We start from the raw sequence: 48,060 nt of genomic DNA, 5'->3' as shown, positions 1-48,060 counted from the left end.
TATTGGTTTTGTCATCCTGAACAAAGTGAAGGATCTGGTTTTAGAAAGTACAGATTCTTCGTTGCACTCAGAATGACAACGTTCGAGGAGCGAAGGCGACTCAATGACAAGATGAATAACACTTTGATAGTGCAATCTTACTTTTGGGACCTGGTTATCTTTCATTATCTAAATGCACCACGGGTAAAAATATTTTTTTTCCGATTTTTGCATTATTTTGATTTACAATACATTAAAACATTTGCATTAACACATTGTATCATTTTGTGTCGGCACTTTGTTGCGATTTGACACAAAAAATCCATTTTTAGTGTCTAACTTTGCACCTGCAAAAGCACAGCTATGCAATATACCTCCCGATATCTCATATTCCGAACAATATATATCACATAAAATAAATAATTCTAAATAATCGAAATGAAAAAAGCATTACTCTTATTCGTGCTGTGCCTGTTGGCATATACGGCACAGGCGGCAGGTTCAATTACCTTTACATGGAAAGCAAATGCAAGCTCCTCAAAATTATTGACTCTAGTAGCAACAAAAGGGACAAACAATATAACCATAGATTGGGGGGATGGAAAATCAGACAGATATAGTACGGCGACTTATGATAACTATACTATAAAAACCGGGCATGCTTATAGTTTATTTCCTAAAAATTACACTGTAATCATAACTGTTAGCAATGGTACAGACCTTACAATGTTCGATTGCTCCGATAATTCACTTACCGCGTTGGATGTCAGTAAAAATACGGCATTAAAATATTTGTATTGCTATAACAATCAACTCACCGCGTTGGATGTCAGCAAAAATACGGCATTAAAATCTTTGTATTGCTATAACAATCAACTCACCGCGTTGGATGTCAGCAAAAATACGGCGTTAATCGATTTGCGTTGCTATAATAATCAACTCTCGGTGTTGGATGTCAGTAAAAACACGGCATTAATAGAGTTGTATTGCTACAATAATTCTCTAAGCTCCTTGGATGTCAGCAAAAATACGGCATTAAAAACTTTGGATTGCTCCGAAAATCAACTCTCGGTGTTGGATGTCAGCAAAAACACGGCATTAATCTATTTGTATTGCCCCAATAATCAACTCTCGGTGTTGGATGTCAGCAAAAATACGGCATTAAAAACTTTGGATTGCTCCGAAAATCAACTCTCGGTGTTGGATGTCAGCAAAAACACGGCATTAATCTATTTGTATTGCCCCAATAATCAACTCTCGGTGTTGGATGTCAGCAAAAATACGGCATTAAAAACTTTGGATTGCTCCGAAAATCAACTCTCGGTGTTGGATGTCAGCAAAAACACGGCATTAATCTATTTGTATTGCCCCAATAATCAACTCTCGGTGTTGGATGTCAGCAACTGCACGAAATTAACCGAGTTGTCTTGCAACAATAATCAACTCTCGGTGTTGGATGTCAGCAAAAATACGGCGTTAGGATATTTGAGTTGCAACAATAATCAACTCTCGGTGTTGGATGTCAGCAAAAGTACGGCATTAACAACTTTGCTTTGCATCAGTAATTCACTTACCGTGTTGGATGTCAGCAACTGCACGAAATTAACAACTTTGGATTGCTACAATAATCAACTCTCGGTGTTGGATGTCAGCAAATGCACGAAATTAACCGAGTTGTCTTGCAACAATAATCAACTCTCGGTGTTGGATGTCAGCAAAAATACGGCGTTAGGATATTTGAGTTGCAACAATAATCAACTCTCGGTGTTGGATGTCAGCAAAAGTACGGCATTAACAACTTTGCTTTGCATCAGTAATTCACTTACCGTGTTGGATGTCAGCAACTGCACGAAATTAACAACTTTGGATTGCTACAATAATCAACTCTCGGTGTTGGATGTCAGCAAATGCACGAAATTAACCGAGTTGTCTTGCAACAATAATCAACTCTCGGTGTTGGATGTCAGCAAAAATACGGCATTAAAATCTTTGTATTGCTATGGTAATCAACTATCCCTTCAACAACTATATGCCATTAAAAACAACGGGGCATCCTACAAAAATTTAACCCTATCTTACCAAAGACCATGTGAAATTAAATATACAAGACAGGGCATTCCACTCACTTGCGACGGAACCATCAGTGACATCACGGTTGAAGGAGGTGCTGTGGCGGGAACCGACTACACCTATACCAACGGCACGCTCACTTTTCTGAAAACAGGGACGTTTAGTGTAAAAATGACTAACAGCAAAGTGACAGCCTCAAATGGACTTGTAATAATAGTAACCGCCACTTACACAGTGACCCCTTGGGATATCGTTTTCACCTGGGGGCCTATTGCCAACAATAAAACACGGCAACTCCGCATACGCGCCACCGCCGGCACCGACAATATATTTGTAGATTGGGGCAACGGCACCAATACCACTCACGACGGTCAGGGCGGCAGCAATCTGGATATACCCATCCCCGACAACTACAAAGATGGCACCTATACCGTGCAGATAAGACGTGCCGACAAGAACCACGTAATATCCTACCTTGCGGTAAATGCTTCGGGTGTTACTGAGCTTGATGTTACCCGCGCACCCGACCTCACAAGGCTCTATTGCAACACCAACAAGCTTCAAGCACTCGATTTGAGCAACAACAAGAAGATAGACTATTTTGAGTGTGACAACAATCAACTGTCATTAGTCCAGCTATACGACATAATCACCAACGGCTCACCTTATGCCAACTCGTGTGTTATTTCGCCGCAAACCCTGCCCGAGGTAAGCCTCCTCACCGGTGAAGAGGCAAGCATACCCGCCATAAACGGTACGCCGTGCGAGATGGACGACTCATACTTTCATGGTGGCAGTGGTTCGGGTTCGGGTTTGCCTTACACAAAATATACCGATGGTAAAATCTCTTTCAGCAGAGTAGGTGGTTATACCGTTGTTATGACCAATACCCAAGTGAAGGGTAGCGATGGCAATCCGGCACGGGTAGGCTTTGTGTACTCAATAGCCGGTGCTCCCTGCCGCATCACCGCCACGCCCAACAATACAGCCTATGGCTCGGTAACAGGCGCTGACACCTACGCAAAAGAAACCAGAGTTACCCTTACCGCCACACCCAAAGCAGGCTACCAGTTTGTAAACTGGACAGAAGATGGTGTGCAAGTCTCCAGCAAAGCCACATACATCTTTGATGTTTATAAAGACCGCACACTTGTCGCCAACTTTGAACCATCAGCCACTGTGTCGATAGACAATGCCACAGCAGACGGCATACAGGTCTATCCCAATCCGGTAGTTGATGTGTTGCACGTCAAAGCTGCGGATGTTCAGCGAGTTGAAGTCTTCAACATGCAGGGCATGCAGGTAATCTCACAATCGGGCAACGTTCAGCGTGTGGATATGAGTGGCTTGACACCAAACAGTTATGTAGTCATTGTTCGCACATCGGGCAAATCGTATCGGACAATAGTGGTGAAAAAATAAACAAACAAACTTTACAAAACTATTCAGCGAAACGGGTATCCCACATCACAGGGATATCCGTTTTTTTGTGAGGAAATGTCTCAAAGTGTCTTACTATTGGTGTCGTATCAACCTAAGCATAAAGATGTAAATTATCTAATTTTAGCACTGTATATTTGATAAATATTAAATTACCCGTGGTGCATTTAGAAAATGAAAACTAACTGTCTAACAAATAGCTTCTTCCCTTTTTGTCATCCTGAGTGCAACGAAGGATCTAAGACGAGAATATCGAGATTCTTCACTTTGTTCAGAATGACAAATTTGCTAAAGTGTTTGTTATAAGAAGTTTAATGTTAAATCCTTAAATGCACCACGAATTAAATTGTTAATTTTAAGGAATTTATCTATGAAAAAAGACTTGCATCAACTAGCCTTAATAATTGCTTTTATTATTGGAGGAATTTTTAATTTATCTGCTCAAATACCGGATAGCACAAGTCCCGATGCTTTGAAACTACCCAATGCGTATATCGTTAATCCGGGTAGTGATATCAGCATCCCCGTCGTAAAAGCCTACGCAATATGGACACAAATAGAAAGCCTGGTTAATACAAACCCTGATTTGTCAGGCGGCATTACGGCAGAATTACTCTGGCAAGACAATCAGTCGCTAATTTCCTCAGTATCATTACAAGGAAACGGGAAAACCGCAAACATCAAGATTACGACGAACAACAATAAGGGTAACGCCGTAATCGGAGTGAAAATTGGAGGGATAATAAGATACAGTTGGCATATATGGGTAACCGACTATGACCCCGAAAGCCAAAATATCAAATATATTGCCGATGGCGAAGAACTGTTTTTTATGTCTATGAACCTGGGAGCAACAACCGGTTCGTACGAAACTGCAGACTCTTTCGGATTGCTATATCAGTTTGGGCGAAAAGACCCGTTTCCCGGAGCGGGGTCGATACTCGAAAACAACTACAATGATATAGGACGCACAATATACGACATCGACAACAATGTATTGAGTCAAGGTATAAAGTATGAAAATGTGGTCGAAACCAACAATTTAGCCAATGCTATCCTGAATCCTCTAAACTATTATTCAGGGAATGACATGAACGGCAAAGACTGGTATAGTTCCAATCCTCTTCACAACGACACCTTATGGTGCGGAACAGCAGGAGAAAAGGGTATATTTGACCCCTCGCCCGAAGGATGGCGCATACCTCCTGCTCACAAAATGTATCCCAATCTATTAAACGAAGCGGAGCAGAATATGTCAGGCTATCCGAAGAGTGGCAGCAGGGATTTTTCGAACGGATTGTTTTTTATGACGGGCGACTATGGAATGTATTGGTCGTCAACAGCAAACAGTTCTTTAGCATATTACATGTTTCTTTCCGACCTCTTGGTGCAGACTAAGAGTTCACATTATCGTTCAAATGGATACTCTGTTCGCTGTATAAAAGACCTGAACTACGGAACGGGCATTGGAAATGAAGAGCTTAGTAAGCACCGAATAAATGTATTCTCCGATAAAAATACTATAATGGCAAATGCTATTGATGAGTCTTGCTATGGATGCCTTGCATCGGTCTACAACACACAAGGAAACCTTGTTGCAAAAACCAAAATAATTGGTTCTCATACTATTCTGGCAAGTAATCTGACCACAGGACTTTATATTGTGGAGATAGCAGGAAGCAATAAATGTACAACCAAACTACTTGTAAAATAAGAAAATACGATATAACATGAAGAAGCTATTATCACTAATCTGTATCGCTGCATTTATATTGGAGCTCCCATTATTGGCACAGAACAACTTAAGCAATAATTTGATCTTACATTACGAGTTTAATGACCCGATAGGAAGCACAAAAGTAACCGACTCGTCGCCTATGGCTAATCATGGGGCAATAAAAGGATCGGGTGCTGTGATTTCGAAGGGAGAATTGAGGCTTCCCGGAGGTAATGCAGGCTCAAGTGCAGGCTATATACAATTACCGACCGGTATGTTCGACGATCAGAATACACTCACCATTTCGGTCTGGTTGAAAAACGAAACGGGATGGGGCAATTATGCTGCCATGTTTTTCGGAACAGCCGAAAGCCAACCTCTCCAATATTGGTTACTAAACCCTGCAAATCCGGACGGACGCTTAAAGTCGGTTATAACAAATGACAAACTAGAAAAACCATGGACCAGTGAGTACGGATTTTCTCCGTCCACGGCTTCACAAGGGATGAATGGTGTAATAACCAGTAGCGAATGGGCACTATATACAACTATTATTCAGCCGAATGCTATCATCGCTTATTACAACGGAACCAAGATAGGAGAAGTTGCTGTCAGTCGCACTGTCAGCGATTTTGGGAGCAACTTAGTTGCTTATATCGGACGTTCGTCGTACAACGATAAGTTTTATAAAGGAGCAGTCAAGCGAGTTAAAGTATTCAATACCGCCCTAACCGACTTTGACATAAAAAACGAATACTATTCAGGGCAGGGCAACGAAGCACTCCTGAAAGCTCTGGAAGAGGATAAAAATGCACTTACCCTCCCTGCCAAAACGGATATGATAAACGATCTGGTGTTACCTGCTATGGGCAGTAATGGAAGCCATATAAAATGGGCATCATCAGATATTGCTTTCATCGACGAGGACGGACAGGTCATACGTGACAAAAAGCTCGATCGTGGAGTTGTGATGACCGTAACTCTTACATTGGCCGAAAAATCTGTGAGCAAATCGTTTTTGGTCAACGTTTTAGCCGATACGCCCGAAAGGCAGTTGGAATATATAACCAATCAATTTGATCTTGGAATATCCTATGTAACGGAAAATATCGTTCTACCTTCTGCAACAGGTGAAGATTATACTATATCGTGGGTTAGCAACAATAATTCTTTACTTGACAATAACGGAAACGTTAACCGTCCGGCTGTAGGTAAAGGGAACCAGCAAGTTACTCTGACTGCTACAATATCGAAAGGAGGACTATCTTCAAGTAAAGACTTTGTGGTAACTGTAGCCGAGGCCAGTTATGGATACTTAATGAGCTATATAATGTCGGGAGGAACCGAACGGACAAACAGTTTCTTCATTGCCAACAGCCTGGATGGTTCGGCTTATACATCGCTTAATAATAGTAAAGCTATTGTGTACCCTCTGGTTGGTACAAAGAAACTTCGTCAGCCTTGGTTGTTCAGAAAGCCTGACGGCTCTTTTGGCTTGATAGCAACAGATAACAACAGTAATGGAGTTATTATATACCATTCACCCGACTTGATCGACTATGTAGATGAAACATATCTGGCGCTAAATAATGAAAAGATAAATATCATGACTTTCATGTGCGATTACGACAATGCGAAGCGTGCTTACTCTATCAGGTGGCAGGGCAGAAATGGAAAATACTATGAAACAACGACTAAGGATTTCAAAACGATAGAATCAACCGTCGAAATTGCGGCATTCTCCCGTCCGGCTACTTCAGGTAAATATCCAAGCAAGGCAATTGACCGTAGCGTGATTGCTCTTACTAAAGATGAATATGAAAGAGTTGTAAGAAAATATGGAAAAATTACCAATACAGGAATCACAAGCATAAATCCTATTACCATTAAAAACGGAGGTCAACTTAATTTGCCTGACAGGGTTACAGCAGAATACAACGATGGATCTACTAAACAATTGGGAGTTGAATGGAGCGAAGAAGACATAAACAATGTCGACTTAGGTTCTCCCGGCGAATATACCATAAACGGAATAGTTCAGCAACCCGATTATGCTAACCCATTAATCCGCCAACGTGCCGATCCGTGGATTACAAAAGGGGATGATGGTTACTATTACTTTACGGCATCGTATCCAATGGTTGGATCGGGCGATCCGGAAGGTTATGACCGTGTCATATTAAGACGTGCAACAAGCATTGAAGGTTTAGCAACAGCCGAAGAAATAACCATCTGGGATGAAAAGAATTGTCCTTCATGCTTCCGTTACGTATGGGCGCCGGAAATTCATCAGATCGACGGAACTTGGTTTGTTTTCTTCACAACATCTCTAAATAATGCTGCTTTTAACATTCGTCCGCGTGTTATAACTTGCAGTTTAGGAGAAAAAGACCCGTCCAATCCTGCTTGTTGGGAAACTGTCGGACATCTGATGGAACCATCGAATGATGATAAAACTTCATTTAGAGACTTTTCGTTGGATATGACATATTTCGAGAACAAAGGAACTCATTATGTAATTTGGGCACAGAAATTAGGCAACTCCAGTTTAGCAATAGCATCGGTAGATGGAACTCAACCTTGGAAAGCAACAAGTGCCTACACGCTCTTAACTTCGCCCGAATATGCATGGGAATGGGAAGGTCCTTGGGTAAACGAAGGAGCGGCTGTTATAAAGCATAACGGAAAGATATACGTGGCTTTTTCGGCTTCCGCTGTCAATCATACATATTGTGTTGGCTTGATGTATGCTGACGAAGATTCAGATTTATTGGATATAAGGTCGTGGACTAAAGTGAGATATCCATTGTTGTCGACCGAAGATTTACCTGAAGATCAAAGTGGTCCGGGACACAATTCTTTTACGACCGATCAATACGGAAATCCTGTTATTGTATATCATGCCCGTAATCCGAAAGAAACAACAGATGGCGGATTGTATGATCCGAGACGCCATGCCTTTGTGAAAAGCGTCAATTTTGCATTTGATGGAACACCTATCTTTAATATGAAAAGGGAAGATGAGTTGAATCCGGCAAATAAAAACGTATTGATAAAAGTAATTGTAGAATAATGTTTCATATACTTTCAGCCCAAAAGCAGCCTAAAACAGGCTGCTTTTGGGCTATTTTGTCCGGTTGATAAGACACCCTCAAATAGTACATTCTATAAAAGAAGAAGTGTGCCTGTATGCGGCATCCTTTCATATTGAAGAAAAAATGATTTATGGAAACGGAAGAATTGGTTATCAAACTATTAATATGACAAAAAAAGGTAATAGGAAGATTATAGGATAACTATATAGTATTTTAACATCTGTTATTCTGTAAATTTACATAAAATTTATTAGTTTTGTTTCAATTAGGAAAATACACTGCGAAGTCATCTAGACTTTTTAAATTATACTTAATTTTTGAGTTTTTGTCATGTTGAACGTAGTGAAACATCTAAAAAANCATCTAAAAAAACAGATCCTTCGATACTCTCAGGATGACAAAATTGAATAAAACGAAAAAGTCTAGACGGTTTCTGCATAAAAATTATCTACATATTAATTAAAAACTAATAATCAACTATGAAAAAATTACTGTATTTAAGTCTATTGACTGTATTTTGCTTTTCTTTCACATCTTGTTCCGATTCGCCCGAAAGTGTAACCAAGAAATACATAAAAGATATGTGTGAGGTTCAGATGGCTAGCGAGAGACTTTTTGATTACGTAGCCAAACCGGACGATATGTCGAACGATGAATTTAAAGAAGCTAAGAAGAAATTTGTAGAAGGATGTACTATAAAAGACATTGAAATATTGAAAAACGAGGAAGGGAAAAACGTAGAATACGAAGACAATGAAAGCAAGGCTAAGGTTAGATTCAAAATTACCTTCAAAAATGGAAAAGTGGAAGAAGAAAGCCTGAAACTTGTGAAACAAAACGGCAGTTGGAAAGTAGACGATTACTCTTCAAGATTCTTGCTTAGATAAAAAATCATATAGAAGTCATCTAGACTTTTTAAATTATACTTAATTTTTGAGTTTTTGTCATGTTGAACGTAGTGAAACATCTAAAAAAACAGATCCTTCGATACTCTCAGGATGACAAAATTGAATAAAACGGAAAAGTCTAGACGGTTTCATATTAAAACTATTTACGAAAAAAATAAAAAGGTTATGAAAAAAATATTGTACCTAAGTTTACTTTTTGCTTTTGCATTTTCGTTCTCGTCTTGTTCCGATTCGCCCGAAAGTGCCGCTAAAAGATATGTGGAATACATGGCCGAGGGAAAATTTGAAAAGTTAATGGATAATGGTGCTAAACCTGACCATATGACTAACGATGAGTTCAAGGAAATGAAAAGAAAAATGAAAGATCTCATCGAAGCTCACAAAGATGAAATTAAAGAAAGGATAAAAGATTATAAAATAGACAAGATCGAAGTTGTTCCTAATGACGAAGGAGAAAAAGTAACATATCTTGATAACGATAAAACTGAAGCGAGAGTTTATCTGAAAGTTACTTTCAAGAATGGGAAAATTGAAGAAGATCGGGTAAGATTGGTGAAGCAAGACGGGAAATGGAAATTTGAAGATTCAGGTTTCAGTTTTGCTTTCAGATAAATTATAGATTCGGATTTATCCGGATATAAAAAAGAACTACATTATTTAATGTAGTTCTTTTTCGTTTATAGCGTTAAGCTATTATTTGAGTCTGGCAAGCGTTTCTGTCAGATAAGTATAAAACTTACCAACGCTTTCTATGTCCACATATTCATCTGGCGAGTGAGGATTCATGATTGTAGGGCCAAAAGAGACAATATCAAGACCCGGAGTACTGGACAGGATTATACCACATTCAAGACCGGCATGAACAACCTGTATAACAGGTTCCTTTCCAAATTTTTCTTTGTATACTCCTTTCATCACATTCAATGTTTTAGAATTGATGTCTGGTTGCCATCCCGGATACGCTCCATCCACTTCCACTTTTGCCCCAGCCAGTGTAAATGTGCTTTCGATGCTTGAGCATAGTGCAAATTTTTTCGATTCGGAAGAACCTCTTGTCAGGAACTTAACCTCAATCAATTCGGGCGAGGATTTCACGGAAGCCAGACTTGTAGAAGTCTCCACTGTTCCCTCAAAATCTTGAAGCATGCTGACAACTCCATTCTGGCAACCCTCGACAGCGTTGATCAGATTGTCTTGAATTTCTTCCGGAATAAGAGTTTTTGGCAATTCCGTTTTTTCAACTTTAAAAGAAATTTTATCTTCAATGCCTTTATATTCTTCTATGTAAAGCTCTTCATAGTCTGCAACAAGTTCCATTACATCGTCCACGTCCTCCGGCTGAACTGTAATTACGGCAAAAGCCTCGCGGGGAATAGCGTTGCGTAAAGAACCTCCGTCAATACTAGCCAAGCGTGCTTCATAATCTCTTACGGCTTCCTTAAGAAAACGGAATATCAGTTTGTTGGCATTTGCACGCCCCAAGTGAATATCACAACCTGAGTGTCCACCCTTCAGTCCGGTCAGGCTTATTTTCAAGGCTACATCACCCTCCGGAACTTCTACGTCTTTATATTGAAGGCTGATGTTTACATCGGCACCTCCGGCACAACCGACACAAAGCTCTCCTTCTTCTTCCGTGTCCAGATTCAACATAATGCTACCTGTCAAAAATCCACGTTGAAGTCCGAAAGCGCCAACCATTCCCACTTCTTCGTCGATGGTGAATAAGCCTTCAATTTTTCCGTGAACAGCCTCCTTATCTTCAAGAATCGCCATTATGGCAGCCGCACCAATACCATTGTCTGCGCCAAGAGTTGTGGAGCGAGCTCTCACCTTATCACCATCAATGTAAGCATCAATCGGATCTTTGGTGAAATCATGTTTCACATCGCTGTTTTTTTGAGGAACCATATCCAAGTGTGCCTGCAGAATTACGACCGGAGCATTTTCCATTCCGGCGCTAGCCGATTTTGTGATGAGAACATTACCTACAGCGTCTTGCTTCGTATCAAGTCCCAGAGACTTGCCAAAATCTACGACAAATTTAGTTACTTCCGCCATCTGTCCTGTCGGACGAGGTATTTGTGTCAACTCGTAAAAATGTTTCCAAACATTTTCGGGTTTAAGATTTAGAATTTCTTTCGACATAAGATATTTAATTTTTTATGTTTGGTCAAATATAGCCATTTCAAGTCATTTGTGAAAGTCCATTATTGTATCATTTTTCAAAATAACGTATATTGCATCTTCATAACACAATATAACTTTATGAAACTGAGAAAAACACTCTCTTTCAGTAAATCTTTTTTGCGTCAACAATGTATCTGATCATAGCATCGTTTTTAAAACGCTTACCCTAAAAATGTTTACTGAAAAGAATCAAACTTAAAAACTTTTTATATCTTTGTATGCTGATAATGAGACAATGAGGATCTCTGTCACTTGCACAGTGACAGAGGTTCTTTTTTTATATATATTGTTTTGTTCTGTTTTTTCTTCTGATTTCGGAAGGAGAATTTCCCAGATTTTTGTGGCAAAATTCATTGAAATGAGACAGGGTGGCAAATTTATGATTTGTGCTGATCTCTTTCAGGCTTTTGCTTGTCTGACAAATGTCCTGATAGACTTGCTTTGCCCTCTGGTTTCTCATCCAACTATATGCCGACATATTGAACACTCGCCTGAAACGTTTGTTGAAACCCGAATAGCTATAATTCATTCTTTCAGCCAGTTGACGAACTGAGCGCACACTCAGGCTGAGGCTGCACACTTCTTCCGAAAAGCGTAAATCGTTACCGGGAAGCAGCTGAAAGAAACATTGCAACTGTTCTTCCGAATAGAAATGTTTGAGAATATAACCGAACTCTTTTAGCTTCAATTCCTGCAGGTAACTGTCGCAAATATCCTTATCCATATATCTTCTGATGGAATCTATATAGTTGTATATTACGTTTTTAATCGGGATTAGTTGAATGTTGTCTTCGTGTAGTTTCATCGTAGAGTTGGTAGCAGCAGAAGAAAGTATGCTGCAAAGCACCGACTCATTTGTGAAACGCATTGAAACTACTTCGGATTTTTTTACGGCTTTCAATACTATTTGTTCCTGAAAGGGGTAAAATGCCATATTTGAGGCTGTTATGCCAATTTCAGAATGATTTGAAGAACGAATCTTTATTTCCCCCTCCATCACCAGAATTATTTTGTTTTCTTCCGATTCTAAGTCCCAAGACTGACCATCGTTCAGCTGCAGGAATTCTATTGGATTGTCATTTTCCGTTTTCATTATTTTTGTTGTTTAAGTGCTGTATATTAGTTTGTTAAACGAATGTTTTTCAAAGAAAAATATCTGATTGTAAATTCCAGATTATATAAAAAGCGGATTGTCAGCCGATTATCACCCGCTCGTCGTCTTGTTTCTTCAAGATGTTTAACGAGCGTTGAACTAATGGCTTATCTTGCCCTTTTCTTAAATTTAAAAATCGTTGATAATAAGGGTGTTGCGGATTGGTGTTTCAATCCTCTGTCACTGTGCAAGTGACAGAAGATATATGCAATGAAAATAGAAGTTAACACAAAAGAAACAAAAGTTATGAAAAAAAATTTATTAGTATTATTGGCACTTATTGCAACATCATCATTGGCAGCGCAAGTAACAGTAGGCTCAGAGCTCATTCCGAATGAAGGCGCATTGCTGGATGTGAAAGAATTTGCTACCACAAACAGCCAATCGGACGGAAGCTCTACATCAACCAAAGGTTTCAACTTGCCGCGTGTGGCATTGCAAAGTGCATCGGTATTGGAGCCTTGCGCCACCACAAACGCTACGAACAAAGAGAATCACGTAGGATTGGTAGTCTACAACACTACTACAAATATGGAGTTGACCTCCGGATTTTATTATTGGAATGGAGAAAACTGGATAAGAATGGTGACAGAATTGCCAAAAAACGGTATAAACATGGTCAATTTAGCATCGGTAACAAAAACCAAAGAAGGAGATTTGAATGGGGATGGTGGTGTTTTTCTGGATTTCGGAACAATTAAGATTCCCGATGATGGCTCGTATGCTTTTAACTTCAGGTTTTATGGTCATGTGAGAAATGTGATAAGTGCCACAAGAGCTGTATATTATATATCAGTATGGGTTGGTGCTACATTAAAAGATATTGCCGAAATAAATATGTTTCCAACCACCGATGGTCCACAAACCTATTCAATTGCATTAGGGTCAAGTTTTTCTGCCGGAGACATTGTGATATTCAAATTGTCTCATTATATACCTCAGCCGTATCCTTGGGAATTGCACGTAGGCAATGATAAGGTTGCTAACCGTACCTCCATGATCTGGTGGAAATTGTAACTCTCTTGAGCTTCAAATTTACGTTTTACTGTTGGTCGACGGGCTAATATTCGTTTTCTATTATATCTTTGTATTAAGGAGTATTTTTTAGATGCTTCGTGTTACTCAGCATGACAAACATTTCGGGGCGTGTGTCAAAAGTTCCAAATTTCAGAAAATAACCCCCAACCCCTAAAGGGGTGTATTGATTATCAATTGTTTTAAAAGTCCCCTTTAGGGGATCTAGGGGTAGAAAAGACTTTTGACACACACCCTGCAAACGCACCCCCTCTCCTCCTCCCTCTAAAGGAGGAGGGGTTTTATTCCCTCTCTTTTGGAGAGGGTTAGGAAGAGGTGTAGGGGCAGGGCTCTGCTCTTGCCGTCGCATGGGATTTGTAATCCCATGCTTGGTTACTATTCGGATTTTAAATCCGGAAAATAATAACTCCGGGGTTACAAACCCCAGAGGACAAAGTGTTGACTGATAACTGTTATGCATTTTTTAGATGCTTCGCGTTGCTCAGCATGACAAACATTTCGGGCAGACTTGATATTTAATTAGTTGAGATGACTTTTATATAGAAAAATATGAATATAGAAAAAACCCGTGAATTTTGTTTAAGTATAAAAGGTGCGGAAGAATGTTTCCCCTTCGACGAAACAACCCTCGTTTTTAAAGTAATGGGAAAGATGTTCGCCTATATGGGATTGGAACAACATGATGGGGGATTTATGATTAACCTGAAATGTGATCCGGAAAAAGCTGTGGAACTCAGAGAAAAGTATAACTGTGTGATACCCGGCTATCACAGCAATAAGAAATATTGGAACAGTATTTACCTCGAAAGCGGTATGCCTGCCGATGAGCTCAGGGCATGGATACAACATTCTGTAGATGAAGTCATAAAAAAGTTGCCGAAGAAGACACAGGAAGAATACCGGAATTTGAAAGATGAACAATAAAGAATTGCCTCCTATCATAAACATAGAAGAGACAACCTCCACAAATATTTATCTAAATGGATTATCTTCCAATGAAAAATTGTTGGAAGCCACCGTCGTTTCTGCCAACTTTCAGTCGTCGGGAAAAGGACAAAGAGGCAATTCGTGGGAATCGGAGAAGGAGAAAAATTTACTGTTCAGTACAATTTTGTATCCATACTTCATCCCCATCGGCAAGCAATTTCTCATTTCACAATGTGTGGCTTTGGCTATCAGGGATGTCTTATCGGAATATACAGGCCAGATAAAAATAAAATGGCCTAACGATATCTATTGGAAAAACAGGAAGATATGCGGAATACTGATAGAAAACAAACTGGAAGATGACCGTATATCCGAATCTGTGGTAGGGATCGGCATAAATATCAATCAGGAGCAATTTGAGTGCCGACCACAACCCGTTTCCCTGAGGATGATTGCCGGAAAAGAATTCGACAGAATTGATATCCTAAAGAAAACAATCGCCCGCATCCTGTATTATTACGAGAAAATAAAATCGGGAGAAGAAAATGAAGTAGTCAGGGAATATAAAAAAGACCTTTTTTCGACAGGAATGTTCAGGGATACCAAAACAAATGAAATATTTGAGGCTCAAATTTCGGACATAGAGTCAAACGGCACTCTTATACTTACTGATAAAGATGGAAACAGTCGCTTCTTCTTGTTCAAAGAAGTGGAGTTTGTAATGAAATAAAACCCGATTTGAATTTTTCCAAATCGGGTTTCTTTGTATTTTAAACTATCTTTATTTTCCTCCAAACGAAAAACTCACCGGAACCGCCACAGGCGACATGATAGATTGTCCGCCGATATTGAAGGATGGTTTCAACTCCAGTGTTACATTCGATTTTTCAGAACCTATGCCAATAAAGTTTTTCACAATGTTCAGAACAGAGCTCTGAGTATTGCTCTTCATCAGGCTGGCTACATCCATACCGATAGTTAAAGGCAGATTTTGTGTCCCTCCCGAAGGAATATTTAAACTTTGATTCAAAGCCCCGTTAGTGAAATTGATGCCGTCAATCTTGATGTTGTATTGCAGTCCGCTCAACAAAGCCGCTGTCTGATTCGGGTTTTTCACGTTCAGGTTCACGGTAAAATTCATAGGGATTGAACTGGCATTGCCGGTCAGTAGGCTTGTAAGTTTCAAAACGTTAGCAGCACTCAACGAACTGCCGCTCCCCAGATTAACGCCCGATACGCTCAGGTTGGAGATTGAATTGTATGAATACTCGCACTGAGTCATGTTGTATGCACCCATAAGGCTGTTGCCGACCGATGTGCCACAGCCGGAGATCGTTATCGTTGTCATAACGATTAATGCTAATTGTAATAGTTTTTGCTTCATTTGTATAATATTTAGAAATTTATATAAACCATCTTGCTTGCCATGCTTCGCTATACTCAGGATGACAAGCCTTTATTTAATCGTAATCATGGTTGCTCCAAAACCATATTCCTTGAAAGAGGCATCCTGATAATATGCCGACTTGTATTTTTCTTTTAATTCTTTCAGTATACTGTTTTTCAATACTCCGTCGCCCTTTCCATGAATGAAAACAATTTTTTGCCCCTTTTTGTTTTTGTATTCATCCATCACCTCCCGAAATTTCGCAAGCTGATAATCAAGTATATCTTTGTTGGAAAGTCCATTCGTATTGTCCAGCAACTCGTTTATGTGAAGATCGACTTCTACAATGTCCGACCCGCTTTGCTTTTTCACCGGTTTCTTTTCCCTGCGTTCAGCCTGTTCCTTTTGCAGCATAGCTTGCTGAAGGTCTTCTGCCGAAATCGTGAATTCTTTTTCCGGAAGATCTTTTCGCATCACATAATAAACTATTGCGTCTTCATTGAAATAATCATTCTCACGGAAACTGTGCAGTTTGTAGAATTTTACCGTATCAATTTTCAAATCCACCGAACAAGGATTTTTAGCTTTGTAAGGCTTGTCTTTTTTGTAAGCAATGAATTGCAAAGATACTCTTTCCCTGTCATTTAAATCGGGTTTTTCAAATTCTTCGAGAAATATCTTCGTGTTAGGCTCAATAATGCCCGATGCCAGAGAGTTCCACTCATCTTTATACCTGTTCATGTAGTTGTATGAAAGATAGTAGTTGCTCTCATTCACAAGGTAAGTCTCATAACCGGTTGTACTCAGGTTTTTTATGTCAACAGGCAGATAAGCCAGACAAACGGTTATCTGCTCGCCTTCTTTTGTTTCTTCAACCACAACAGGCTCTTCAACTTTTGTTTGTTGCACAAATTGCTCCGTCGGTTTCACCGTTTGGCGTACCTGCGATTCGTTGGCAGGCTCAATCACAACACATTCCCTGATCAGAACCGGGGTGTCGAATCCGTCATCATCAACAATCACAAGGTCTTTTCCCTTAAATCCTTTTACGATACCTCCTCCAACGGCATTCAGGAACCTAACTTTATCGCCAATTTTCATATCTATATAGTTTTCTTTCTTTGAAATCGCACAAAGTTGAGTAATTTTGTCGGATTAAACAATACAAAAAATGCAAATATCGGACCTGAAGCAAATCCATATAGAAGAGTATAACTATAATCTTCCTGACGAAAAGATAGCTAAATACCCCTTGCAAAAACGGGATTTATCGAAACTTTTGATATACAAAGACGGAGAGATTAAAGACCAAAATTTTTCTGATCTTCCCGATAGTCTTCCTTCCGATAGCCTCATTGTTTTCAATAACACAAAGGTCATACAAGCCCGTTTATACTTCAGGAAAGAAACAGGCGCTCAGATCGAAATTTTTTGTCTCGACCCATATTCTCCGCACGATTATGCCCTGAATTTCCAGCAAACGCATAAGTGCTCGTGGATATGCCTGATCGGGAACCTGAAAAAATGGAAAGAGGGAAGTCTGGCAAAATCCATTGAGAAAAACGGCGATGTAATTAACCTGAAAGCTCAAAAGTTAACAACTTTAGGCGATGCCCATATCGTAGAATTTGAGTGGGATAATGACAATTATACTTTTTCCGACCTGTTGGAGATTGGCGGTGAATTGCCTATCCCCCCTTATCTCAACCGAAAAACCGAATCGAAAGACAAAGAGACTTATCAGACCCTTTATTCAAAAATAAAAGGTTCGGTTGCTGCTCCCACTGCAGGTTTACACTTCACGGAAGATGTATTCGACAGGTTGAAAGCAAAGGGTATGCAAACCTCAGAGGTGACTCTTCACGTAGGGGCAGGGACTTTCAAACCCGTGAAAACGGAAACAATAGAAAACCATGAAATGCACACCGAATTTATTTCGGTCGGCAAAACTGCAATTGAACAAATCTTGCACCATAAAGGTAGCATTGTTGCCGTGGGAACAACATCCGTGCGAACTCTGGAAAGCCTCTATCATTTAGGAAATCTTCTCGAAAAGAAAGAAAATTCGGGTTTGAGAGTAAACCAATGGCAACCTTACGAGTCTGAGAATAATATAAGCAAAGAAAAAGCGTTAACTAATATTATCGAATATCTGGAACAACACAACTTTGAAACACTGATTGCCGACACACAAATAATGATTGTGCCCGGTTACGATTTCAAAATAGTGGATGCCATGATTACGAATTTCCATCAACCTAAAAGCACTTTGCTGCTGTTGGTTTCGGCATTTATCGGAAATGGGTGGAAAACAATTTACAATCACGCTTTGTTTAATAATTATCGGTTTTTGAGTTATGGGGATAGCTCTCTCTTATTCAGGAAAAAATAAATTCTATATATCTGACAACTTTAATTAAAAATAACAAAATGAAAAAAAGATTACAAGATTTTGGAAAAATAACAGTGATGTTATTAGCTTCACTATTCATATTCAGTGCATGTGAAGGACCAACAGGCCCTCCGGGACGAGATGGACAAGATGGTGCTGAAACTATATGGAAGATTGCGGATTTTACAGTAAAATCCAATCAGTGGGAATGGAACGAGGATGATAAAACGTATCGTTTTATTGGAGATTTGCCTGCCTTGAACGAAGATTTTTATGAAGATGGTGGAATTCTGGGATTTGTATATTTGGGAACTCAGGGGGTAGACGAACGTCTTTTTCCGCTTGAGTTTAAAGGAGATACCAATAATCCAGTATTAATACAATACAATGTGTCTTTGGATTTGAACAGAACAGTTGAATTTATTTTCCAATGGCATAGCAAGGCAAAACAACAACCTCCATTGTATAATTTCAAAATAGTAATGCTTTACTAAAAATACACACGTAAAAGAAACAGGGCAACCGTAAGGCTTGTCCTGTTTTTTTATCTTCATATCATTAGTTAAACAAAGTTAAATTGCATCTTGCAGATATTCATTGTCAGATGGCTAACACTCTGAATTGAGACAATTAACCTATTTTTGCAAGCAAAACGTAATGATTAATAAAATCGAATGTCAACGATAAATTCCGAAAAAGAAGAAAAAAAGAGCTTATTCACTCACTATCTGGCAATTTTTGTGGTTTGCTTTTTTACCTTCTTCATTAACAATCAAGTTATTCCTGCCGATTTGATGGAGTCTCGCAATCTGGCCACGGCTCAGGAAATGGTTCGCGAGGGAAATTACCTTGTGCCAACTATGAATGGCGAATTGAGGCTCGAAAAACCGCCGCTCCCCACATGGATTGCAGCAGGCATAGAAAATATAATTCCCGGAAATCTCGTCATTCAGAGGTGTATGGCAGGACTATCCGCCACCTTGATGGTGATATTTCTCTATCTGTTTGTGTCGCGGGTTACCCGTAACCGAAACATCGGGCTTCTGTCTTCGCTCATCCTAGCCACATGTTTCAATATTGTGCTGATGGGGCGAACTGCCACATGGGATATATATTGCCACAGTTTTATGCTTGGGGCAATTTATTTTCTCTTCAAAGCATTTGAAGGCAGTGGCGCACAATGGAAAAACTTTATATTGGCAGGTGTTTTTCTCGGATTGTCCTTTCTGGGTAAAGGGCCGGTTTCGTTCTATGCCATGTTTCTCCCGTTTCTGATAAGTTATATAGCCGTTTACAGACCAAAAATGAAAGGGAAAGTTGCACCACTTGTTGCGATGATTTTGCTTTGCCTCATAGTTTCGCTTTGGTGGATGGCGTACATTTACTTTTTTCATCAGGATATGGCGACGGCTGTGGCTCAGAAAGAATCGTCGTCGTGGCTCAATCATAATGTTCGTCCGTGGTATTACTACTGGCAGTTTCCTGCCGAAGCCGGAATATGGGCGTTGTTTCTTGTTACGGCTATCGTTTCTTTTTTCGTTTACAAGAAACAAGAATACAGGAAAGAGTATAAATTTGCTCTGGTTTGGTTTATAGCCTCTCTGGTTTTGTTGTCCGTCATTCCTGAAAAGAAAACACGGTATTTGCTGCCAATCCTTATACCGGGAGCCATTGTTACGGGATTTTATTTCTATCATAGTATAAAAAACATGGCGACGAAAGGCGAGAAGGTCATTTTCAGGATAAACGGGGCGATAATTGCCCTGATACTGGTGGCTCTTCCTGTTGTTCTTTATATTATGTTTTATAAGGAGAACCAGATATCTGCTGTTGTTCTTGCAACGGCAACAATATTCAGTTGGGGATTGAGTGCCTATATCGTTTTTTCTCTTTTCGGCAGAAGTGGCATCCGGCCTGCAAAAGTATTTGTCGGCATCATCGCAAGCATGATTCTTGTGTGTGCGGTGTGTATGATTCCCATCGGGCAAATGTTTATCAATGCCGATAGGCACAGCATCCGCATGATCAGGGAAAACAAAGATGTGGAGAACCTTCCGTTTTTCTATAACGACAGCGAAGAATTGCGTATGGAGTTAGTTTATGAGGCAGATAAAACCATAAAACCGATGAATCTGTCGGATGATTCGGAAATAATGAATAATCTGCCTTTTGTGTTGGTCAGCGGAGTTTCGATCGACAGCATTTTCGCAAATAAGAATGTGGAAATCAAAAAAATTGATACTTTTGACAATAATTGGAGAAAATCGGGGCATAAAAGATACAATTGGAGTTTAGTACGGGAAGTTGCTATAATAAAAGCCAAATAAATGAATAAGACAAGCGCATACGAGTTTACGATAATAGTTCCTATATACAACGAGGAAGACAATATGGACAGGCTTGAGAAAGAATTGTCTGCATATTTGAAAGAATCCTCTGCAAAAACCTGTATCCTTTTTGTTGATGACGGATCTAAAGACAAAAGCCGAGAACTTATAGTTGATGTATGCAGGCGCAACGAGGGTTTTTACTATATCGCTTTCACTAAAAATAACGGACTGAGTGCTGCCATCAAAGCAGGAATAGATACTGCAGAATCTGAATTTGTAGGGTATATTGATGCCGACTTGCAAACTACCCCCGAAGACTTCGAACTACTTCTTCCCTATCGTTACGAATATCAACTTGTAATGGGTATAAGAACAGGACGAAAAGACAGCTTGGGCAAACGGCTTTCGTCTAAAATAGCAAATGGCTTCCGGCGTATGATGACGCACGATGGTGTGGAAGATACAGGTTGCCCTTTGAAAATAATCAGAACAGACTATGCAAAACGTATTCCCCTTTTCACCGGGATGCACCGTTTCCTGCCCGCCCTGATACAATTGCAGGATGCCAAAGTGAAGCAGATACCGGTAAGGCACTTCGAACGTATTGCCGGAGTATCTAAATTTCATCTTTGGAACAGGCTGGTAGGACCTTTTATGGATTGCTTTGCTTACCGTTGGATGAAAAAAAGATATATCAATTATGCCATTGGTTCTGACAATATAAACCGGAACAACCAAGAATAGTGGAAAACAATAACTGGTACTTTGTTCTGGGATTCATTGCCCAGGGGTTGTTCTCGGCGAGGATGCTCATACAGTGGATATTATCCGAAAAAGCGAAAAAGGTGGTGTCGCCCACTATCTATTGGCAGTTGAGCCTTTTGGCTTCATTCCTGTTCTCGATATACGGATGGTTGCGTGGAGACTTCGCCATAATTCTGGGGCAAATATTCTCGTATTACATTTACATCTGGAATCTGAACAACAAAAACCATTGGAAAGAGATTTATTCATTTGTCCGACTCATTATTATACTTACTCCCATAGCTGCGCTATGTTTTGTGTTGTATAACGGCAACGAAACAGTAGACAGGTTGTTTGGCAATATCCCTATCGGTTTATTACTGTTTGGTTCGGCAGGGCAAATTATTTTCACGTTCAGGTTTGTGTATCAGTGGTGGTACTCAAAATCGAGGGGAGAGTCTCTTTTGCCTACCAATTTTTGGATACTTAGCCTCATTGGTTCTATAATAACAATTGCCTACGGAATATTCCGAAAAGATCCGGTGCTGATTATCGGACAAAGTGCAGGGTTTATCACTTATGCACGCAACTTGTGGTTGACTAAAGAAAAAGTAGAGGAATGAAAATTTTAATTACAGGAACAGCAGGATTCATTGGTTTTCATTTGGTTGAAAAACTGGCAAAACAAGACGATATAGAAATTGTAGGGATTGACAATATCAACGATTATTACGATGTCAACCTCAAATATGCCCGTCTGAAAACCAGTGGCATTGACAAAGAAAAAATTGCCTGTGGTTCCCTTGTCGAAAGCTCGATCCATAACAATTATAGTTTCCTGAAGTTAGACCTTGCCGATTATCAATCGTTGCAGGATCTTTTCAAAACCCAAAAGTTCGATATTGTTATCAATCTGGCGGCACAAGCAGGTGTACGCTACTCGATAGAAAACCCACATTCGTATGTGCAGTCTAATATTGTAGGGTTCACAAATATTCTCGAATGTTGTCGTTACAACAACATCAAACATCTGATCTATGCCTCAAGCTCATCCGTCTACGGGATGAATAATGATGTGCCATTTTCGGAAAACGACAATGTAGACTACCCCGTCAGTTTTTATGCCGCAACAAAGAAAAGCAACGAACTGATGGCTCATACGTACAGCCATATTTTTCATTTGCCTACAACCGGATTGCGTTTTTTTACGGTCTACGGTCCTTGGGGAAGACCCGATATGGCTCCGATGCTTTTTGCCAAGGCGATAAGTGAAGGCAAAGCAATAAAAGTTTTCAATCATGGAGATATGCAACGCGATTTTACCTTTATTGATGATATAATTGCCGGTGTAGCAGGGTTGATAGACAAACTTCCGGATGAAAAATCGGAACATCCTTTCTATCAGATATTCAATATAGGAAACTCAAGTCCGGTCAAACTAATGGATTTCATTTCCACTCTCGAAAATGCGATAGGAGAAAAAGCCATATTGGACATGCAGCCAATCCCTCCCGGAGATGTAACTATCACTTACGCAGACACAACAAAACTTGAAAAATGCATTAACTACAAACCCAATACAACAATAGAAGAGGGGGTATCTTCATTTATTGAGTGGTACAATTCTTTTTATTAAATTAAACTAATGCAATGATACATCAAAGATCAGATGTTATATCGAATAAAAGTTATTTGATTCATTTGTTGTGATGAATTTGTGTGTTTCCGAGTAAAACGAAGGATCTGTAATTGAAAATACACAGATTTTTCACTTCGTTCAAAATGACAAAATCGATATAATCTTATAACAAATGAGTTAACGTCAAAGTCTTAAATACACTACGGGTTAAATATTATTCAATATAACTCTGTTGTATGATAAAAATAAGTACTTTTGCAGTCAATTTTTAGGAGTTATTTAATTAAAAGCAATCAGATTATGATTACAATAGACCAACTCAAAGATGTGTTGGAACGCGAGCAAGCGTTGAGGGGGTATCTTTGACGTCGATGCAAAGATAATACAACTGGAAGAAGAAGAAATAAGAACACAAGACCCTGCCTTCTGGAACGACAACAAAACGGCAGAAGAGCAGATGAAAAAAATCCGTGAGATAAAAGGATGGATTTCAAGTTATAATGAAGTTAAAGCGGCAGCGGAAGAACTTCAGCTGGCATTCGATTTTCAAAAAGAAGGAATCACGACGGAAGAAGAAGTGGATCAGGCATACAAAACAGCCGTAAATCTTGTCGAAAATCTCGAATTGAAAAACATGCTTCGTCGCGAAGAAGATAAGCTCGGAGCTGTGCTGAAAGTCAATAGTGGTGCAGGAGGTACGGAAGGTCAAGACTGGGCATCCATGCTTTTCCGCATGTATCAGCGTTGGTGCGAATCGAAAGGGTATAAAGTGACCGTTACCAACTGGCAAGACGGAGACGAAGCCGGAATAAAAACAGCAACCATGCAGGTTGAAGGTGAATTTGCTTATGGCTACCTGAAGTCCGAAAACGGAGTGCATCGCCTTGTGAGGGTTTCTCCGTACAATGCACAAGGTAAGCGCATGACTTCCTTTGCTTCGGTTTTCATTGTTCCTTTGGTAGACGACTCGATAGAAATTGACGTAAATCCATCGGATGTTACATGGGATACATTCCGGTCGAGTGGTGCGGGAGGACAGAACGTAAATAAGGTTGAAACCGGGGTTCGTCTTCACTATAAATATAAGGATGAAGAAACCGGCGAAGAAAAGGAAATCGTAATAGAAAATACCGAAAGCCGCTCTCAGTTCGGAAACAAAGACAATGCTATGCGTTTGTTGAAATCGCAACTTTACGAAATAGAGTTGGAAAAACGCAGGCGATTGCAATCGCAAGTCGAAGCAGGTAAGAAAAAGATAGAGTGGGGGTCGCAAATCCGAAGCTATGTTTTTGACGACCGGCGTGTGAAAGACCATCGGACAAACTACCAGACTTCGGACGTCAACGGAGTGATGGATGGCGATCTGGACGATTTTATAAAGGCCTATTTAATGGAATTCGGAGACGAAGCATAACTTTTCGTACAAATAGAAAAAAGATGAAATTTTCACAAAAGCAACAGGGAAACCTGATTATGTTTTTTGTGGCTTTGGTCTTCGGACTGAATATGCCAATCAGCAAATATGTTCTGAGCGAGGGTTATATATCCTCGTTCGGACTTACTGTGTTGCGTATGACTTTCGCAACAATCGCTTTCTGGTTAACCTCGCTCTTCATGCCGAAAGAGAAGGTTGAGAAAAAAGATATGCTGACTCTTTTCATCGGGGGGATTGTAGGAATTGTTCTCAATCAGGGGTCGTTTATCTACGGACTGGCAACCACTTCGCCCGTAGATGCGTCTATTATCACAACCTCCAGTCCGTTGTTTGCCATGATAATAGCGGCGATTGCACTGCGGGAACCAATAACGGCGAAAAAATTCGGTGGTGTGTTGACGGGCGCAGCCGGGGCAATATTTCTGGTATATTCTACACATCATGGGGAAGATGTGCAGCAAGCTAGCATGAAAGGTAATCTGGCAGTAGCCGGTGGAGCTTTCTTTTATGCTTTTTACCTTATCCTGACCAGAGAAATATCGAAAAAATATTCATCCGTCACCATCATGAAGTGGATGTTTCTGTATTCAACAGTCATACTTATCCCATTTGCATTCACCGACATTACGTCTGCCAATGTTTTCCATCAGGCAAGTATCAAGCCGTTTTTGTTTGTCGGATTTGTTCTGTTCGGAGCTACATATATAACTTATATGCTTATGCCATTGGCACAAAAGCGCATACGCCCTACAACCATGGCTATGTATAACAATCTACAGCCATTGGTAGCCTCTTTTGTTGCAATAATGGCAGGACAGGATACGTTCTCGTTCGAGAAAGTGATTTCGGGACTTCTCATCCTGTTTGGTGTTTACCTCGTAACAAGCAGTAAGTCGAAAGCCGATTTGCAAACCGAAAAAGCAGAGGAGTAATTATTCCTTAAACACAAGATAAACCGCAGCAATAAGAAATACGAATGCCAGCAGGTGGTTCCACTTTATAGTCTCTGTTTTGAAAGCCAATGTGCTGAATAAAACAAAGATGACTAAGGTTATCACCTCTTGTATAACTTTCAATTGTATCAAGGAAAAAGGTCCTCCATTGTTTTGGAAGCCGATTCTGTTGGCAGGAACCTGAAAGCAATATTCAAAAAAAGCAATCCCCCAACTGAAAGCTATTACGCCAAAAAGAGGCAACGAGGCAAACCATGAAAATTCTTTCAGCTTGAGATGCCCATACCATGCAAAGGTCATAAAAATGTTGGATGCAACCAGTAGTAAGATCGTATATAACCCTGTTAAGTTCATGTAGTCAGTTGCTTACATGCTAATTGAGGAAATGTTTAATTTATATAAGAGGCATGCCTGCTTTTTCGGCTTCGTCTCGCATTTGTTGAGGCCAAATGCTCGCTTGAATTTCTCCGATATGCCCTTTGCGCAGATAGAACATGCACAAACGTGACTGCCCGATTCCTCCGCCTATTGATAGAGGTAATTCTCCATTGAGCAGGCGTTGGTGAAAATAAAGATTTTTTCTCGACTCTTGTCCCGATGTTTTCAACTGTTCTAACAAAACTTCGGCGTTTACCCTGATACCCATAGATGAAAGCTCCATCGCTTTTTCCAATACGGGATTCCACACAAGAAGGTCGCCGTTCAGTCCTTTGTATCCGTTTTCCGATCGGGTAGTCCAATCGTCGTAATCGGGAGAGCGTCCGTCGTGAGGTTTTCCGTTGCTCAAAGCTCCGCCTATTCCGATGATGAATACTGCGCCATATTCTTTAGCAATTTCATTCTCTCTCTCCTTGTCAGACAGATTAGGATATCTTTGTAGTAATTCTTCGGAGTGGATGAATGTGATTTCGCTGGGTAGGATAGGAGGAATTGCAGGGAACATTTCGTATACAAGATATTCCGTTCTGACCATAGCCGCATAGATGCGGTTTACTATTTCTTTCAGAAATTTCAGGTTTCTGTCTTTGTCGGCCATAACCATTTCCCAGTCCCATTGGTCAACATAAAGCGAGTGTAGGTTGCCTAATTCTTCGTCGGCACGAATGGCATTCATGTCTGTGTACAAGCCAAAACCCTCGCAAATGCCATAGTCACCCAAAGTGAGCCTTTTCCATTTTGCCAATGAATGTACTATTTCGGCTTGTTCGCCTCCCATATCGGTGATGGAAAAATTAACCGCTTTCTCGATGCCGTTCAAATCGTCATTTATTCCGGTGCCTTTCAGTACGAATAAAGGCGCCGTAACTCTCCTGAGCCTAAGTTCAGAAGATAGGTTTTGCTGGAAAAAATCCTTTATCTGCTTTATCCCCAATTCGGTTTGCTGCAAATCGAGTAATGCACGGTATTCTTTAGGCTTTATTAAATAGCTCATTCTTGTACGTTTGGATATCCTTTTCTTATTGATTGCAAAGTTAATTCTAAAATGTTATCTTGAAAATATTTTTGCTTATTTTTTTACAAAGTGATCGTTGTTTTTTAAAATGGTAATCAAAACTAGCATTTTGTTTCTGTTTGATGTTTCAAATAGTATTTTATGATAATATGTTTTTCTACTTTCTTTCTTCGGCTTTTCTCAAATTCTCTTCAAGTTCTTCTTTGAGGCTTCTCTGTTTTCTCGATCTTAAATCGTTAAGCCAGATTTTTCTGAGGAAAGTATATATAATGATAAAGAGAATAGGAGGTATGATAATAAGGAGTATTTTTACATAGATGGGAAGTTGGAGGAATGAGTTTAGTGTCAGGGCGATGGTTAATGACCCGCATAGAAACAATAGAGAGAGCATTCGTCTTTCGAAATAAGTTAATCTTTTCATAGCCTATATTAATAAAAAAGCATGGAACTTGCTTCACCCTTCACTAGAGGTTCTGGTAAACCCGAAAGAATGAGATCCACAAGCCCATGCCTATACAGGCATGAACAATTGCAAACCTCTCTTATTCTTTCAAAAATTTACCAGATTTCTAGTGAAAAGAGAAATTTTAATTATTCATGTGAAATTTTTCGGCGACACTTCGCCGTTATATCAATACAAAGTTAACATATTTATGCTTACTCGTAGGTGCTTGTTCGTTCTTTTTTTTGTTGTGTGTTGTCGTTGTATAGGATTGCAAATTCTATGCGACGGCAGTTTTGTAGGGGTGGGGCTCTGCTCCACCCGAATTGTAGAATATTATCTTGTATTTAATTTCCGGGCAGAGCAGAGCCCTGCCCCTACAAACGCACCTTGCTATCCTCCTGTCGTCTCATGGGATTTGTAATCCCATGCTTGGCTGCTCTCCGTATTTTAAATCCGGAAAATGATAACTCCGGGGTTACAAACCCCAGAGGACAAAGTGTTGACTGATAACTGTTGACTATTATGTGTTTTCCAGATGCTTGTTTGTTCTTTTTTCTGTTAAAATATTGATTCACTGTTTGCATATCTTTCGTCACATGGGATTTGCAATCCCATGCTTGGCTGCTCTTCGGATTTAAAATCCGAAAAATAATAACTCCGGGGTTACAAACCCCAGAGGACAAAGTGATGATTGATAACTGTTGACTGTTGTGTGTTTTTCAGATGCTTATTTGTTCTTTTTTTTGTTAAAATATTGATTCACTGTTTGCATATCTCATTGATTTAATGTAGCTTTGCAACTCGAATTACGGAAAATTGGCGATCGAAACATATTTATCAATTTGATAATCATGTGTTTGGTCGTATTTTTCGGCTTATATGGAATGAAAGTTTAATTCAATAAAAACGAAATTTTTTAAGTTTAAAAATTAAAAAAAAATGCCTACAATTCAACAATTAGTAAGAAAAGGACGCGCTGAATTGGTTGACAAGAGTAAATCTCCTGCGTTGGACTCATGTCCTCAAAGACGTGGTGTTTGTGTGCGTGTGTACACTACAACTCCTAAAAAACCAAACTCGGCAATGCGTAAAGTAGCTCGTGTGCGTTTAACAAATTCAAAAGAGGTGAATGCTTATATTCCTGGAGAAGGACATAATTTGCAGGAGCACTCTATCGTGCTTGTTAGAGGTGGTCGTGTGAAAGACCTTCCGGGGGTACGTTATCACATTGTTCGTGGAACATTGGATACTGCCGGCGTAAATGGTCGTACGCAAAGACGCTCGAAATATGGAGCGAAACGTCCAAAAGCAGGTGCAGCAGCTGCCGGAGCAAAGAAAAAATAATCAGGAAGGTTATTTGATTTCTTAAAAAAACACATTATTTTATTTATTTTTTAGGTAGGCTAAGACCAAAAGGTTGAGTAAACAGTTCGGCGGAACTGTTGAAGATGTCTAAAGATTTAGCAGCCAAACAAATTAAAAATTAACAAAAACAATGAGAAAAGCAAAACCAAAGAAAAGACAGATCCTTCCGGATCCTGTTTTCGGTGATGTAAAGGTTACAAAATTCGTTAACCACTTGATGTATGATGGAAAGAAAAGTACATCATTCACTATTTTCTACTCAGCATTAGATGTTGTGAAAACAAAACTTCCTAACGAGGAAAAATCTCCTCTCGAAATATGGAAAGCCGCACTAGATAACGTAACTCCTCAGGTTGAAGTGAAGTCTCGCCGTGTTGGTGGTGCAACATTTCAGGTGCCAACAGAAATCCGTCCCGACAGAAAAGAATCTATCTGTATGAAAAACCTTATCCTTTATGCTCGCAAAAGGGGAGGTAAAACTATGGCCGATAAACTTGCGGCAGAAATAGTAGACGCATTCAACAATCAGGGCGGTGCATACAAACGTAAAGAAGATATGCACAGAATGGCAGAAGCTAACCGTGCTTTTGCATACTTCAGATTTTAATTTTTTCATATTAAGGTAAAATGGCAAAAGCTACAGATAATTTAAAACATACCAGAAATATAGGCATCATGGCGCACATCGATGCCGGTAAAACCACTACGTCCGAACGTATCTTGTTCTATACAGGGTTAACTCACAAAATCGGTGAAACTCACGACGGAACGGCTACAATGGACTGGATGGATCAGGAACAAGAACGTGGTATCACTATCACTTCTGCTGCTACAACAACTCAGTGGAAGTATGATAATGAAATGTATAAAATAAACTTGATTGACACTCCGGGACACGTTGACTTTACCGTTGAGGTGGAGCGTTCACTGCGTGTACTTGATGGTTCTATCGCAACCTTCGACTCTGTTGCAGGGGTAGAGCCTCAGTCGGAAACTGTGTGGCGTCAAGCAGATAAATATGAAGTTCCACGTATTTGTTACGTGAACAAAATGGACCGTTCGGGCGCAAACTTCTTCGAAGTGGTTCGTCAAATACGCGAAATGTTGGGAGCAAATCCTTGCCCTATTCAAGTGCCTGTTGGTGCAGAAGAAAAATTCAAGGGTATCGTAGACCTTGTTACAATGAAGGCTATGTATTGGCACGACGAAACTATGGGTGCCGATTACAGCATCGAAGAAATCCCTGCCGACCTTGTAGACGAAGCTCAGGAATGGCGCGACAAAATGTTGGAAGCTATTGCTGAATGTGATGACGTGTTGATGGAGAAATTCTTCGACGACCCATCTTCAATCACAGAAGATGAAATCAGAATTGCTATTCGCAAAGGAACACTTGCTATGCAAATTACTCCAATGCTTTGTGGTTCTTCATTCAAAAACAAAGGTGTTCAACCTCTTCTTGATGCAGTTTGTGCATATTTGCCAAGTCCTGTTGATACGCCTGCTATTGAAGGTACAGACCCACGTGATCCGGACAAAACTCTTGTTCGTCACCCAAGTCCTGAAGACCCATTCTGTGCTCTTGCATTTAAAATTGCAACAGACCCTTATGTAGGTCGTCTTTGCTTCTTCCGTGTTTATTCGGGAGAACTGCCTGCAGGTTCATATATCTACAACACTCGTACAGGTAAGAAAGAACGTATTTCTCGTCTATTCCAAATGCACTCAAACAAACAAAATCCTAAAGAGGTGATTGGTTGTGGTGATATCGGTGCAGGAGTAGGATTTAAAGATATCCGTACAGGTGATACACTTTGTGACGAAAACAACCCGATCACGCTTGAAGCTATGGACTTCCCCGATCCGGTTATCGGAATTTCTATCGAGCCTAAAACTCAGAAAGATTTGGATAAACTGGCTAACGGTTTGGCTAAATTGGCAGAAGAAGATCCAACGTTCCGTGTACACACTGACGAAGACAGCGGTCAAACTATCATCGAAGGTATGGGTGAGCTTCACTTGGACGTACTTATCGAGCGTTTGAAACGTGAATTTAAAGTAGAATGTAACCAAGGACGTCCTCAGGTATCTTATAAAGAAGCTATCTCAGAAACAGTTGAGCTTCGTGAAGTTTATAAGAAACAATCGGGAGGTCGTGGTAAATTTGCAGATATCATCGTTAAAGTTGGTCCTGCCGATCCTGACTTTGAAGGAGAACTTCAATTTGTGGATGAAGTTAAGGGAGGTAACGTTCCAAAAGAATTTATCCCATCCGTTCAAAAAGGATTTGCAAGTGCAATGAAAAATGGTGTTCTTGCCGGCTATGCACTTGACAAACTGAAAGTGGTTCTTGTGGATGGTTCTTATCACCCTGTCGACTCTGACCAGTTGTCGTACGAACTTTGTGCTCGTTTTGCATTCAAAAACGCTTGCGAAAAAGCGAAACCGGTATTGCAAGAGCCTATCATGAAGTTGGAAGTTGTGACTCCGGAAGAAAGTATGGGTGATGTGATCGGAGACTTGAACAAACGTCGTGGACAAGTTGAAGGTATGGAATCGAACCGTTCGGGAGCACGTATCGTGAAAGCGAAAGTTCCTTTGGCTGAGATGTTCGGATATGTAACAGCATTGAGAACAATCACTTCGGGACGTGCAACATCTGCAATGACATTCGATCATTATGCAGAAGTATCTCCATCAATTGCCAGACAAGTATTGACAGAGGTTCAAGGACGTGTTGATCTAATAAAATAAATGAAATGAGCTGCGGTTAGTAAATGACTCTTAATCGCAGCTTGCTTTGTTATACATATTTAATAATTAATTAATAAAAAAAGACTAATGAGTCAAAAAATCAGAATCAAACTAAAATCTTACGATTACAACTTGGTTGACAAATCGGCTGAGAAGATCGTTAAAACAGTTAAAGCTACCGGTGCAGTAGTAAGTGGACCAATTCCATTACCAACTCACAAGCGTATCTTTACTGTAAACCGTTCGACTTTCGTTAACAAGAAATCTCGCGAGCAGTTCGAATTGAACTCTTACAAGAGATTGATCGACATTTACAGCTCAACAGCTAAAACTGTGGATGCTTTGATGAAGCTTGAATTGCCAAGCGGCGTAGACGTAGAAATTAAAGTTTGATAAACAATTTAAATTAGTAAAGAAATGCCAGGATTATTAGGAAAAAAAATCGGAATGACATCCGTTTTCAGTGCCGAGGGAAAAAACATTCCATGCACTGTTATCGAAGTAGGTCCTTGTGTTGTTACTCAGGTAAAAACTACCGAAACTGACGGTTACGAAGCCATTCAGTTGGGTTATGAAGACAAAAAAGACAAGCACACCACTAAACCGGAAGCAGGTCACTTCAAAAAAGCAGGAGTAACACCAAAAAGGCACTTGGCCGAGTTCAAAGGATTTGAAGGTTACAAAACCGGAGATGTAATTACAGTAGACATGTTCAAGGAAGACACCTTTGTAGATGTAATCGGTACATCGAAAGGTAAAGGATTCCAAGGGGTTGTAAAACGTCATGGTTTCGGCGGGGTTGGACAAGCAACTCTTGGTCAGCACAACCGTATGCGTGCACCGGGTTCAATCGGAGCGTGTTCTTATCCTGCAAAGGTATTCAAAGGAACTCGCATGGGTGGACAAATGGGTAACGTACGTGTTACTGTAGAGAACTTACAGGTTATTAAGGTGATACCTGAACATAATCTTATCTTGATTAAGGGTTCTGTTCCGGGAAGTAAAGGTTCAATCGTATCAATTGTAGAATAATGGAACTTAGTGTATTAAATATAAGCGGTAAAGATACCGGAAAGAAAGTAGTGTTGAATGACGCTATTTATGGAATCGAGCCTAACGACCATGTGCTATGGTTGGATGTGAAACAATATTTGGCAAACAAACGCCAGGGAACTCACAAATCGAAAGAAAGAAGTGAAATATCTGGTAGTACACGCAAGCTAATCCGCCAAAAAGGTGGAGGTGGCGCTCGTCGTGGCGATATCAAATCTCCAGTATTGGTTGGTGGAGCTCGTGTATTTGGCCCTAAACCGAGAGATTACAGCTTCAAACTGAACAAAAAAGTGAAAGTTTTGGCTCGTAAATCTGCTCTTTCTTATAAAGCAAAAGACAATCAAATCATTGTAGTAGAAGATTTCTCATTCGAAGCTCCTAAGACAAAAGATTTTATTGCTTTAGCCAAAAATCTGCAAGTGGCTGATAAAAAGGTAGTTTTGGTTTTGCCAGATCAAAATAAAAACGTATATTTGTCGGCTCGTAATTTGGAGAATGTTAAAGTTGTAACTGCTTCTGACATAAATGCTTATACAGTTCTGAACTGCACAAGCCTTATTATGGCAGAATCTTCAGTTGCGGTTATTGATAACCTTTTAAAAGCATAAGGAGGATAAAAAATGGGTATTTTGATTAAACCAATTTTAACGGAAAAACAAACAGCGATCTCGGAAAAGTTCCCAAATCGTTACGCTTTCCGTGTTGTTCCAAGTGCAAATAAAGTAGATATCAAAAATGCAGTGGAGCAAATTTACAACGTAAAGGTAGACAAAGTGAACACAATGAACTACCTGGGCAAAAACAAAAGCCGTTTCACCAAAGCTGGTGTAACTAAAGGTAGAACAGTAGCTTATAAAAAAGCTATCATCACCTTGAAAGAAGGCGAAGTAATAGACTTTTTTAGTAATATCTAAATAAAACAATGGCAGTAAGAAAACTAAAGCCCACAACACCGGGGCAAAGACACAAGGTTATTGGTACGTTTGAGGAAATCACTGCGAGCGCACCAGAGAAATCTCTTGTAGTTGGTAAAAGTGCTTCAGGTGGTCGTAACAACACCGGTAAGATGACAATGCGTTATCTTGGTGGCGGTCACAAAAGAAAACTTAGAATTATCGACTTCAAGAGAACAAAAGACGGAGTACCTGCTACAGTGAAATCAATCGAATACGATCCGAACCGTTCGGCTCGTATCGCATTGCTGTATTATGCCGATGGAGCGAAAACTTATATCATCGCACCAAACGGATTGAAGGTAGGTCAGACAGTGATGTCAGGAGCAGAAGCTGCACCTGAAGTAGGTAACGCATTACCATTGGCAAAAATGCCTATCGGTACTGTGATACATAATATCGAATTACGTCCCGGACAGGGAGCTAAAATGGTTCGTTCGGCTGGTGCATTCGCACAGTTGACTTCACGCGAAGGAACTTATGCGATTATCCGCATGCCTTCGGGCGAAACACGCAAAATTTTAGCTGCTTGTAAAGCTACAGTTGGTAGTGTTGGAAACTCAGACCATGCCCTTGAAAAATCAGGTAAAGCAGGTCGCTCTAGATGGCTCGGACGCCGTCCTCGCACACGTGCAGTCGTGATGAACCCGGTTGATCACCCAATGGGTGGAGGTGAAGGCCGCGCTACCGGAGGTCATCCAAGATCACGTAAAGGATTGTACTCTAAAGGTCTTAAGACTAGAGCTCCTAAGAAACACTCTTCTAAGTATATTATTGAAAGAAGAAAAAAATAACCTGATAATTTTTAAGAAAACAATATGAGTCGTTCGTTAAAAAAAGGTCCATATATCAACGTAAAGCTTGAAAAGAAAGTCTTGGCTATGAATGAGGCAGGAAAGAAAGCTGTTGTTAAAACATGGGCAAGGGCTTCAATGATATCACCCGATTTTGTAGGACACACTATTGCTGTTCATAACGGAAATAAATTTATTCCTGTTTATGTAACAGAAAATATGGTAGGTCACAAACTAGGTGAATTTGCACTTACACGTACTTTCCGTGGACACGGTGGTAATAAGAAAAGATAATAGAAACCCTAGGAAATAAATAAAAAGAAACAGTAAAAAATGGGTAAGAGAAAAGAAATAGCAGCTAATGCACGTAAAGAAGCTAATAAAACAGTTTCTTTTGCAAAGTTGAATAATGTTCCTACTTCGCCTCGTAAAATGCGCCTTGTTGCGGATATGATCAGAGGTCAGGAAGCTTTCAGAGCTCTTGGTATTTTGAAATTCTCGAACAAAGAAGCTGCGGCAAGAGTTGAAAAACTTTTAAAATCGGCTATCTCTAACTGGGAACAAAAAAATGAGAAGAAAGCAGACGAAGTTACATTGTATGTAAAAGAAATTAAAGTAGATAGTGGTGCTATGTTGAAAAGATTGCGTACTGCACCTCAAGGTAGAGGTTACAGAATTCGCAAACGTTCAAACCACGTTACTTTAGTAGTAGATACACTTGATAATAATAAACAAAATTAATTTAGCCAGATGGGACAAAAAGTCAATCCAATAGCAAATCGTTTAGGAATAATTCGCGGATGGGATTCTAACTGGTATGGCGGCAAAAAGTACGGTGATACTCTTTTAGAAGATAGCAAAATCCGTAAATACCTGAATGCACGTCTTGCTAAAGCCAGTGTATCTCGTATCGTAATTGAAAGAGCATTGAAGCTTGTTACAATAACTGTTTGTACTGCACGTCCGGGTATCATTATCGGAAAAGGCGGACAAGAAGTTGACAAGCTGAAAGAAGAATTGAAAAAGATAACTGATAAAGATATCCAAATCAACATTTTTGAAATCAAAAAGCCAGAAATGGATGCGGTGATTGTTGCAAACAATATCGCACGCCAATTGGAAGGTAAGATCGCTTACCGCCGTGCAATAAAAATGGCTATCGCTTCAACAATGAGAATGGGTGCGGAAGGTATCAAAATCCAAATTTCAGGACGTTTGAACGGAGCTGAAATGGCACGCTCGGAAATGTATAAAGAAGGACGTACTCCTCTTCACACATTCCGTGCCGATATCGACTATGCTCATGCCGAAGCATTGACAAAAGTTGGTTTGTTAGGAATTAAAGTATGGATTTGCCGTGGAGAAGTTTACGGTAAGAAAGACCTTGCTCCGAATTTCACATCAAAAGAAGGTGGCAACTCATCACAAGGTGGTGGACAACGCGACCGTCGTCAGGATGACAGACGTGGAGGAGGTTCCAAGAAAGGTAAGAGAAAATAATTAAACGTTTGAAGTAAGATGTTACAACCGAAAAAAACAAAGTTCAGAAGACAGCAAAAAGGTCGTATGAAAGGAAATGCCCAAAGAGGGCATGAGTTGGCTTTCGGTTCATTTGGAATCAAAACTTTGCAATCCAAATGGATCACAGGACGCCAAATAGAAGCGGCTCGTATTGCTGTGACTCGCTACATGCAACGTCAAGGACAGGTTTGGGTACGTATTTTCCCAGATAAACCTATCACTAAGAAACCTGCTGAAGTGCGTATGGGTAAAGGTAAGGGATCTCCGGAAGGATTTGTTGCTCCTGTTACACCGGGAAGAATCCTTTTCGAAATTGAAGGAGTTCCTTTTGATGTAGCAAAAGAAGCATTGCGCTTGGCTGCACAGAAACTTCCTGTGACTACAAAATTCGTGGTTCGCAGAGATTATGACTTAACTCAAAATTCTTAAGCACGATGAAAATTGCAGAAGTAAGAGAATTGTCCGATAAGGACTTGCGTGAAAGAATTGATGCGGAACGCATAGCGTTAGATCAATTAGTATTGAACCACAGTGTAACTCCGTTGGACAGCCCAGCTGATATAAAGAAAAAACGTCGCACAATAGCACGTCTTTTAACAGAAATGCGCCAAAGGGAATTAAAAAAATAACTAAGAGCTGATGGAAACTAGAAATTTAAGAAAAGAAAGAATCGGGGTCGTTTTCAGTAATAAAATGGAAAAAACCATCACTGTTGCTGTAAAATGGAAAGAAAAACACCCTATTTATGGAAAATTCGTTAACAAAACGAAGAAATATCATGCTCACGACGAAAAAAACGAGTGTAACATTGGCGATACAGTGCGCATCATGGAAACTCGTCCCTTGAGCAAAACAAAAAGATGGAGATTAATTGAAATAATCGAAAGGGCTAAGTAAAATGATACAACAAGAATCAAGACTAGTAGTAACAGATAACAGCGGAGCAAGAGAATGTCTTTGTATCCGTGTTTTGGGTGGAACGAGAAGACGTTACGCCTCTGTGGGGGATATAATTGTAGTTGCTATCAAAAACGTAATCCCTTCGAGTGATGTTAAAAAAGGTGCAGTAACTAAAGCTATGATCGTACGTACGAAAAAAGAAATCCGTCGTCAAGATGGTTCTTATATTCGTTTCGATGACAATGCATGTGTATTGTTGAACGCTGCGGGAGAGCTTAGAGGTAGCCGTATTTTCGGGCCTGTTGCCCGTGAACTTCGTGCGGTAAACATGAAGGTTGTTTCATTAGCACCTGAGGTACTTTAATCAAAAAAAACTAGAAGTAATGAGTAAATTACATATCAAAAAAGGCGATATAGTTTTTGTGAATACCGGAAAAAGCAAAGGAAAAACAGGTCGTGTGTTGAGAGTCCTTGTTGACAAACAACGCGCTATTGTTGAAGGCTTGAACATGGTATCGAAACATACGAAGCCTAATGCGAAAAATCCTCAGGGAGCAATTGAAAAAATGGAAGCTCCAATACATATTTCGAACCTAAACGTGGTTGACCCTGAAACAGGAAAACCTACAAGAATAGGTCGTAAAGAGGTGAATGGAAAATTGGTACGTTACGCTAAAAAATCAGGGAAGGAGATTAAATAATGAGCAATACAACAAATCTTAAAACAGAATATAAAGACCGTATTGTTTCTTCTTTGATGAAAGAATTCGGTTATAAGTCGTCAATGCAGGTTCCGGTTTTGAAAAAAATCGTTGTTAACCAAGGATTAGGAATTGCAGTGGCAGACAAAAAAATTATCGAAACTGCAGTAAACGAACTAACTGCTATTACAGGACAGAAAGCTGTGGCTACTGTATCGAAAAAGGATATTTCTAACTTCAAGTTGCGTAAGAAAATGCCTATCGGTGTGATGGTTACGTTGCGTCACGACAAAATGTACGAGTTCCTTGAAAGACTTGTACGTGTGGCTCTTCCTCGTATCCGTGACTTCAAAGGAATCGAAAGCAAACTTGATGGACGTGGAAATTATACTTTAGGAATCCAGGAGCAAATCATTTTCCCTGAAATAAATATTGATACAATTAGTAGAATTTTGGGAATGAATATTACCTTTGTGACTTCTGCCAAAACAGATGAAGAAGGATATGCTCTTCTGAAGGAATTTGGTTTACCATTTAAGAACGCTAAAAAAGACTAAAATAAGATGGCAAAAGAATCAATGAAAGCCCGTGAGGTGAAAAGAGCAAAGATGGTTGCTAGATATGCTGCTAAAAGAGCTGCGTTGAAAGCTGCCGGAGACTATGACGCTTTGCAGGATTTACCTAAAAACTCTTCGCCTGTACGTTTGCACAATCGTTGCAGCATCACAGGTCGTCCAAAAGGCTATATCCGTCAGTTCGGAATTTCCCGTATTCAATTCAGGGAAATGGCTTCTAAAGGACTTATTCCGGGAGTGAAAAAGGCTAGCTGGTAAGCAAAGAACGAAAAATTAAAAATGAAAAGCTGGAAATTAATTTTCCATTCTTCATTTTTAGTTTTTCATTTAAATAACTTTTTAAATATTGTCCCGGGGTACGGGATTAATTTAAATTAAATTAACAATGACAGATCCAATTGCAGATTATTTGACGCGAGTGAGAAATGCCATCATGGCAAATCACAGAGTGGTGGAAATACCAGCGTCGAATTTGAAAAAAGAGATTACAAAAATTCTCTTGGACAAAGGCTACATCCTTAATTATAAGTTTGTAGACGAAGGACCTCAAGGCTCAATCAAGATTGCCTTGAAGTATGATCCGGTTAATAAAGTGAATGCGATCAAAAAACTGATCCGTATTTCAAAACCAGGTCTTCGTAAGTATACGGGATATAAGGAAATGCCAAGAGTCCTTAACGGACTAGGTATTGCCGTACTATCTACCTCTAAAGGAGTTATGACTGACAAAGAAGCTCGCGAGCTGAAAATTGGCGGTGAAGTATTATGTTATGTTTATTAATTAAGAGGGAGGATAGTAATTATGTCAAGAATAGGAAAATTACCGATTAGTATCCCTGCAGGAGTAACTATCAACATTTCTAACGATAATGTGGTTACTGTGAAAGGACCAAAAGGAGAATTGTCTCAGGCAGTAAATCCTGATATTAAGGTGACAGTGGAAGACGGTACACTAAGTGTAACTCGTCCTACTGATGAGAAACAACATCGTGCGTTGCACGGTCTTTATAGAGCTTTGATTAACAATATGGTTGTTGGAGTTTCTGAAGGATATCGCAAAGAACTGGAATTAGTGGGTGTGGGTTACCGTGCTGCTAATAACGGTCAGATTCTGGAACTTACTTTAGGTTATACTCACCCGATAGTGATGCAATTGCCTAAAGAAATAGTATTGGAAACTAAATCGGAGAGAAATAAGAATCCTCTTATCATCCTCGAATCATGCGATAAAGAGTTGATTGGAATGGTATGCGCGAAAATTCGTTCGTTCCGTAAACCTGAACCTTACAAAGGAAAAGGTATACGCTTCGTAGGTGAAGTTGTTCGTCGTAAGTCAGGAAAATCGGCAGGTAAGTAATTTACATAAACTGTAGAAATCATGGCATTCAATAAGACAGAAAGAAGAAACAAAATAAAGTTACGTTTGCGCAGTAAAGTTCAAGGTACTGCCGAACGTCCACGTTTGACAGTGTTCAGAAGTAACAAGCAGATCTATGCTCAGGTGATTGATGACTTGGCAGGGAAAACTTTGGCTTCGGCATCTTCTCTTAAACTTACCGATAAGGTGACTAAAAAAGAGATGGCTGCTAAAGTTGGAGAACTGGTTGCAAAAAGCGCTCAGGAAGCAGGTGTTACTACCGTAGTGTTTGACCGTAACGGATACTTGTATCACGGTCGTGTAAGAGAGTTGGCTGAAGCTGCTCGTAATGGTGGACTTAAATTTTAATCGAAAATGGCAGGAATCAATAATAAAGTAAAAACGACTAACGATATCGAGTTGAAAGACAGGTTAGTGGCTATCAACCGTGTTACTAAAGTAACAAAAGGAGGTCGTACATTCAGCTTTGCTGCTATCGTAGTTGTAGGAAATGAGGATGGTATTGTAGGATGGGGCTTAGGTAAAGCAGGCGAGGTAACAACAGCTATCGCTAAAGGTGTTGAAGCCGCTAAGAAAAACCTTATCAAAGTACCGGTTCTTAAAGGAACAATTCCTCACGAGCAAATTGCAAAATTCGGAGGATCGGAAGTATTTATCAAACCGGCTGCTCCTGGTACGGGAGTTAAGGCAGGGGGTGCGATGCGTGCGGTACTTGAAAGCGTTGGTGTGACTGACGTACTTGCAAAATCTAAAGGGTCTTCTAACCCTCACAACCTTGTGAAGGCTACAATAGAGGCTTTGGGTGAACTAAGGGATGCATACACTGTTGCTCAAAACAGAGGTGTGTCGATGGAAAAAGTGTTTAAAGGATAATTTGCAAAAAACAGAAATTATGGCAAAGATTAAAATTAAACAAGTAAGAAGTAGAATCAACTGTCCTAAAAACCAAAAGAACATCCTTGATGCTCTTGGCCTTAGAAAACTTAACAGAACAGTTGAGCACGAAGATACTCCGTCGATACGTGGTATGATTGCGAAAGTGAAACACCTGGTTTCAGTAGAAAATTAAGTTGAATCAGTAAGAAAAAAATATAAGAATTATGAATTTGTCGAATTTGAAACCTGCTGAAGGTGCTACTAAAACAAGAAAGAGAATCGGTCGTGGAACAGGTTCGGGTTTAGGTGGAACTTCTACAAGAGGACACAAAGGTGCTAAATCGAGATCAGGTTACTCAAAGAAGATCGGATTTGAAGGAGGCCAGATGCCTATTCAACGCCGTCTTCCTAAGTTCGGGTTCAAAAACATCAACCGTGTTGAATACAAGCCAATCAATTTGGATGTATTACAAAACCTTGCAACAGCAAAAGGTTTAACAAAGATTGATGTTCAAGCCCTTATTGATGCCGGATTTATTTCGTCCAAGCACTTGGTTAAGATTTTGGGTAACGGAGCCATCACTTCAAAATTTGATGTTGAAGCTCATGCTTTCTCAAAATCTGCGGAAGCAGCTATTCAGGCAGCAGGTGGAACCGTAACAAAACTGAAATAAGATGAGGTTTATTCAGAAAATAAAAGAAATATGGAGTATTGAGGATTTGAGAACGAGAATCCTCACTACTCTCTTTTTTGTGTTAATCTATCGCTTCGGGTCATTCGTAGTTTTGCCCGGAGTTGATCCTAATGCTTTGAAACAACTGCAAGCAAGCGCTTCCGGTGGATTGCTTGGACTTCTGGATATGTTCTCGGGAGGTGCATTTGGTAATGCATCCATTTTCGCATTAGGTATTATGCCCTATATTTCTGCGTCTATCGTTATCCAGCTTTTGGGTATAGCATTGCCATACTTCCAAAAGTTGCAGAGAGAAGGAGAAAGCGGGCGTACGAAAATGAACCAGTATACTCGTTATCTGACAGTAGCTATCTTGTTGCTGCAAGGACCTGCCTACCTTATGGGTGCGCTTGGTCAGGCTGCACCATCGGGATGGTTGTTCCTTATCACTTCTACTATAATCTTGGCCGGAGGTAGTATGTTTGTACTATGGTTGGGAGAAAGAATTACTGATAAAGGAATTGGTAACGGTATTTCATTTATCATCATGATTGGTATCATAGCACGTCTTCCACATGCTTTCTTCGGAGAGTTTATTTCAAGACTTGCCGATGAAGCCGGAGGTTTGGTGATGTTTCTTGGTGAGATTGTGTTCTTGTTGTTTGTTATCGCGGCTGCTATCATGTTGGTGCAAGGTACCCGTAAAATACCGGTACAATACGCAAAACGTGTAGTTGGTAATAAACAATATGGTGGAGCACGCCAGTACATTCCTTTGAAAGTAAATGCGGCTAACGTAATGCCTATCATCTTTGCTCAGGCAATTATGTTTATACCTGTTGCGTTGCTAGGATTTACTTCAGGAGAAAGTGCAGGATGGTTTGCTCGTAACCTGACAGATCATACCAGTTGGTTCTATAATGCTATATTTGCATTCTTAATTATTGCTTTTACATATTTCTATACTGCGGTTACCGTGAATCCGGTGCAGATGGCTGAGGAATTGAAAAGGAATAATGGATTTATTCCGGGAATAAAACCGGGAAAGAAAACGGCAGACTATATCGATGAGGTAATGTCACGTATCACATTCCCCGGATCATTGTTCCTGGCCCTTGTGGCAATATTACCGGCATTTGCAGGTTTACTTGGAATAAATAGAGAATTTGCTCAGTTCTTTGGAGGTACATCCTTGCTTATCTTGGTGGGTGTGGTGTTAGATACACTGCAACAAATAGAAAGTCATTTGTTGATGAGACATTACGACGGACTATTGAAATCAGGAGCAAGAATAAAAGGACGTCAAGGATCAATTGCAGCATATTAATAGGGTATTTTAGATGATATTTCTGAAGACAGACGAAGAAATTGAGTTGATGCGTGAAAGCAATCGGCTGGTAGGCATGACTCTTGGAGAATTGGCAAAGCACATTAAACCGGGGATAACTCCGGCATATCTTAACGATATAGCAGGCGAGTTTATCCGTAGTCATGGTGCTATACCTTCATTCCTTGGATACAAAGGCGGTCCGGGTGTAATTGATTATCCCGGGTCTATCTGCGCTTCGGTGAATGAAGCGGTTGTTCATGGTTTACCTACTGATTATGTCCTTCAAGATGGAGATATTATTTCCATTGATTGCGGAACAGAGAAAAATGGTTTCTGTGGCGATTCGGCCTATACATTTTGTGTAGGAGAAGTTTCGGAAGAGGTGAAAGCCTTATTGCGAACAACAAAAGAATCGTTGTACGAAGGAATCGCTATGGCTGTTGAAGGCAATAGAGTGGGGGATATAGGCAATACGATTCAAACATACTGTGAGAAAAGAGGCTATTCGGTAGTACGAGAGCTGGTTGGTCATGGTATCGGACGTAAAATGCACGAAGACCCACAGGTTCCGAACTATGGACGCAGAGGAACAGGCCCTTTGTTGAAAAAAGGCATGTGTATTGCAATAGAACCTATGATTAACATGGGCAGCAAGAATGTGGTTTTTGAAAGAGATGGATGGACGGTAAGGACAAAAGACCGTAAGCCGTCGGCACATTTCGAGCACACTGTTGCAGTGCGTGAAGGAAAAGCGGATATATTGTCAACCTTTGAATTTATTGAAGCTGTACTGGGAGATAAAGCAATCTGAAATTAATTTTTATTTATGGCTAAACAAGCAGCAATAGAACAAGATGGAGTAATAGTAGAAGCATTGTCTAATGCAATGTTTCGCGTCGAATTAGAAAATGGGCACGAAATCACAGCACACATTTCAGGTAAAATGCGTATGCACTATATCAAAATTTTGCCGGGAGACAAAGTGCGTGTGGAAATGTCGCCTTACGATTTGTCTAAGGGACGTATTTCTTTCAGATATAAATAAACAAATAAAAGATATGAAAGTAAGAGCATCATTAAAGAAGCGTACAGATGACTGTAAAATAGTCAGAAGAAAAGGGCGTTTATATGTAATAAACAAAAAAAATCCTAAGTACAAACAACGTCAAGGATAATTTATTAATTTTGCACAAAAATTTTTGATAATTATATGGCTATAAGAATAGTTGGTGTCGATTTACCACAAAATAAAAGAGGTGAGATTGCCTTGACATATATTTTCGGTATCGGAAAAAGTTCTGCTAACAAAATTTTGGAAGAAGCAGGCGTTGATAGAGATATCAAAGTGAAAGATTGGACTGATGACCAAGCGGGTGCAATCCGTGAAATCATCGGTAACAAGTTTAAGGTAGAAGGGGATCTTCGCTCGGAAGTTCAACTGAACATCAAACGTTTGATGGATATCGGTTGCTACCGTGGTATACGTCACCGTATTGGTTTGCCTTTGAGAGGTCAGAGCACAAAAAACAATGCTCGTACACGTAAGGGTAGGAAGAAAACAGTTGCAAATAAGAAAAAAGCTACAAAATAATAGTTTAATATGGCAAAAAAAACAGTCGCAGCGAAAAAGAGAAATGTTAAAGTCGACGCAAACGGACAATTGCACGTTCACTCTTCATTTAACAATATTATTATTTCTCTTACAAACAGTGAAGGACAAGTAATCAGCTGGTCGTCAGCTGGTAAAATGGGATTCAGAAGTTCTAAAAAGAACACTCCGTATGCAGCCCAAATGGCAGCGCAGGATTGTGCTAAAGTAGCGTATGACCTTGGCTTGAGAAAAGTAAAGGCTTTTGTTAAAGGACCGGGTAACGGACGTGAGTCGGCTATCAGGACAGTACACGGTGCAGGAATAGAAGTAACAGAAATTGTTGACGTTACTCCGCTTCCACACAATGGATGTCGTCCTCCAAAACAAAGAAGAGTTTAATAATTTCAAGTTCTAATAAACAAGAAACGTAGAAACTGGAATTGTGAATTTGATTGCACAAACCCTCTCTGTAATCGCGGCTGCACAATTCGGGCTTCTCAAATTAATTTAGTAAAAAATGGCAAGATATATCGGACCAAAATCAAAAATCGCCCGTAAATTTGGAGAACCTATTTTCGGACCGGACAAAGTTCTTTCTAAGAAGAACTACCCTCCCGGACAACACGGAAATAGCAGAAAAAGAAAAACTTCCGAGTACGGAATACAATTGCGTGAAAAGCAAAAAGCGAAATATACTTACGGTGTATTGGAAAAACAATTCCGCAATATGTTTGATAAAGCAGCACGTACACGTGGTATTACTGGTGAAATCCTTCTTCAAATGTTGGAGTCGAGATTGGATAACGTGGTATTCCGTTTGGGTATAGCTCCTACAAGAGCTGCTGCACGTCAGTTGGTTTCTCACCGTCACATCACTGTTGATGGAAAAGTTGTGAATATTCCTTCATTCAGTGTAAAACCCGGTCAGCTTGTAGCTGTACGTGAGAAATCGAAATCTCTGGAAGTTATTGAAAACTCTTTGTCAGGGTTCAATCACAGTAAATATCCTTGGATAGAATGGGATGCGTCAAGCAAAACAGGTAAATATCTTCATATCCCTGAAAGAGCAGACATTCCAGAAAATATCAAAGAGCAGTTGATCGTAGAATTATATTCCAAAAATTAATTTCATGGCAATATTAGCATTCCAAAAGCCCGATAAAGTATTGATGTTAGAGGCGGATAATTTCTTCGGAAAATTTGAATTCCGTCCTTTAGAACCAGGTTATGGTATTACAGTTGGTAATGCTCTTCGCCGTATTCTACTGTCTTCGCTCGAAGGCTTTGCAATCACATCAATTAAAATTGACGGTGTAGAGCACGAATTTGCAACTATACCAGGTGTTATAGAAGATGTGACCAACATCATTCTTAATCTTAAAAAAGTGCGGTTTAAACAAATCGTTGAAGAGATTGAGAATGAAAAAGTAAGTATCACAGTTTCTGGCACTGATGTATTCAAAGCCGGAGATATTGACAAACATTTGTCGGGATTTGAAGTTCTGAACCCGGATCTTGTAATTTGTCAGCTGGACTTAAGCGCTAGTTTCCAGATCGAATTAACAATAAACAAAGGACGTGGATATGTTCCTGCGGAAGAAAACCGTGGAATGTCGGATGACGTTAACGTTATTGCGATAGACTCTATCTACACTCCGATACGTAATGTTAAATATTCGATTGAAAACTATCGTGTAGAACAAAAGACCGATTATGAGAAATTGGTGTTGGAAATATCCACGGATGGCTCCATTCATCCAAAAGACGCTTTGAAAGAAGCAGCTAAAATTCTTATCCACCACTTCATGTTGTTCTCTGACGAGAAAATTCTTCTTGAACAAAGTGAATCGGACGGAAATGACGAATTTGACGAAGAAATTCTTCACATGCGTCAGTTGCTTAAGAGCAAGTTAGTGGATATGAACCTTTCGGTTCGTGCGCTTAATTGTCTTAAGTCGGCAGAAGTGGAAACTTTGGGTGAGTTGGTTCAATTCAATAAGAATGACCTACTTAAGTTCAGAAACTTCGGTAAAAAATCACTTACCGAGCTTGATGAGCTTTTGGATAGCTTGAACCTGTCTTTTGGCATGGATATTTCAAAATATAAATTAGATAAAGAGTAATAAGCGATGAGACATAATAAAAAATTCAATCACTTAGGCCGTACAAATACGCATAGAAATGCCATGCTATCGAACATGTCTGTTTCATTGATCATGCACAAACGTATTTTTACGACCGTAGCTAAAGCTAAAGCACTAAAGAAGGTTATAGAGCCTCTTTTAACTAAATCGAAAGAAGATACAACACATTCGAGACGTTTGGTTTTTCAACAACTTCAAGACAAAAGTGCTGTTACTGAGTTGTTCCAAAACGTTTCTCAAAAGATAGCTGACCGTCCGGGTGGATACACTCGCATCATTAAGACTGGTAACCGTCTTGGAGATAATGCTTCAATGTGTTTTATCGAGTTGGTTGACTACAACGAAAATATGTTGAAAGAAAAATCTGAAGCTAAAGCTAAATCTACAACACGTCGTTCAAGGAAAAAAGCAACAGACGCGCCAGCAGCAGAAGCAAAAACAAAAGCTCCGAAAGCGGCAGAGAAAGTGGCTCCTGTGGAAGAAGTTAAAGATGTAGTTGAAGCTCCGGAAGCACCAGCAACAGAGGCTACGGAAGAGCCAAAAGCAGAATAAATATAAAGTAATATATATTCGTTCTAAAAAAAGCAATCCAATTTTGGATTGCTTTTTTGTTTTGGGTATAGTTGAAAATCTTAGTTCTTCACCAATTCTTTCAGTTGAGCGTAGCGTCCACGGACGATACCTTCACGGTCGGTAAGTATGTAGGTAGGAGTTCCGACAATCCCATAATTGCGAAAATTCTCCCCATCGAAGCCTTTAAAATCACAAAATTTATCCGTCCAGGGAAGTTTTTCCGATGTTTCTTCGTTAACCTCCCGTCCGATATCGGCAGCGATGGATATTATTCGTATGTTATTGTCAGAAAGTAGCTTATATTTGCTTTTCAATTGCTCTAATTCGTAGTGACAACTGCCACACCCCGTTTCATAGAAGATAATCAGGCTGTTTTTAGGCAGAAAAGAAGTGCCGTCCACTTTTATTTCCGGTGCAAGCTGCCCGTTGAGAGGCATAGTCAGGTATTCCGTGCCAAGTTCCGCAAGCAGATAATCTTTGCCATATTTACTGAATGTACGGATGATGGTTTGGGTCACCCCTCTGCGCATAGGAATGTCATTTCCACATCTTTCGAGCATATAGCGACTGTCATCTAACAAAAGGCTGTCGTTTGCCGAAGTCATTTGTATCCATGAATCGAATATGGGTTGCCAAAATCCGCTTGTGTAGAGGTCTTCGAAACTTACCTTACGGGTGATAAATTCCCTTTGTCCTGCCAATATATCTTCCTGCGAAATGTTGAACGAACTGCCTACACCTGCTAGGCAATTGAGTATTTCTATTATTCGTGCGGCATATAGCGGACTATCGTTAATCTGTTTGCGGAAAAGTAGATAGTCATTTTCCACCCGTTTTTCAGGCAGAGGAAAGATTAATGGTTGAGCTAGGTTTGGATCAATCGCCTTGCCGTATTCCTCTATGATTTTGTTTTGACGGGCAAAGGCATCGAGCAGAAAATTGTTTTCAACAGAACCATTGAAAGATGGGGTTGCTTCCACTGAGTCGGGTTCGCTCATAAAAACCTTTTCATTCCCGTTGACGATGATATTCCATATTTTGGCATACTCACGCACCGAAAATCGACTTACCCCACGATAATTTTCGGGTAGGGAGATGACGGCTTTGCCCTTTGAGTTTAGCCTTCCGATGGCGATTGTATCTTGCTTTGATCCTTTCAACAGGCAGAAATAGTAGTCCCTGCCTGCATAGTAGGGCAATTGCACGTCAATTGTTTGGGCTGCAACTCCGAAAGTGGAGAGGAAAAGTAGTATTCCTACAATATATAAAATTCTTATTTTCATTATTCTTTTATTATCAAGACGAATCAGTATTTGAAAAGTGTTCTTTTCTATTCGACGTTCTTTCTGGCGCACTTTCTTCGAAAGTTTACCTTCGTTCATTTTGTCTTGACACAAAACGAACCAAAAAGTCAAGGCTTAGCTTCTCGGCGACCGACCTCACCCCGGCCCTCTCCAAGAGGAGAGGGAGCAAGCCCCTCTTTTGGAGGGGTTGGGGAGGTGTTCAATTTTACGCCTTGTTTCGCTTAACGTGTCCCCGCCTGCGAAGCAGATGCCGTTTCGCCTGACGGGTGTAAACGTGACATT

The 48,060-nt window shown here is 39.9% G+C and carries 57 protein-coding genes; 49 read left to right on the top strand and 8 right to left on the bottom strand.

The genetic code is table 11. The features are described from left to right. Positions 1-417: 417 nt before the first annotated feature. The 5 genes from D0T56_RS01615 to D0T56_RS01595 all read left to right on the top strand — a co-directional run bounded on the left by D0T56_RS01615 (position 418) and on the right by D0T56_RS01595 (position 9,821). The gene (locus tag D0T56_RS01615; RefSeq protein WP_163318397.1) at positions 418-3,471 is read left to right on the top strand and encodes a T9SS type A sorting domain-containing protein; all 3,054 of its coding nucleotides are present in this window, start codon (positions 418-420) and stop codon (positions 3,469-3,471) included. Positions 3,472-3,859: 388 nt separating this feature from the next. Then, positions 3,860-5,203 carry a T9SS type A sorting domain-containing protein gene (locus D0T56_RS01610; RefSeq protein WP_163318396.1) on the top strand — a complete coding sequence of 448 codons (1,344 nt, stop codon included), beginning with the start codon at positions 3,860-3,862 and terminating at the stop codon, positions 5,201-5,203. 16 nt (positions 5,204-5,219) lie between these two features. Next, positions 5,220-8,279 carry a family 43 glycosylhydrolase gene (locus tag D0T56_RS01605; RefSeq protein WP_163318395.1) on the top strand — a complete coding sequence of 1,020 codons (3,060 nt, stop codon included), beginning with the start codon at positions 5,220-5,222 and terminating at the stop codon, positions 8,277-8,279. 501 nt (positions 8,280-8,780) lie between these two features. Next, entirely contained in the window at positions 8,781-9,188 is a 408-nt protein-coding gene (locus tag D0T56_RS01600) for an NTF2-like N-terminal transpeptidase domain-containing protein (RefSeq protein ID WP_163318394.1), read from the top strand. A 186-nt stretch (positions 9,189-9,374) separates the two neighbouring features. Next, positions 9,375-9,821, top strand: a complete 447-nt coding sequence (locus D0T56_RS01595; RefSeq protein ID WP_163318393.1) for a DUF4878 domain-containing protein — start codon at positions 9,375-9,377, stop codon at positions 9,819-9,821. Between the two features lie 81 nt (positions 9,822-9,902). Here the strand turns inward: D0T56_RS01595 and D0T56_RS01590 are convergent, their stop codons facing one another. Continuing rightward, positions 9,903-11,357 carry an aminoacyl-histidine dipeptidase gene (locus D0T56_RS01590; protein WP_163318392.1) on the bottom strand — a complete coding sequence of 485 codons (1,455 nt, stop codon included), beginning with the start codon at positions 11,355-11,357 and terminating at the stop codon, positions 9,903-9,905. A 319-nt stretch (positions 11,358-11,676) separates the two neighbouring features. Further along, on the bottom strand, positions 11,677-12,492 hold the full coding sequence (locus D0T56_RS01585) for an AraC family transcriptional regulator (RefSeq protein WP_163318391.1): 816 nt from the start codon (positions 12,490-12,492) through the stop codon (positions 11,677-11,679). A gap of 306 nt (positions 12,493-12,798) precedes the next feature. Between D0T56_RS01585 and D0T56_RS01580 the strand changes: the two genes are divergently transcribed. The 3 genes from D0T56_RS01580 to D0T56_RS01570 all read left to right on the top strand — a co-directional run bounded on the left by D0T56_RS01580 (position 12,799) and on the right by D0T56_RS01570 (position 15,244). Continuing rightward, on the top strand, positions 12,799-13,569 hold the full coding sequence (locus D0T56_RS01580) for a hypothetical protein (protein WP_163318390.1): 771 nt from the start codon (positions 12,799-12,801) through the stop codon (positions 13,567-13,569). A 567-nt stretch (positions 13,570-14,136) separates the two neighbouring features. Beyond that, positions 14,137-14,511 (top strand): MmcQ/YjbR family DNA-binding protein, encoded by a 375-nt coding sequence (locus tag D0T56_RS01575; RefSeq protein WP_163318389.1) that lies wholly within the window; start codon positions 14,137-14,139, stop codon positions 14,509-14,511. Next, complete coding sequence (locus tag D0T56_RS01570) at positions 14,501-15,244, top strand: biotin--[acetyl-CoA-carboxylase] ligase (RefSeq protein WP_163318388.1); 744 nt, start codon at positions 14,501-14,503, stop codon at positions 15,242-15,244. The genes D0T56_RS01575 and D0T56_RS01570 overlap by 11 nt, the downstream gene beginning before the upstream one ends. A gap of 51 nt (positions 15,245-15,295) precedes the next feature. Here the strand turns inward: D0T56_RS01570 and D0T56_RS01565 are convergent, their stop codons facing one another. Then, positions 15,296-15,898 carry an LEA type 2 family protein gene (locus tag D0T56_RS01565; protein ID WP_163318387.1) on the bottom strand — a complete coding sequence of 201 codons (603 nt, stop codon included), beginning with the start codon at positions 15,896-15,898 and terminating at the stop codon, positions 15,296-15,298. A 72-nt stretch (positions 15,899-15,970) separates the two neighbouring features. Beyond that, the gene (locus tag D0T56_RS01560; RefSeq protein WP_163318386.1) at positions 15,971-17,002 is read right to left on the bottom strand and encodes a DUF2027 domain-containing protein; all 1,032 of its coding nucleotides are present in this window, start codon (positions 17,000-17,002) and stop codon (positions 15,971-15,973) included. A gap of 70 nt (positions 17,003-17,072) precedes the next feature. Between D0T56_RS01560 and D0T56_RS01555 the strand changes: the two genes are divergently transcribed. The 8 genes from D0T56_RS01555 (at position 17,073) to D0T56_RS01520 (ending at position 25,373) form a co-directional block, all read left to right on the top strand. Next, positions 17,073-18,293 carry an S-adenosylmethionine:tRNA ribosyltransferase-isomerase gene (locus tag D0T56_RS01555; protein WP_163318385.1) on the top strand — a complete coding sequence of 407 codons (1,221 nt, stop codon included), beginning with the start codon at positions 17,073-17,075 and terminating at the stop codon, positions 18,291-18,293. Positions 18,294-18,331: 38 nt separating this feature from the next. After that, entirely contained in the window at positions 18,332-18,787 is a 456-nt protein-coding gene (locus D0T56_RS01550; RefSeq protein ID WP_163318384.1) for a hypothetical protein, read from the top strand. 180 nt (positions 18,788-18,967) lie between these two features. Continuing rightward, positions 18,968-20,620, top strand: a complete 1,653-nt coding sequence (locus D0T56_RS01545) for a glycosyltransferase family 39 protein (protein WP_163318383.1) — start codon at positions 18,968-18,970, stop codon at positions 20,618-20,620. Continuing rightward, the gene (locus tag D0T56_RS01540; protein ID WP_163318382.1) at positions 20,621-21,367 is read left to right on the top strand and encodes a glycosyltransferase; all 747 of its coding nucleotides are present in this window, start codon (positions 20,621-20,623) and stop codon (positions 21,365-21,367) included. Further along, positions 21,367-21,990: a lipid-A-disaccharide synthase N-terminal domain-containing protein gene (locus D0T56_RS01535; protein ID WP_163318381.1), complete on the top strand. Its 624-nt coding sequence runs from the start codon at positions 21,367-21,369 to the stop codon at positions 21,988-21,990. The genes D0T56_RS01540 and D0T56_RS01535 overlap by 1 nt, the downstream gene beginning before the upstream one ends. Beyond that, positions 21,987-23,003: an NAD-dependent epimerase gene (locus D0T56_RS01530; protein ID WP_163318380.1), complete on the top strand. Its 1,017-nt coding sequence runs from the start codon at positions 21,987-21,989 to the stop codon at positions 23,001-23,003. Before D0T56_RS01535 ends, D0T56_RS01530 begins: the two co-directional genes overlap by 4 nt. A gap of 303 nt (positions 23,004-23,306) precedes the next feature. Further along, a protein-coding gene (gene prfB, locus D0T56_RS01525; RefSeq protein ID WP_163318379.1) for a peptide chain release factor 2 occupies positions 23,307-24,420 on the top strand; the annotation gives its coding sequence in 2 pieces (ribosomal slippage) (positions 23,307-23,369 and positions 23,371-24,420; 1,113 coding nt in all). Positions 24,421-24,443: 23 nt separating this feature from the next. After that, positions 24,444-25,373, top strand: a complete 930-nt coding sequence (locus tag D0T56_RS01520) for a DMT family transporter (RefSeq protein ID WP_163318378.1) — start codon at positions 24,444-24,446, stop codon at positions 25,371-25,373. Here D0T56_RS01520 and D0T56_RS01515 read toward each other — a convergent pair whose 3' ends face one another. The 3 genes from D0T56_RS01515 to D0T56_RS01505 form a co-directional block, all read right to left on the bottom strand. Continuing rightward, positions 25,374-25,748, bottom strand: a complete 375-nt coding sequence (locus tag D0T56_RS01515) for a DMT family protein (protein ID WP_163318377.1) — start codon at positions 25,746-25,748, stop codon at positions 25,374-25,376. 40 nt (positions 25,749-25,788) lie between these two features. After that, positions 25,789-26,826, bottom strand: a complete 1,038-nt coding sequence (gene asnA / locus D0T56_RS01510) for an aspartate--ammonia ligase (protein ID WP_163318376.1) — start codon at positions 26,824-26,826, stop codon at positions 25,789-25,791. Positions 26,827-27,004: 178 nt separating this feature from the next. Next, a complete protein-coding gene (locus D0T56_RS01505; RefSeq protein WP_163318375.1) occupies positions 27,005-27,268 on the bottom strand; it encodes a hypothetical protein in 264 nt (87 codons plus the stop codon). A 963-nt stretch (positions 27,269-28,231) separates the two neighbouring features. Here D0T56_RS01505 and rpsL point away from each other — a divergent pair. The 33 genes from rpsL (at position 28,232) to rplQ (ending at position 46,453) form a co-directional block, all read left to right on the top strand. After that, positions 28,232-28,636, top strand: coding sequence for a 30S ribosomal protein S12 (gene rpsL, locus D0T56_RS01500; protein ID WP_163318374.1), 405 nt, complete (start codon positions 28,232-28,234; stop codon positions 28,634-28,636). Between the two features lie 151 nt (positions 28,637-28,787). After that, positions 28,788-29,264 carry a 30S ribosomal protein S7 gene (gene rpsG / locus D0T56_RS01495; protein ID WP_163318373.1) on the top strand — a complete coding sequence of 159 codons (477 nt, stop codon included), beginning with the start codon at positions 28,788-28,790 and terminating at the stop codon, positions 29,262-29,264. Between the two features lie 20 nt (positions 29,265-29,284). Then, complete coding sequence (fusA, locus tag D0T56_RS01490; protein ID WP_163318372.1) at positions 29,285-31,411, top strand: elongation factor G; 2,127 nt, start codon at positions 29,285-29,287, stop codon at positions 31,409-31,411. Positions 31,412-31,498: 87 nt separating this feature from the next. After that, positions 31,499-31,804 (top strand): 30S ribosomal protein S10, encoded by a 306-nt coding sequence (gene rpsJ / locus D0T56_RS01485; protein ID WP_163318371.1) that lies wholly within the window; start codon positions 31,499-31,501, stop codon positions 31,802-31,804. A gap of 24 nt (positions 31,805-31,828) precedes the next feature. Next, a complete protein-coding gene (rplC, locus tag D0T56_RS01480) occupies positions 31,829-32,443 on the top strand; it encodes a 50S ribosomal protein L3 (protein ID WP_163318370.1) in 615 nt (204 codons plus the stop codon). Beyond that, positions 32,443-33,072 (top strand): 50S ribosomal protein L4, encoded by a 630-nt coding sequence (gene rplD / locus D0T56_RS01475; protein WP_163318369.1) that lies wholly within the window; start codon positions 32,443-32,445, stop codon positions 33,070-33,072. The genes rplC and rplD overlap by 1 nt, the downstream gene beginning before the upstream one ends. 12 nt (positions 33,073-33,084) lie before the next feature. Then, on the top strand, positions 33,085-33,378 hold the full coding sequence (gene rplW / locus D0T56_RS01470; protein WP_163318368.1) for a 50S ribosomal protein L23: 294 nt from the start codon (positions 33,085-33,087) through the stop codon (positions 33,376-33,378). Between the two features lie 8 nt (positions 33,379-33,386). After that, a complete protein-coding gene (rplB, locus tag D0T56_RS01465) occupies positions 33,387-34,211 on the top strand; it encodes a 50S ribosomal protein L2 (protein ID WP_163318367.1) in 825 nt (274 codons plus the stop codon). A 24-nt stretch (positions 34,212-34,235) separates the two neighbouring features. Then, a complete protein-coding gene (rpsS, locus tag D0T56_RS01460) occupies positions 34,236-34,505 on the top strand; it encodes a 30S ribosomal protein S19 (protein ID WP_163318366.1) in 270 nt (89 codons plus the stop codon). 39 nt (positions 34,506-34,544) lie between these two features. Next, entirely contained in the window at positions 34,545-34,952 is a 408-nt protein-coding gene (rplV, locus tag D0T56_RS01455) for a 50S ribosomal protein L22 (protein ID WP_163318365.1), read from the top strand. A 9-nt stretch (positions 34,953-34,961) separates the two neighbouring features. Further along, the gene (gene rpsC / locus D0T56_RS01450) at positions 34,962-35,711 is read left to right on the top strand and encodes a 30S ribosomal protein S3 (RefSeq protein WP_163318364.1); all 750 of its coding nucleotides are present in this window, start codon (positions 34,962-34,964) and stop codon (positions 35,709-35,711) included. A gap of 18 nt (positions 35,712-35,729) precedes the next feature. Beyond that, on the top strand, positions 35,730-36,161 hold the full coding sequence (rplP, locus tag D0T56_RS01445) for a 50S ribosomal protein L16 (protein WP_163318363.1): 432 nt from the start codon (positions 35,730-35,732) through the stop codon (positions 36,159-36,161). Between the two features lie 5 nt (positions 36,162-36,166). Beyond that, entirely contained in the window at positions 36,167-36,361 is a 195-nt protein-coding gene (gene rpmC, locus D0T56_RS01440) for a 50S ribosomal protein L29 (protein WP_163318362.1), read from the top strand. A gap of 10 nt (positions 36,362-36,371) precedes the next feature. After that, positions 36,372-36,629, top strand: a complete 258-nt coding sequence (gene rpsQ, locus D0T56_RS01435; protein WP_163318361.1) for a 30S ribosomal protein S17 — start codon at positions 36,372-36,374, stop codon at positions 36,627-36,629. A 1-nt stretch (position 36,630) separates the two neighbouring features. Next, the gene (rplN, locus tag D0T56_RS01430; protein WP_163318360.1) at positions 36,631-36,996 is read left to right on the top strand and encodes a 50S ribosomal protein L14; all 366 of its coding nucleotides are present in this window, start codon (positions 36,631-36,633) and stop codon (positions 36,994-36,996) included. 19 nt (positions 36,997-37,015) lie between these two features. Then, positions 37,016-37,333 (top strand): 50S ribosomal protein L24, encoded by a 318-nt coding sequence (gene rplX, locus D0T56_RS01425; protein ID WP_163318359.1) that lies wholly within the window; start codon positions 37,016-37,018, stop codon positions 37,331-37,333. Then, positions 37,333-37,890: a 50S ribosomal protein L5 gene (gene rplE / locus D0T56_RS01420; protein ID WP_163318358.1), complete on the top strand. Its 558-nt coding sequence runs from the start codon at positions 37,333-37,335 to the stop codon at positions 37,888-37,890. Before rplX ends, rplE begins: the two co-directional genes overlap by 1 nt. Positions 37,891-37,896: 6 nt before the next feature. Beyond that, positions 37,897-38,166: a 30S ribosomal protein S14 gene (gene rpsN / locus D0T56_RS01415; RefSeq protein ID WP_163318357.1), complete on the top strand. Its 270-nt coding sequence runs from the start codon at positions 37,897-37,899 to the stop codon at positions 38,164-38,166. 127 nt (positions 38,167-38,293) lie between these two features. Next, positions 38,294-38,689 carry a 30S ribosomal protein S8 gene (gene rpsH, locus D0T56_RS01410; RefSeq protein WP_163318356.1) on the top strand — a complete coding sequence of 132 codons (396 nt, stop codon included), beginning with the start codon at positions 38,294-38,296 and terminating at the stop codon, positions 38,687-38,689. 21 nt (positions 38,690-38,710) lie between these two features. Next, positions 38,711-39,265, top strand: coding sequence for a 50S ribosomal protein L6 (rplF, locus tag D0T56_RS01405; protein WP_163318355.1), 555 nt, complete (start codon positions 38,711-38,713; stop codon positions 39,263-39,265). A gap of 21 nt (positions 39,266-39,286) precedes the next feature. Then, a complete protein-coding gene (gene rplR, locus D0T56_RS01400; protein WP_163318354.1) occupies positions 39,287-39,634 on the top strand; it encodes a 50S ribosomal protein L18 in 348 nt (115 codons plus the stop codon). A gap of 6 nt (positions 39,635-39,640) precedes the next feature. Beyond that, on the top strand, positions 39,641-40,159 hold the full coding sequence (rpsE, locus tag D0T56_RS01395) for a 30S ribosomal protein S5 (RefSeq protein ID WP_163318353.1): 519 nt from the start codon (positions 39,641-39,643) through the stop codon (positions 40,157-40,159). A gap of 19 nt (positions 40,160-40,178) precedes the next feature. Then, entirely contained in the window at positions 40,179-40,355 is a 177-nt protein-coding gene (gene rpmD / locus D0T56_RS01390) for a 50S ribosomal protein L30 (RefSeq protein ID WP_221412321.1), read from the top strand. 31 nt (positions 40,356-40,386) lie between these two features. Beyond that, a complete protein-coding gene (rplO, locus tag D0T56_RS01385; RefSeq protein ID WP_163318351.1) occupies positions 40,387-40,836 on the top strand; it encodes a 50S ribosomal protein L15 in 450 nt (149 codons plus the stop codon). A gap of 1 nt (position 40,837) precedes the next feature. Then, positions 40,838-42,163: a preprotein translocase subunit SecY gene (gene secY, locus D0T56_RS01380; protein ID WP_163318350.1), complete on the top strand. Its 1,326-nt coding sequence runs from the start codon at positions 40,838-40,840 to the stop codon at positions 42,161-42,163. Between the two features lie 13 nt (positions 42,164-42,176). Next, positions 42,177-42,977, top strand: coding sequence for a type I methionyl aminopeptidase (gene map / locus D0T56_RS01375; RefSeq protein WP_163318349.1), 801 nt, complete (start codon positions 42,177-42,179; stop codon positions 42,975-42,977). Between the two features lie 15 nt (positions 42,978-42,992). After that, entirely contained in the window at positions 42,993-43,211 is a 219-nt protein-coding gene (gene infA / locus D0T56_RS01370) for a translation initiation factor IF-1 (protein ID WP_014224918.1), read from the top strand. 13 nt (positions 43,212-43,224) lie between these two features. Then, a complete protein-coding gene (ykgO, locus tag D0T56_RS01365) occupies positions 43,225-43,341 on the top strand; it encodes a type B 50S ribosomal protein L36 (RefSeq protein ID WP_026626992.1) in 117 nt (38 codons plus the stop codon). 35 nt (positions 43,342-43,376) lie between these two features. Next, the gene (gene rpsM / locus D0T56_RS01360) at positions 43,377-43,757 is read left to right on the top strand and encodes a 30S ribosomal protein S13 (protein WP_163318348.1); all 381 of its coding nucleotides are present in this window, start codon (positions 43,377-43,379) and stop codon (positions 43,755-43,757) included. Between the two features lie 9 nt (positions 43,758-43,766). Next, positions 43,767-44,156 carry a 30S ribosomal protein S11 gene (rpsK, locus tag D0T56_RS01355; protein WP_163318347.1) on the top strand — a complete coding sequence of 130 codons (390 nt, stop codon included), beginning with the start codon at positions 43,767-43,769 and terminating at the stop codon, positions 44,154-44,156. 118 nt (positions 44,157-44,274) lie between these two features. Continuing rightward, positions 44,275-44,883: a 30S ribosomal protein S4 gene (rpsD, locus tag D0T56_RS01350; RefSeq protein WP_163318346.1), complete on the top strand. Its 609-nt coding sequence runs from the start codon at positions 44,275-44,277 to the stop codon at positions 44,881-44,883. Positions 44,884-44,887: 4 nt separating this feature from the next. Next, entirely contained in the window at positions 44,888-45,880 is a 993-nt protein-coding gene (locus D0T56_RS01345) for a DNA-directed RNA polymerase subunit alpha (protein ID WP_163318345.1), read from the top strand. Between the two features lie 6 nt (positions 45,881-45,886). Then, entirely contained in the window at positions 45,887-46,453 is a 567-nt protein-coding gene (gene rplQ, locus D0T56_RS01340) for a 50S ribosomal protein L17 (RefSeq protein WP_163318344.1), read from the top strand. An 80-nt stretch (positions 46,454-46,533) separates the two neighbouring features. Here the strand turns inward: rplQ and D0T56_RS01335 are convergent, their stop codons facing one another. Beyond that, positions 46,534-47,856 carry a redoxin domain-containing protein gene (locus D0T56_RS01335; protein WP_163318343.1) on the bottom strand — a complete coding sequence of 441 codons (1,323 nt, stop codon included), beginning with the start codon at positions 47,854-47,856 and terminating at the stop codon, positions 46,534-46,536. Positions 47,857-48,060 lie beyond the last annotated feature (204 nt).

Origin of the sequence: Dysgonomonas sp. 520, from assembly GCF_010501095.1 — a bacterium.
Taxonomy (GTDB): Bacteria; Bacteroidota; Bacteroidia; order Bacteroidales; family Dysgonomonadaceae; genus QVMP01.
This window is presented reverse-complemented; position numbering and strand designations above follow the sequence as displayed.

Excerpts from the sequence above, each read along its gene's own strand:
- D0T56_RS01615 (WP_163318397.1), top strand. The coding sequence starts at position 418 with ATGAAAAAAGCATTACTCTTATTCGTGCTGTGCCTGTTGGCATATACG.
- D0T56_RS01610 (WP_163318396.1), top strand. The coding sequence starts at position 3,860 with ATGAAAAAAGACTTGCATCAACTAGCCTTAATAATTGCTTTTATTATT.
- D0T56_RS01605 (WP_163318395.1), top strand. The coding sequence starts at position 5,220 with ATGAAGAAGCTATTATCACTAATCTGTATCGCTGCATTTATATTGGAG.
- D0T56_RS01600 (WP_163318394.1), top strand. The coding sequence starts at position 8,781 with ATGAAAAAATTACTGTATTTAAGTCTATTGACTGTATTTTGCTTTTCT.
- D0T56_RS01595 (WP_163318393.1), top strand. The coding sequence starts at position 9,375 with ATGAAAAAAATATTGTACCTAAGTTTACTTTTTGCTTTTGCATTTTCG.
- D0T56_RS01590 (WP_163318392.1), bottom strand. The coding sequence starts at position 11,357 with ATGTCGAAAGAAATTCTAAATCTTAAACCCGAAAATGTTTGGAAACAT.
- D0T56_RS01585 (WP_163318391.1), bottom strand. The coding sequence starts at position 12,492 with ATGAAAACGGAAAATGACAATCCAATAGAATTCCTGCAGCTGAACGAT.
- D0T56_RS01580 (WP_163318390.1), top strand. The coding sequence starts at position 12,799 with ATGAAAAAAAATTTATTAGTATTATTGGCACTTATTGCAACATCATCA.
- D0T56_RS01575 (WP_163318389.1), top strand. The coding sequence starts at position 14,137 with ATGAATATAGAAAAAACCCGTGAATTTTGTTTAAGTATAAAAGGTGCG.
- D0T56_RS01570 (WP_163318388.1), top strand. The coding sequence starts at position 14,501 with ATGAACAATAAAGAATTGCCTCCTATCATAAACATAGAAGAGACAACC.
- D0T56_RS01565 (WP_163318387.1), bottom strand. The coding sequence starts at position 15,898 with ATGAAGCAAAAACTATTACAATTAGCATTAATCGTTATGACAACGATA.
- D0T56_RS01560 (WP_163318386.1), bottom strand. The coding sequence starts at position 17,002 with ATGAAAATTGGCGATAAAGTTAGGTTCCTGAATGCCGTTGGAGGAGGT.
- D0T56_RS01555 (WP_163318385.1), top strand. The coding sequence starts at position 17,073 with ATGCAAATATCGGACCTGAAGCAAATCCATATAGAAGAGTATAACTAT.
- D0T56_RS01550 (WP_163318384.1), top strand. The coding sequence starts at position 18,332 with ATGAAAAAAAGATTACAAGATTTTGGAAAAATAACAGTGATGTTATTA.
- D0T56_RS01545 (WP_163318383.1), top strand. The coding sequence starts at position 18,968 with ATGTCAACGATAAATTCCGAAAAAGAAGAAAAAAAGAGCTTATTCACT.
- D0T56_RS01540 (WP_163318382.1), top strand. The coding sequence starts at position 20,621 with ATGAATAAGACAAGCGCATACGAGTTTACGATAATAGTTCCTATATAC.
- D0T56_RS01530 (WP_163318380.1), top strand. The coding sequence starts at position 21,987 with ATGAAAATTTTAATTACAGGAACAGCAGGATTCATTGGTTTTCATTTG.
- D0T56_RS01520 (WP_163318378.1), top strand. The coding sequence starts at position 24,444 with ATGAAATTTTCACAAAAGCAACAGGGAAACCTGATTATGTTTTTTGTG.
- D0T56_RS01515 (WP_163318377.1), bottom strand. The coding sequence starts at position 25,748 with ATGAACTTAACAGGGTTATATACGATCTTACTACTGGTTGCATCCAAC.
- asnA (WP_163318376.1), bottom strand. The coding sequence starts at position 26,826 with ATGAGCTATTTAATAAAGCCTAAAGAATACCGTGCATTACTCGATTTG.
- D0T56_RS01505 (WP_163318375.1), bottom strand. The coding sequence starts at position 27,268 with ATGAAAAGATTAACTTATTTCGAAAGACGAATGCTCTCTCTATTGTTT.
- rpsL (WP_163318374.1), top strand. The coding sequence starts at position 28,232 with ATGCCTACAATTCAACAATTAGTAAGAAAAGGACGCGCTGAATTGGTT.
- rpsG (WP_163318373.1), top strand. The coding sequence starts at position 28,788 with ATGAGAAAAGCAAAACCAAAGAAAAGACAGATCCTTCCGGATCCTGTT.
- fusA (WP_163318372.1), top strand. The coding sequence starts at position 29,285 with ATGGCAAAAGCTACAGATAATTTAAAACATACCAGAAATATAGGCATC.
- rpsJ (WP_163318371.1), top strand. The coding sequence starts at position 31,499 with ATGAGTCAAAAAATCAGAATCAAACTAAAATCTTACGATTACAACTTG.
- rplC (WP_163318370.1), top strand. The coding sequence starts at position 31,829 with ATGCCAGGATTATTAGGAAAAAAAATCGGAATGACATCCGTTTTCAGT.
- rplD (WP_163318369.1), top strand. The coding sequence starts at position 32,443 with ATGGAACTTAGTGTATTAAATATAAGCGGTAAAGATACCGGAAAGAAA.
- rplW (WP_163318368.1), top strand. The coding sequence starts at position 33,085 with ATGGGTATTTTGATTAAACCAATTTTAACGGAAAAACAAACAGCGATC.
- rplB (WP_163318367.1), top strand. The coding sequence starts at position 33,387 with ATGGCAGTAAGAAAACTAAAGCCCACAACACCGGGGCAAAGACACAAG.
- rpsS (WP_163318366.1), top strand. The coding sequence starts at position 34,236 with ATGAGTCGTTCGTTAAAAAAAGGTCCATATATCAACGTAAAGCTTGAA.
- rplV (WP_163318365.1), top strand. The coding sequence starts at position 34,545 with ATGGGTAAGAGAAAAGAAATAGCAGCTAATGCACGTAAAGAAGCTAAT.
- rpsC (WP_163318364.1), top strand. The coding sequence starts at position 34,962 with ATGGGACAAAAAGTCAATCCAATAGCAAATCGTTTAGGAATAATTCGC.
- rplP (WP_163318363.1), top strand. The coding sequence starts at position 35,730 with ATGTTACAACCGAAAAAAACAAAGTTCAGAAGACAGCAAAAAGGTCGT.
- rpmC (WP_163318362.1), top strand. The coding sequence starts at position 36,167 with ATGAAAATTGCAGAAGTAAGAGAATTGTCCGATAAGGACTTGCGTGAA.
- rpsQ (WP_163318361.1), top strand. The coding sequence starts at position 36,372 with ATGGAAACTAGAAATTTAAGAAAAGAAAGAATCGGGGTCGTTTTCAGT.
- rplN (WP_163318360.1), top strand. The coding sequence starts at position 36,631 with ATGATACAACAAGAATCAAGACTAGTAGTAACAGATAACAGCGGAGCA.
- rplX (WP_163318359.1), top strand. The coding sequence starts at position 37,016 with ATGAGTAAATTACATATCAAAAAAGGCGATATAGTTTTTGTGAATACC.
- rplE (WP_163318358.1), top strand. The coding sequence starts at position 37,333 with ATGAGCAATACAACAAATCTTAAAACAGAATATAAAGACCGTATTGTT.
- rpsN (WP_163318357.1), top strand. The coding sequence starts at position 37,897 with ATGGCAAAAGAATCAATGAAAGCCCGTGAGGTGAAAAGAGCAAAGATG.
- rpsH (WP_163318356.1), top strand. The coding sequence starts at position 38,294 with ATGACAGATCCAATTGCAGATTATTTGACGCGAGTGAGAAATGCCATC.
- rplF (WP_163318355.1), top strand. The coding sequence starts at position 38,711 with ATGTCAAGAATAGGAAAATTACCGATTAGTATCCCTGCAGGAGTAACT.
- rplR (WP_163318354.1), top strand. The coding sequence starts at position 39,287 with ATGGCATTCAATAAGACAGAAAGAAGAAACAAAATAAAGTTACGTTTG.
- rpsE (WP_163318353.1), top strand. The coding sequence starts at position 39,641 with ATGGCAGGAATCAATAATAAAGTAAAAACGACTAACGATATCGAGTTG.
- rpmD (WP_221412321.1), top strand. The coding sequence starts at position 40,179 with ATGGCAAAGATTAAAATTAAACAAGTAAGAAGTAGAATCAACTGTCCT.
- rplO (WP_163318351.1), top strand. The coding sequence starts at position 40,387 with ATGAATTTGTCGAATTTGAAACCTGCTGAAGGTGCTACTAAAACAAGA.
- secY (WP_163318350.1), top strand. The coding sequence starts at position 40,838 with ATGAGGTTTATTCAGAAAATAAAAGAAATATGGAGTATTGAGGATTTG.
- map (WP_163318349.1), top strand. The coding sequence starts at position 42,177 with ATGATATTTCTGAAGACAGACGAAGAAATTGAGTTGATGCGTGAAAGC.
- infA (WP_014224918.1), top strand. The coding sequence starts at position 42,993 with ATGGCTAAACAAGCAGCAATAGAACAAGATGGAGTAATAGTAGAAGCA.
- ykgO (WP_026626992.1), top strand. The coding sequence starts at position 43,225 with ATGAAAGTAAGAGCATCATTAAAGAAGCGTACAGATGACTGTAAAATA.
- rpsM (WP_163318348.1), top strand. The coding sequence starts at position 43,377 with ATGGCTATAAGAATAGTTGGTGTCGATTTACCACAAAATAAAAGAGGT.
- rpsK (WP_163318347.1), top strand. The coding sequence starts at position 43,767 with ATGGCAAAAAAAACAGTCGCAGCGAAAAAGAGAAATGTTAAAGTCGAC.
- rpsD (WP_163318346.1), top strand. The coding sequence starts at position 44,275 with ATGGCAAGATATATCGGACCAAAATCAAAAATCGCCCGTAAATTTGGA.
- D0T56_RS01345 (WP_163318345.1), top strand. The coding sequence starts at position 44,888 with ATGGCAATATTAGCATTCCAAAAGCCCGATAAAGTATTGATGTTAGAG.
- rplQ (WP_163318344.1), top strand. The coding sequence starts at position 45,887 with ATGAGACATAATAAAAAATTCAATCACTTAGGCCGTACAAATACGCAT.
- D0T56_RS01335 (WP_163318343.1), bottom strand. The coding sequence starts at position 47,856 with ATGAACGAAGGTAAACTTTCGAAGAAAGTGCGCCAGAAAGAACGTCGA.